At 63.1% G+C, this 57,671-nt stretch carries 50 protein-coding genes and 2 pseudogenes (1 of these 52 running past the window's edge); 24 read left to right on the top strand and 28 right to left on the bottom strand.

The features are described 5' to 3' along the window. Positions 1-339: the 3' portion of an amino acid ABC transporter permease gene (locus tag NKH05_RS17070; protein ID WP_023717875.1), read on the top strand. It extends 336 nt beyond the left edge of the window; 339 of the gene's 675 nt are visible here — the last part of the coding sequence; its start codon lies off the left edge, out of view; it ends in the stop codon at positions 337-339. A 30-nt stretch (positions 340-369) separates the two neighbouring features. Next, on the top strand, positions 370-1,662 hold the full coding sequence (locus NKH05_RS17065) for a cysteine desulfurase-like protein (RefSeq protein ID WP_352548809.1): 1,293 nt from the start codon (positions 370-372) through the stop codon (positions 1,660-1,662). On the opposite strand, the gene NKH05_RS17060 is transcribed toward NKH05_RS17065, so the two are convergent. Further along, positions 1,593-2,465, bottom strand: coding sequence for an NAD(P)H-dependent oxidoreductase (locus tag NKH05_RS17060; protein WP_352716797.1), 873 nt, complete (start codon positions 2,463-2,465; stop codon positions 1,593-1,595). The genes NKH05_RS17065 and NKH05_RS17060 overlap by 70 nt on opposite strands. Before the next feature lie 93 nt (positions 2,466-2,558). Here NKH05_RS17060 and NKH05_RS17055 point away from each other — a divergent pair, with 93 nt between their 5' ends. Further along, positions 2,559-3,479, top strand: coding sequence for a LysR family transcriptional regulator (locus NKH05_RS17055; RefSeq protein WP_353025787.1), 921 nt, complete (start codon positions 2,559-2,561; stop codon positions 3,477-3,479). Between the two features lie 22 nt (positions 3,480-3,501). On the opposite strand, the gene NKH05_RS17050 is transcribed toward NKH05_RS17055, so the two are convergent. From NKH05_RS17050 to NKH05_RS17030, 5 genes are read right to left on the bottom strand one after another with little or no spacing between them, the layout of a single operon-like run. After that, positions 3,502-4,332: a dipeptide ABC transporter ATP-binding protein gene (locus NKH05_RS17050; protein ID WP_023717879.1), complete on the bottom strand. Its 831-nt coding sequence runs from the start codon at positions 4,330-4,332 to the stop codon at positions 3,502-3,504. Next, entirely contained in the window at positions 4,329-5,204 is an 876-nt protein-coding gene (locus tag NKH05_RS17045; protein ID WP_023717880.1) for an ABC transporter ATP-binding protein, read from the bottom strand. Before NKH05_RS17045 ends, NKH05_RS17050 begins: the two co-directional genes overlap by 4 nt. A gap of 4 nt (positions 5,205-5,208) precedes the next feature. After that, positions 5,209-6,126 carry an ABC transporter permease subunit gene (locus NKH05_RS17040; RefSeq protein ID WP_023717881.1) on the bottom strand — a complete coding sequence of 306 codons (918 nt, stop codon included), beginning with the start codon at positions 6,124-6,126 and terminating at the stop codon, positions 5,209-5,211. A gap of 1 nt (position 6,127) precedes the next feature. After that, entirely contained in the window at positions 6,128-7,135 is a 1,008-nt protein-coding gene (locus NKH05_RS17035; protein WP_023676822.1) for an ABC transporter permease subunit, read from the bottom strand. 58 nt (positions 7,136-7,193) lie between these two features. Continuing rightward, positions 7,194-8,786, bottom strand: coding sequence for an ABC transporter substrate-binding protein (locus NKH05_RS17030; RefSeq protein ID WP_023717882.1), 1,593 nt, complete (start codon positions 8,784-8,786; stop codon positions 7,194-7,196). A gap of 478 nt (positions 8,787-9,264) precedes the next feature. Here NKH05_RS17030 and NKH05_RS17025 point away from each other — a divergent pair, with 478 nt between their 5' ends. Together NKH05_RS17025 and NKH05_RS17020 are read left to right on the top strand one after the other, a co-directional pair. Then, the gene (locus NKH05_RS17025; RefSeq protein ID WP_023717883.1) at positions 9,265-11,226 is read left to right on the top strand and encodes a long-chain fatty acid--CoA ligase; all 1,962 of its coding nucleotides are present in this window, start codon (positions 9,265-9,267) and stop codon (positions 11,224-11,226) included. 85 nt (positions 11,227-11,311) lie between these two features. Continuing rightward, entirely contained in the window at positions 11,312-11,968 is a 657-nt protein-coding gene (locus NKH05_RS17020) for a class I SAM-dependent methyltransferase (RefSeq protein ID WP_084642516.1), read from the top strand. On the opposite strand, the gene NKH05_RS17015 is transcribed toward NKH05_RS17020, so the two are convergent. Further along, positions 11,952-12,674, bottom strand: coding sequence for an HAD family hydrolase (locus NKH05_RS17015; protein WP_023717885.1), 723 nt, complete (start codon positions 12,672-12,674; stop codon positions 11,952-11,954). The two genes, NKH05_RS17020 and NKH05_RS17015, sit on opposite strands and share 17 nt — an antisense overlap. A 5-nt stretch (positions 12,675-12,679) precedes the next feature. Continuing rightward, on the bottom strand, positions 12,680-14,326 hold the full coding sequence (gene pgi / locus NKH05_RS17010; protein ID WP_352493739.1) for a glucose-6-phosphate isomerase: 1,647 nt from the start codon (positions 14,324-14,326) through the stop codon (positions 12,680-12,682). A 255-nt stretch (positions 14,327-14,581) separates the two neighbouring features. On the opposite strand from pgi, the gene pdxR reads away from it, so the two are divergent. Beyond that, positions 14,582-16,075, top strand: a complete 1,494-nt coding sequence (gene pdxR, locus NKH05_RS17005; protein WP_352467513.1) for a MocR-like pyridoxine biosynthesis transcription factor PdxR — start codon at positions 14,582-14,584, stop codon at positions 16,073-16,075. A 194-nt stretch (positions 16,076-16,269) separates the two neighbouring features. Further along, positions 16,270-17,859, top strand: a complete 1,590-nt coding sequence (locus NKH05_RS17000; protein ID WP_352548817.1) for a trimethylamine methyltransferase family protein — start codon at positions 16,270-16,272, stop codon at positions 17,857-17,859. Positions 17,860-17,862: 3 nt separating this feature from the next. Here NKH05_RS17000 and chrA read toward each other — a convergent pair whose 3' ends face one another. The 4 genes from chrA to NKH05_RS16980 form a co-directional block, all read right to left on the bottom strand. Then, positions 17,863-19,251: a chromate efflux transporter gene (gene chrA, locus NKH05_RS16995; RefSeq protein ID WP_352548818.1), complete on the bottom strand. Its 1,389-nt coding sequence runs from the start codon at positions 19,249-19,251 to the stop codon at positions 17,863-17,865. Beyond that, the gene (locus NKH05_RS16990) at positions 19,248-20,087 is read right to left on the bottom strand and encodes a chromate resistance protein ChrB domain-containing protein (RefSeq protein ID WP_023717891.1); all 840 of its coding nucleotides are present in this window, start codon (positions 20,085-20,087) and stop codon (positions 19,248-19,250) included. Before NKH05_RS16990 ends, chrA begins: the two co-directional genes overlap by 4 nt. A 264-nt stretch (positions 20,088-20,351) precedes the next feature. Further along, positions 20,352-22,157, bottom strand: coding sequence for an IlvD/Edd family dehydratase (locus NKH05_RS16985; protein WP_023717892.1), 1,806 nt, complete (start codon positions 22,155-22,157; stop codon positions 20,352-20,354). 235 nt (positions 22,158-22,392) lie between these two features. Next, complete coding sequence (locus NKH05_RS16980) at positions 22,393-23,565, bottom strand: Mrp/NBP35 family ATP-binding protein (RefSeq protein ID WP_245278539.1); 1,173 nt, start codon at positions 23,563-23,565, stop codon at positions 22,393-22,395. A 195-nt stretch (positions 23,566-23,760) separates the two neighbouring features. Between NKH05_RS16980 and NKH05_RS16975 the strand changes: the two genes are divergently transcribed. Further along, positions 23,761-24,138 carry a VOC family protein gene (locus NKH05_RS16975; protein WP_023717894.1) on the top strand — a complete coding sequence of 126 codons (378 nt, stop codon included), beginning with the start codon at positions 23,761-23,763 and terminating at the stop codon, positions 24,136-24,138. Between the two features lie 31 nt (positions 24,139-24,169). Here NKH05_RS16975 and NKH05_RS16970 read toward each other — a convergent pair whose 3' ends face one another. Next, positions 24,170-25,174: an inorganic phosphate transporter gene (locus NKH05_RS16970; RefSeq protein ID WP_023717895.1), complete on the bottom strand. Its 1,005-nt coding sequence runs from the start codon at positions 25,172-25,174 to the stop codon at positions 24,170-24,172. After that, positions 25,174-25,815: a DUF47 domain-containing protein gene (locus NKH05_RS16965; protein ID WP_023717896.1), complete on the bottom strand. Its 642-nt coding sequence runs from the start codon at positions 25,813-25,815 to the stop codon at positions 25,174-25,176. Before NKH05_RS16965 ends, NKH05_RS16970 begins: the two co-directional genes overlap by 1 nt. A 194-nt stretch (positions 25,816-26,009) precedes the next feature. Between NKH05_RS16965 and NKH05_RS16960 the strand changes: the two genes are divergently transcribed. From NKH05_RS16960 to NKH05_RS16935, 6 genes are all read left to right on the top strand, one after another. After that, positions 26,010-26,909 carry a LysR family transcriptional regulator gene (locus NKH05_RS16960; RefSeq protein ID WP_352483301.1) on the top strand — a complete coding sequence of 300 codons (900 nt, stop codon included), beginning with the start codon at positions 26,010-26,012 and terminating at the stop codon, positions 26,907-26,909. Between the two features lie 133 nt (positions 26,910-27,042). Beyond that, positions 27,043-27,522, top strand: coding sequence for a formate dehydrogenase subunit gamma (locus tag NKH05_RS16955; RefSeq protein ID WP_353025785.1), 480 nt, complete (start codon positions 27,043-27,045; stop codon positions 27,520-27,522). Next, on the top strand, positions 27,519-29,075 hold the full coding sequence (locus NKH05_RS16950; protein WP_352548823.1) for a formate dehydrogenase beta subunit: 1,557 nt from the start codon (positions 27,519-27,521) through the stop codon (positions 29,073-29,075). The genes NKH05_RS16955 and NKH05_RS16950 overlap by 4 nt, the downstream gene beginning before the upstream one ends. 12 nt (positions 29,076-29,087) lie before the next feature. Further along, complete coding sequence (gene fdhF / locus NKH05_RS16945; RefSeq protein WP_352483303.1) at positions 29,088-32,000, top strand: formate dehydrogenase subunit alpha; 2,913 nt, start codon at positions 29,088-29,090, stop codon at positions 31,998-32,000. Between the two features lie 183 nt (positions 32,001-32,183). Beyond that, positions 32,184-33,011, top strand: coding sequence for a formate dehydrogenase accessory sulfurtransferase FdhD (fdhD, locus tag NKH05_RS16940; protein WP_502907301.1), 828 nt, complete (start codon positions 32,184-32,186; stop codon positions 33,009-33,011). Further along, entirely contained in the window at positions 33,001-33,309 is a 309-nt protein-coding gene (locus NKH05_RS16935; protein ID WP_352483304.1) for a formate dehydrogenase subunit delta, read from the top strand. The genes fdhD and NKH05_RS16935 overlap by 11 nt, the downstream gene beginning before the upstream one ends. A gap of 26 nt (positions 33,310-33,335) precedes the next feature. Here NKH05_RS16935 and NKH05_RS16930 read toward each other — a convergent pair whose 3' ends face one another. Next, positions 33,336-33,596, bottom strand: coding sequence for a hypothetical protein (locus tag NKH05_RS16930; RefSeq protein WP_198030469.1), 261 nt, complete (start codon positions 33,594-33,596; stop codon positions 33,336-33,338). Positions 33,597-33,668: 72 nt separating this feature from the next. Then, positions 33,669-34,169: an MmcB family DNA repair protein gene (locus NKH05_RS16925; protein ID WP_352493730.1), complete on the bottom strand. Its 501-nt coding sequence runs from the start codon at positions 34,167-34,169 to the stop codon at positions 33,669-33,671. Positions 34,170-34,178: 9 nt separating this feature from the next. Here NKH05_RS16925 and NKH05_RS16920 point away from each other — a divergent pair, with 9 nt between their 5' ends. Both NKH05_RS16920 and NKH05_RS16915 read left to right on the top strand, forming a co-directional pair. Continuing rightward, positions 34,179-34,487, top strand: a complete 309-nt coding sequence (locus NKH05_RS16920) for a hypothetical protein (protein WP_353025784.1) — start codon at positions 34,179-34,181, stop codon at positions 34,485-34,487. A gap of 118 nt (positions 34,488-34,605) precedes the next feature. Beyond that, positions 34,606-35,336 (top strand): annotated as a pseudogene (locus NKH05_RS16915) (Rha family transcriptional regulator). A 1-nt stretch (position 35,337) separates the two neighbouring features. Here the strand turns inward: NKH05_RS16915 and NKH05_RS16910 are convergent. From NKH05_RS16910 to NKH05_RS16895, 4 genes are all read right to left on the bottom strand, one after another. Then, complete coding sequence (locus NKH05_RS16910; protein WP_353025782.1) at positions 35,338-35,544, bottom strand: hypothetical protein; 207 nt, start codon at positions 35,542-35,544, stop codon at positions 35,338-35,340. Beyond that, positions 35,507-36,322 (bottom strand): hypothetical protein, encoded by an 816-nt coding sequence (locus tag NKH05_RS16905; RefSeq protein ID WP_353025781.1) that lies wholly within the window; start codon positions 36,320-36,322, stop codon positions 35,507-35,509. The genes NKH05_RS16910 and NKH05_RS16905 overlap by 38 nt, the downstream gene beginning before the upstream one ends. A gap of 409 nt (positions 36,323-36,731) precedes the next feature. Next, positions 36,732-37,670, bottom strand: a complete 939-nt coding sequence (locus NKH05_RS16900) for an IS1595 family transposase (RefSeq protein ID WP_353025779.1) — start codon at positions 37,668-37,670, stop codon at positions 36,732-36,734. A gap of 103 nt (positions 37,671-37,773) precedes the next feature. Continuing rightward, positions 37,774-38,073, bottom strand: a complete 300-nt coding sequence (locus tag NKH05_RS16895) for a DUF1330 domain-containing protein (RefSeq protein WP_023717905.1) — start codon at positions 38,071-38,073, stop codon at positions 37,774-37,776. A gap of 153 nt (positions 38,074-38,226) precedes the next feature. Between NKH05_RS16895 and NKH05_RS16890 the strand changes: the two genes are divergently transcribed. The 3 genes from NKH05_RS16890 to NKH05_RS16880 all read left to right on the top strand — a co-directional run bounded on the left by NKH05_RS16890 (position 38,227) and on the right by NKH05_RS16880 (position 38,969). After that, on the top strand, positions 38,227-38,553 hold the full coding sequence (locus NKH05_RS16890; RefSeq protein WP_023717906.1) for a GYD domain-containing protein: 327 nt from the start codon (positions 38,227-38,229) through the stop codon (positions 38,551-38,553). 161 nt (positions 38,554-38,714) lie between these two features. Then, complete coding sequence (locus tag NKH05_RS16885) at positions 38,715-38,843, top strand: hypothetical protein (protein ID WP_352483307.1); 129 nt, start codon at positions 38,715-38,717, stop codon at positions 38,841-38,843. Beyond that, positions 38,844-38,969: a hypothetical protein gene (locus NKH05_RS16880; protein ID WP_352467528.1), complete on the top strand. Its 126-nt coding sequence runs from the start codon at positions 38,844-38,846 to the stop codon at positions 38,967-38,969. Between the two features lie 55 nt (positions 38,970-39,024). Here NKH05_RS16880 and NKH05_RS16875 read toward each other — a convergent pair. Beyond that, a pseudogene (locus tag NKH05_RS16875) lies at positions 39,025-39,108 on the bottom strand (MerR family DNA-binding transcriptional regulator); the annotation flags it as partial. 223 nt (positions 39,109-39,331) lie between these two features. Between NKH05_RS16875 and NKH05_RS16870 the strand changes: the two are divergent. Next, positions 39,332-39,949 carry a L,D-transpeptidase gene (locus NKH05_RS16870; RefSeq protein WP_023717909.1) on the top strand — a complete coding sequence of 206 codons (618 nt, stop codon included), beginning with the start codon at positions 39,332-39,334 and terminating at the stop codon, positions 39,947-39,949. 168 nt (positions 39,950-40,117) lie between these two features. Here the strand turns inward: NKH05_RS16870 and NKH05_RS16865 are convergent, their stop codons facing one another. From NKH05_RS16865 to NKH05_RS16845, 5 genes are all read right to left on the bottom strand, one after another. After that, positions 40,118-40,687, bottom strand: coding sequence for a NifU family protein (locus tag NKH05_RS16865; RefSeq protein WP_023717910.1), 570 nt, complete (start codon positions 40,685-40,687; stop codon positions 40,118-40,120). Positions 40,688-40,965: 278 nt separating this feature from the next. Further along, the gene (locus NKH05_RS16860; protein ID WP_023717912.1) at positions 40,966-41,457 is read right to left on the bottom strand and encodes a universal stress protein; all 492 of its coding nucleotides are present in this window, start codon (positions 41,455-41,457) and stop codon (positions 40,966-40,968) included. Positions 41,458-41,649: 192 nt separating this feature from the next. Next, complete coding sequence (trpS, locus tag NKH05_RS16855; RefSeq protein WP_352716812.1) at positions 41,650-42,732, bottom strand: tryptophan--tRNA ligase; 1,083 nt, start codon at positions 42,730-42,732, stop codon at positions 41,650-41,652. 293 nt (positions 42,733-43,025) lie between these two features. Continuing rightward, positions 43,026-44,624, bottom strand: coding sequence for a murein biosynthesis integral membrane protein MurJ (gene murJ, locus NKH05_RS16850; protein WP_352493727.1), 1,599 nt, complete (start codon positions 44,622-44,624; stop codon positions 43,026-43,028). 46 nt (positions 44,625-44,670) lie between these two features. Then, positions 44,671-47,469, bottom strand: a complete 2,799-nt coding sequence (locus tag NKH05_RS16845; protein WP_352483311.1) for a [protein-PII] uridylyltransferase — start codon at positions 47,467-47,469, stop codon at positions 44,671-44,673. Between the two features lie 227 nt (positions 47,470-47,696). On the opposite strand from NKH05_RS16845, the gene NKH05_RS16840 reads away from it, so the two are divergent. The 3 genes from NKH05_RS16840 (at position 47,697) to NKH05_RS16830 (ending at position 51,586) form a co-directional block, all read left to right on the top strand. Further along, entirely contained in the window at positions 47,697-50,201 is a 2,505-nt protein-coding gene (locus tag NKH05_RS16840) for a heavy metal translocating P-type ATPase (RefSeq protein WP_353025777.1), read from the top strand. A gap of 43 nt (positions 50,202-50,244) precedes the next feature. After that, positions 50,245-50,631 (top strand): CopM family metallochaperone, encoded by a 387-nt coding sequence (gene copM, locus NKH05_RS16835; protein WP_023676379.1) that lies wholly within the window; start codon positions 50,245-50,247, stop codon positions 50,629-50,631. A 109-nt stretch (positions 50,632-50,740) separates the two neighbouring features. Further along, positions 50,741-51,586, top strand: a complete 846-nt coding sequence (locus NKH05_RS16830) for an aldo/keto reductase (protein WP_353025775.1) — start codon at positions 50,741-50,743, stop codon at positions 51,584-51,586. Positions 51,587-51,809: 223 nt separating this feature from the next. On the opposite strand, the gene mutS is transcribed toward NKH05_RS16830, so the two are convergent. Further along, on the bottom strand, positions 51,810-54,458 hold the full coding sequence (gene mutS, locus NKH05_RS16825; protein WP_352548835.1) for a DNA mismatch repair protein MutS: 2,649 nt from the start codon (positions 54,456-54,458) through the stop codon (positions 51,810-51,812). Between the two features lie 203 nt (positions 54,459-54,661). On the opposite strand from mutS, the gene NKH05_RS16820 reads away from it, so the two are divergent. Further along, positions 54,662-56,941 (top strand): NADP-dependent malic enzyme, encoded by a 2,280-nt coding sequence (locus NKH05_RS16820; protein ID WP_023717919.1) that lies wholly within the window; start codon positions 54,662-54,664, stop codon positions 56,939-56,941. A gap of 177 nt (positions 56,942-57,118) precedes the next feature. Here NKH05_RS16820 and NKH05_RS16815 read toward each other — a convergent pair. Continuing rightward, positions 57,119-57,671 (bottom strand): transposase (locus NKH05_RS16815; protein WP_353025774.1); only part of this gene is annotated, 553 nt, incomplete at its 5' end.

Genomic DNA, 57,671 nt, shown 5'->3' with positions numbered 1-57,671 from the left:
CGCTCCGGCATAGAAAGCATTCCGCGCGGCCAGTTCGAGGCGGCGCAGGCGCTCGGCCTGCCGTTCTTGCTGACCTTGCGCAAGGTAGTGCTGCCGCAGGCGATCCGCGTCGTCATTCCACCGATGACCAGCAACTGCGTTTCGATGTTCAAGGACACCTCGCTCGCCTCCACCGTGGCGCTGCCCGAACTGCTGAAGGAAGCGACCAACGCGCAATCGCTCTATGCCAACCCCTCACCGCTGATTGGCGCCGCGCTGGTCTATCTCATCTTTCTCTGGCCGATGGTCCGTCTCGTCAGCCTCCTTGAACGCCGATTTCAAACCGAAAAGACCCGCTGAATCTGTCAGCGCACTTCGCAGGAGACGACCTTGAACCAGCATCAGATTTCGAAAACGGGCGATGCCGCAGCTTTCCCGGTCGAGACGATCCGCGCCATGTTTCCCGCCTTGCAGCAGGCCGGCGACTTCATCTTCATGGACAATGCCGCCGGCGCGCAGATCCCGCAAAGTGTGCTCGACGCGGTCACCAACCATTTGGTCGCGCATAATGTGCAGCGCGGCGGCCGCTACGGCCGCAGCGTCACCGTCGATCAAGCCGTCGCCGGCGCGCGCGAAAGCGTGGCCTTGCTGATCAACGCCACCAACCCGGCGGAGATCTGTTTCGGCATGAACGCCACTTCGTTCATCCGCCTGGTCAGCCTCGGCATCGGCCAGATGCTTTCTGAGCGACCAAACGGGGAGCGTGACGAGATCGTCATCACCGACATGGATCACGATGCCAATATCGCGACGTGGCTGGCGCTGGCACCCGCCGGCGCCAAGTTCAAATGGTGGCGGATGCGCGAGGACGGCAATCTGCATGTCGACGATTTGCGCCCGCTGGTCTCCGAGCGCACCCGCCTCGTGGCCTGCACGGTGACGGCGCATTCGATCGGCTCGATCGTCGACGTTGCTTCAGTGGCTGGGATCGCGCATGCGGCAGGCGCCGAAGTGTTCCTCGACTGCGTGCATTACGGCCCGCACGGGCTGATCGATGTGCAGGCATGGGACTGCGACTATCTGGTCTGCTCCGGCTACAAGAATTTCTCGCCGCATATGGGCTTCCTGTGGGGCCGCTTCGAAACGCTGAAGCGTCTGCCGACCTTCCGCGAGGACTTCATTCCCGACGAGCCGCCCTACAAGATCGAGGCCGGCACCTTCATCTACGAGAACGTCTCCGGCATGGATGCCGCGGTGCGCTATCTCGAATCGATCGGCCGCAATTTCGCTCCAGCCAATAACCGATCGCGCCGCGACAACATCGTCGCCGGTATGAATGCCATTCGCGATTACGAGCAGGTGCTGGCGCGCGAAATGCTGGCGGTGCTCAAAGATTGCGGCGCGATGATCTACGGCGTGGCCGAAGAGGCACGCCTCCGCGAGCGCGTGCCGACCTTCTGCTTCAACATCGGCACGCTGTCGCCGCAGAGGATCGTCGAGGAGATGGCCGAGATGCAGATCGGCATTCGCGACGGCCACATGTATGCGCCGCGCCTGATGAAGCGGCTCAACCTCAGCATGGACAGCGGCGCCGTCCGCGCCTCGCTGGTGCATTACAATACGATCGAGGAAGTCCGGCGCTTCGGCGAGGCGCTTCGCACCATCATTGCCCGGCTGTCCTGATCGGGCTGGCCGGCGGCGCCGGCGCGATCCTCGTGAAGGGCGAAGGCGGTCGCACCCGGGTTTTCCAAGCCGGGGCGCAACTGCATGCTTGGGATCAGGTAATCGCCGCCATTCTGCTGCCGATAAGGAATGGGCTGGATTGTCTCGAGCGTCCGCATCCTTTCGCGCAGTCGCTCCGCGACAGGCTCGAAATCGGCCTCCCCGAAACGGTCCACCCTGTAGACCACGAACGGCGGAAGCACGTCGTAGCCCGGATAGTATAGAATCCCGTGGTTGATCGGGAACAGCAGGTCGTCGATCGGGCCGTTGACGCCGCGGGCGGAATAATGCTCCTCCCAGCCGCCGGTGGTAACGATTAGCATCGCGCGCTTGCCGGCGAGCGTTCCCTCGCCAAAGCGGTCACCCCACCTCTTATCGCTGTGCTCGCCGACGCCATAGGCGAAGCCGTAGGCATACACCCGATCGACCCAGCCCTTGAGGATCGCCGGCATGGCGTACCACCACAGGGGAAACTGGAGGATCAGGGTGTCGGCCCATAGCAGCTTGTCGATCTCCGCTTTGACGTCATCGGTCAGAGTGCCGCTCGCAAAAGCTTTTTTGGAGGCGCCGGCCGGCAGGAAGCGTGCTTCGGGCGGCCACGACGGAAAGTCGGCACGGTCCACCTCGGATTTCCAGCCATCGGCATAGAGGTCAGACACCCGCACCTCGTGGCCTTGGGTCTCGAGCTCCCTGATGGCGACGTCACGCAGTGCGCCGTTGAGCGAATTCGGTTCAGGATGAGCAAAAACAAGCAGGACTTTCATGGGTCTACTCCGAAGAAGGACGATAGACACCAAAGGTAGCCAGCCGTCGGCTAATCCACTATATGTCGGAAATGTATAAGATAATGCCGAATAATGGATAAATCGGAGGTCACCCTCGAGCGCATGCGCACCTTCGTTCGCGTCGCCGAGCGCGGCAGCCTCTCGGCGGTGGCGCGCGAGCTCGGAGTTGGTCAGTCGACGGTCACGCGGCATCTGCGGGAGCTCGAGGAGGCCGTCGGCGTGCCCTTGCTCAGCAGGACCACCCGGCGTGTCACGATGACCGATGAAGGCAGCCGTTACTATGCCGACAGCGTCCAGATCCTGCGCCTCGTTGAGCAGGCCGGCGATGAGGCGCGAGGCACGCGCGGCGCATCGGCTGGCACGATCCGGATATCCTGCACGGCGGCGCTCGGCGTCTTGCACGTCAGCCGGCTGATCTTCGCCTTTCAGGACCGTTATCCCGACATCGGCATCGATCTCAGCCTAACCGACGAGCGCATCGACCTTGTGCGGGAGGGCGTCGACATCGCGCTTCGCCTCGGTCCGCTCACCGACAGCTCGATGAAGCTGCGGGCGCTCGGTCAGTCCCGGCGTCTGCTGGTGGCGGCGCCGGCCTATCTGGCGGCCCGGGGCAGACCGGCTGTCCCGCAGGATCTGCCTGGCCATGAAGGCATTCGGATGTCGAACATCGCGGGAAGCGACACGCTCGCCCTGCAGGGGCCGGGCGGCGAGCGCTTTGCGGTGCCCTTTGGCGGCCGATTTCGGGTCGACCATGGGCTTGCTGCGCGCAAAGCCCTTGTCGCCGGACGCGGTATCGCACCCGCCCACCACTGGCTTGTCGACGATCTTCTGGCGGCCGGCCGGCTGGAAATTATCCTGCCGGGCTATTTTCCGCCTCCCGTCCCGCTGAGCATGCTGATCGTTCCGGAGCGTGCGGGCATTGCCCGGGTGCGGCTGCTGGTCGACTTTCTCGCCGAGCAGATCTCCGGCATTCCGGGGATCGAGAAGCGGTAGCCGGCCGGCAAACCTCGCCGGATCAGGCGGCCTTCTTTTTCGCCAATCTTGCCTTGATGCTGGCGACGTCGGCACGCGGCGTCGCCGCGAACAGCGTCCTGGTATAGCTGTGCTTGGGGTCGGCGAAGACCTCGTCGCGCGAGCCGTATTCGACCGCTTCGCCGAAATACATCACCATCACATCGTCGGCGATATAGCGCACCACCGACAGGTCGTGGCTGATGAAAACATAGGTCAGTTGAAACTCATCCTGCAGGTCGGCGAGCAGGTTCAGAACCTGCGCCTGCACCGAAAGATCAAGTGCCGAGACCGGCTCGTCCAGCACCAGGAGGCTGGGGTTGAGCATCAGCGCGCGGGCAATGGCGATGCGCTGGCGCTGGCCGCCCGAAAACATATGCGGGTAGCGATTGTAGTGCTCGGGGCCGAGACCGACCTTTTTCAGCATCTTCATGGCGAGATCGCGCCGCTCGCCGGCCGTGCTGTCGGTGTTGATGAGCAGCGGTTCGCCAAGCACGTCGCCGATCTTCTGGCGTGGATTGAGCGAACCATAGGGGTTCTGGAAGACAATCTGCACCTTGCGGCGCATTTCCTTCGACAGGCCGTCCCTCGCGATGTCTACCTTCTTGCCGTCGATGAAAAGCTCGCCGGAGGTCGCCGGGTCGACCAGGGTGATGATGCGGGCGAGCGTTGACTTGCCGCAGCCGCTCTCGCCGACGATGGCCAGCGTCTTGCCCTTGTCGACGCTGAACGAAACACCCTTGACCGCGTGAACCGTACGGGAGGGGCGGAAAAGCCCGCCGCCGACATGATAGTCGCGCACGATGTTCTTGCCTTCGACTACCGTCACGCTCATGTGGCGGTTCCTCCCGCGGATCGGGCTGCGACTACAGATGGGGCCGGCTCGAACAGCATGTCGGAAACAGTAGGCAACCGGTCGCCGACGGCGTTTTCCGGCAGCGCCGACAGAAGCGCGCGCGTGTAATTGCTCTTGGGGGATTCGAACAGCGACAGCACGTCGGCCTCTTCCATCTTGCGGCCCTTGTATTGGACGATGACACGGTCGGCGGTCTCGGCAACCACCCCCATATTGTGGGTGATCATGATCAGGCCCATGCCGTATTTGGCCTGCAGGCCGACCAGCAGATCGAGGATCTGCTTCTGGATGGTGACGTCGAGGGCGGTGGTTGGCTCGTCGGCGATCAAAAGCTTGGGATTGCAGGCGATGGCGATGGCGATCATGACGCGCTGGCACTGGCCGCCCGACATCTGGTGCGGGAAGGAGCCCAGCCGTTCCTCAGGGTCGGCGATGCCGACCAACTTCATCAGTTCGATGGCGCGTGCCCGGCGCTGGGCGCGGTCCATGCCCATGTGAAAGCGCAGCACCTCCTCAATCTGGAAGCCGACGGTAAAGCACGGGTTGAGGCTGGCGACCGGCTCCTGGAAGATCATCGAGATGTCCTTGCCGACAATCTTGCGCCGCTCGGACGGGCCGAGCTTAAGCAGGTCGATGCCGTCGAAGGCCATGCGGTCCGCCCTCACCGTCGCCGTGTTGGGCAAAAGCCCCATCACCGCCAGCATTGCCACTGATTTTCCGGAACCGGATTCGCCGACGATCGCCAACACCTCGCGCGGTTCGACCGACAGGTCGATGCCTTGTACCGCCATGAATGGTCCAGCGGCGGTGTCGAAGGAAACGGTCAGGTTCTTCATCTCGAGAAGAGGCATTGGATTATGACCTCTTCAGCTTGGGATCGAAGGCATCGCGCAGGCCGTCGCCGATCAGATTAATGGCAAGCACAGTGATCAGAATGGCAAGGCCGGGGAAGGTCACTACCCAAGGCGCGCGCAGGATGAACTCGCGCGCCGAGGCGAGCATCGTGCCCCATTCCGGCGTCGGCGGCTGCGCACCGACACCGAGGAAGCCGAGCGCCGCAGCCTCGAGAATGGCGTTGGAGAAGGACAGGGTGGCCTGCACGATCAGCGGTGCCAGGCAGTTCGGCAAGATCGTCCTCACCATCAAGCGAAGATGACCGGCACCAGCCACCTTGGCGGAGATGACATATTCGCGGTTCTTTTCGGCCATCACGGCGGCGCGGGTGAGACGCGCAAAATGCGGCTGCAGCACCAGCGCGATCGCCAGCATGGCGTTGAACAGCCCGGGGCCGAGGATCGCCACCAGCACCAGCGCCAGAAGCAGCGACGGGAAGGCCAGGATAATATCCATGATGCGCATGATCAGCGTGTCGACCCAGCCGCGGAAATAGCCGGCGAGCACGCCAAGCACGATGCCGCTGGTGAGCGAGAAGACGACCACCACCAGGCCGATGAACAGCGAGAAACGCGCCCCGAAAATCAACCGCGAAAGCATGTCGCGGCCGACCGCATCGGTGCCGAGCAGGAACATCGATTTGCCGCCTTGCTGCCAGGCAGGGGGCGCCAGCAGCGCATCGCGAAACTGCTCGTCGGGCGAATGCGGCGCGACGAACGGCGCAAAGACCGCCACCAGCACCAACGCCGAAAACACGACAAGGCCGATGACCGCGCCGGTGTTCATCGAGAAGTAGTGCCAGAACTCGGCGAAGGCGCGTTGCCTGCCGCCTGTCGGGATGGAGGCAGCGGTGGCTTCGGCGGCGGATTCGTCGGTCATCTCACTGCACCCGGATGCGCGGATTGATGACGGCGTAGAGCACGTCGACGATCAGGTTCACCGCCATGACGATCAGCGCGATGATCAGCAATCCGCTCTGAACGACGACATAGTCGCGCTTGCCGATGGCGTCGATCATCCATTTGCCGATGCCGGGCCAGGAAAAAATGGTTTCGGTAAGAATGGCGCCCGCCATCAACGTGCCGACCTGCAGTCCGATGGTGGTGACCACCGGAATCAGCGCGTTGCGAAAAGCGTGCAGCCCGATGACACGGCGCGGCGCCAGGCCCTTGGCGCGCGCGGTGCGGACATAGTCCTCGCCCAGCACCTCGAGCATCGCCGAGCGAGTCTGGCGCGCTATGACGGCAAGCGGGATCGTCGCCAGCACGATGGACGGCAGGATCAAATGGCTGACGGCGGATTTGAAAGCGCCGCTCCTGCCGGAGATCAGGCTGTCGATGAGCATGAACCCGGTCGTCGGCCTGAAGAAATACTGCAGGCCGATGCGGCCGGAAACCGGCGTCCAGCCGAGATAACCGGAGAAGAAGATGATGAGCAGCAACCCCCACCAGAAGATCGGCATCGAATAGCCGGTCAGCGCGACACCCATCGTCGCCTGGTCGAACCACGAGCCGCGCTTGACCGCCGCGAAGATACCGGCAGGAATGCCGAGCAGGACGGCGATGATCAACGCCACCGTCGCCAGTTCCAGCGTGGCTGGAAACAGCGCCTGGAATTCGCCGAGCACTGGCCGCTTGGTGGCAATCGATATGCCGAAATCGCCGGTCAGGACCCTGCCGATATATTCCAGGTACTGGATGACATAAGGCCGGTTGTAGCCAAACTGCTCGATGAGTTGGGCGTAGCGTTCGGGGCTGACGCCGCGCTCGCCGGCCAGGGCCAGAATGGGATCGCCGGGCAGAAGCCGGACGAAAGCGAACGCCGCCAGCGATATGCCGAACACGGTCGGGATGATCAAAGCGAGCTTGTGGAGGAGATAACGGAGCATCTTGCTTCATAGAACGGCGGCGCAGGAAGTCCAGCGCCGCCGTTCAATTTCTCAGGACTTATTCGGTGACGTCGACGCCGTCAAACCGATGAATGCCGAGCGGGTCCATAACGAAGCCCGACACCTTCTTGTTCATCGGCATGAAGACCTTGGAGTGGGCGATGGTCAGCCACGGAGCCTCACGCTTGAACACCACCTGAGCTTCCTCGTAGATCTTGGTGCGCTCGGCGACGTCCGTCGTCGCCTTGCCTTTTTTCAGCAGGGCTTCGAATTCCTGGTTGCACCAGATCGCATAATTGGACTGGCCGATGGCATCGCAACCGAGCAGGAAAAAGAAGTTGTCCGGATCGCCATTGTCCCCGGTCCAGCCCAGTTGGAAGGCGCCGTCGCGATCCTTAGCTTTGCCGCGCTGGCGATACTCCGTCCATTCGTAGCTGACGATCTCCGCCTTGACGCCGACGGCGGCATAGTCGGCCTGGATCAACTCGGCGACGCGCTGGGCGTTCGGGTTGTAGGGGCGGCTGACCGGCATAGCCCAGATCTTCATCGACAGATCCTTGACGCCTGCATCGGCCAGCATCTTCTTGGCCGCCTCCGGATCGTAGGGATCGTCCTTGATGTCCTTGTTATAGGACCACATGGTCGGCGGGATCGGGTTGATGGCCGGCGCGCCGGCGCCCTGATAGACCGCGTCGATGATCGCCTTCTTGTTTACCGCCATGTTGAGGGCCTTGCGGACCTCGACTTTGTCGAAGGGCGGCAGCGTCGTGTTGTAGGCGAGATAGCCGATGTTCAGGCCTTCCTGCTCGTCGACTTTCAGGTTCGCGTCACCCTGCAGCCCGGCAATGTCGGCCGGCGCCGGGTATGACATGATATCGCACTCGCCTGCCTTCAGCTTCTGCGCGCGCACGGCCGGATCGGGCGTGATGGCGAAGATCAGATCGTCGATCTTCTGGCGGCCGCCAAAGTAGCCGTCCCATGCCGCATAGCGTACGACCGCATCGACCTGATAGTCGACAAATTGGAACGGACCAGTGCCGACCGGCTTCTGGGTGAACTGCTGCCTGGTGCCGGCCTTGTCGAGCTGGTCGGCATATTCCTTGGAAACGATCGAAGCGAAATCCATGCCGAGGTCCGGCAGGAAGGCGACTTCAGGCTTGTTCAGCACGAACTTCACCGTCAGATCGTCGACCTTGACGATTTCCTTCAGCAGATCGGGGAAGCCCATGCCGGTGAAATACTCCCAGCCGGTGCCTTCCAGGTAGCTGTACCATGGGCTTTCTTTCTTCCACTGGCGTTCGAAGGAAAAGATCACGTCGTCGGCGTTGAGGTCGCGCGTGGGCGTGAAATAATCCGTCGTCTGGAATTTCACACCCGGGCGAAGCTTGAAGGTGTATTCGAGACCGTCGTCGGAAACCGTCCAGCTCTCCGCCAGGCCGGGCGAGATGGTGGTCTTGCCATGCTCGAACTCGACCAGGCGCGAATAGATGGTGCGCGACGAAGCGTCGAAGTCGTTGCCGCCGCTCCATGGCGACGGGTCGAAGCCGGCCGGCGATGCCTCCGAGCAATAGACCAGTTGTTTTGCATTGGCCATGCCGCCGAGGACGCTTGCAGCCAGCAACGCGGCTGCAAAAGTCAGTTTCTTTTTCATTGAGCACTCCCTGATGTTCTTCCAAGCCCCTCTATCAGGCTCGCGAAGGCCGCATATAAGCACCGTTTTTCTGGCTTTGGAACTGCTTGTTTGCCTAACCCACGGGAAGCAGAAAAAAAATCCGGCATGCGGCGAATTGTGGAAAAAACGAGCCAAATCCGCAGATCACGACATTATTAGCGACTTCAATTTTTTGTTGATCGGCGATGCCGCCAATTCGGGGAATCGAGCCGTTCGGTTCAAGAGATGCGCGTCCGAAAACCGGTCGCGGCCGAGAGCTTTGATGGCAAGTCTTGCCGCACTGCCAGGTGGGCGAGGCTTGCACGGCCGCTGCTAGTGGCAATACATAGATAGATGGACAGCGTGGTGGATTCCCCAGGCTCCGGACATTGCGGCAAGCGTGGGATACCTTTGTTTGTCAGGGGCGGCGGTGGCACTCAAGCGTGCCGAACAATAAGAATGATTGAGGGAGCGACAGGTGGCGAAACCGGCAAAGACAACAACCGCGGCGAAAGCAAAGGCCGAGGCAATATCGAAAGCGGTCAAGCCAAAAGCGGCCGCCGCCAAGCCGAAGACTACCGCGAAGGCAAGTGCGAAGCCGGCGACGAAGATCACGGCTGGAAAGACTGCCAAGCCGGCAGCCGGCAAGGCGGCGCCTGCCGCAAAGTACCCCACCGTCAAGCCGGCGGCGAAGGCAGTGCCAGCGCCCAAACAGGCGGCAGCTTCAGCCAGAAGATTGCCGAAGGCGATCACCTCGCTGACCGCCGGCCTGCCTGAAAAACCGTGGCTCCAGAGTTACCCAAAGATCGTGCCGGCCGAGATCGGCGCCCTGCCCTCCAGCTCGATCGGTGACTTTCTCGTCGCCGCCTGCAAGCAGTTTGCGAACCGGCCGGCCTTCGTCTGCATGGGCAAATCGATCACCTATGCCGATCTCGAGCGACAGTCGGCTGCGTTTGGCGCCTATCTGCAATCAAAGGGGTTGCAGAAGGGTGCACGTGTCGCGCTGATGATGCCGAACGTGCTGCAATATCCGGTGGCGATGATGGCGGTGCTTCGCGCCGGCTATGTCGTGGTGAACATCAATCCGCTCTACACGCCGCGCGAGCTTGAGCACCAGCTCAAGGATTCCGGCGCTCAAGCCATTGTCATCCTCGAAAATTTCGCCTGCACCTTGCAGGCGGTGATCGCCAGGACCGCGGTCAAGCATGTCGTGGTCGCCACGATGGGCGACATGCTCGGCGGGCTCAAGGGAACGATCGTCAACTTCGTCGTGCGCCGCGTCAAGAAGATGGTGCCGGCATGGTCGCTGCCCGGCCATGTCAAATTCAACGCCGCATTGAAGGCCGGCGCCGGCGTGACCTTCAAATCCGCCGAGGTCGTGGCCGGCGACATCGCCTTCCTGCAATATACGGGCGGTACGACCGGCATCTCCAAGGGCGCGATGCTTTTGCACAGCAATGTCTTGGCGAACGTCGCGCAGAACGCGCTCTGGGTCGAAGACGCCTACACGGTCAAGCCGAAACCGGCGCATATGAACTTCCTCTGCGCGCTGCCCCTCTATCATATCTTTGCGCTCACAGTGAACGCGATGATGGGAATGCAGCAGGGCGCGCAGAACGTGCTCATCCCCAATCCGCGCGACATTCCCGGCTTCGTCAAGGAGCTGCAGAAATACCCGATCCACATCTTTCCTGGCCTCAACACGCTGTTCAATGCGCTGCTCAATAATGAGGATTTTCGCAGGCTCGACTTCAAGCCGCTGATCCTGACGCTGGGTGGCGGCATGGCAGTGCAGAAGGGCATCGCAGAGCGCTGGAAGGCGCTGACCGGCTGCCCGATCAGCGAGGCCTACGGACTCTCCGAAACCTCGCCGGGGGCGACCGCCAACAAATTCAGCGACGGAGTCTACACCGGCACGATCGGGCTGCCGCTGCCCTCGACCGAGATCGCCATCCGCGACGACGATGGCAACAATTTGCCGCTCGGCGAGGTCGGCGAAATCTGCATCCGCGGACCGCAGGTGATGGCCGGCTACTGGAACCGGCCGGACGAGACCGCCAAGGTGATGACCGAGGACGGCTTCTTCAAATCGGGCGACATGGGCTTCATGGACGAGCGCGGCTACACCAAGATCGTCGACCGCAAGAAGGACATGATCCTGGTTTCCGGCTTCAACGTCTACCCGAACGAACTCGAGGAGGTGGTGGCGCAGCATCCGGGCGTACTCGAGGTGGCGGCAATCGGCGTGCCGGACGAGCATTCGGGTGAAGTGCCAAAGCTGTTCGTCGTCAAAAAGGACCCGGCACTGACCGCCGAGATGCTGACGGCTTATTGCCGCGAGAACCTGACCGGCTACAAGCGCCCCAGATATATCGAGTTCCGCACCGAACTGCCGAAGACACCGGTCGGCAAGATCCTGCGACGAGCGTTGCGGGGCTAGGCGCAGCTTGAGCGATTGCATCGTCGGCTCTAACGCCGTGGATATAGGTTCGCGGCCAGACCCGGCAGAGTTCATCCGGGCGCACATGCGGATCGCCCCCGTGCCCGCGCTTCCCGAAATCCGGCTTTACACCGCCCATCCGGGAAGCGGCCTCAGGCGGCTTCTCGAATGGAACCAACATGGGACCGAAGAAGACGAACCTGAACCGGAGCCACCGTACTGGGCCTATGTCTGGGCCGGCGGCGCGGTGCTTGCCCGCTACATAATCGACCGGCCGGAGACCGTGGCCGGGCGTCGCGTGCTCGACCTCGGCGCCGGCTCGGGCCTCGTCGGCATCGCTGCGGCGAAAGCCGGAGCCAGCGCGGTCGTCGCGGCCGAGATCGATCGTAATGGTGTGGTTGCGCTCAGCCTCAATGCGACTGCGAACGGCGTCGCTATCATGATCGTTGGCGACGACATCACCGGCGGTCCGCCGCCACCGGTGGACATCGTGGTGGTCGGCGACCTGTTTTACGCCCGCGATCTTGCCGGCCGGGTCGTTCCCTTCCTCGACCGCTGCCTTGCTGCCGGCATCGCCGTGCTGATCGGCGATCCGGGCCGCGCCTATCTGCCGCGCTCGCGGCTTCGCCTGCTGGCCGAATACGAGGTGCCGGATGTCGGCGAGGGCAGGAATGCGGCGATGAAACCGAGCGGCGTGTTCTCGTTCGGACCAGATAACTACGAGTCTAGACCGTCTCGCTGACCCGGGCCGCAAGAAAATCGGGCAGATCAGCCACCGAATCCAGGATGACGTCGGCGATCTGTGACAGCGATTCACGTGTGCCGGTGCCGGACAGCACGCCGATCGCCAGGCCGCAGCCGCCGGCGCGCGCCATCTCCAGATCGTGACGATTGTCGCCGACCATTGCGATCGTCGCCGGCCTGAGCCCTGTCAGATCCGAAAAGGCAAGGATCGTATCCGGCGCCGGTTTTGGATTGGCCACCGCGTCGTAACCATAGGCGGCTTCGAAAAGCTGCGCGACGCCCAGCGTGACCAAGGTCTTTTCCGCGCCGCTGGTCGAGTCGTTGGTGGCGACGCCAAGCCGGTAGGATTTTCTGTGAAGCAGCCCAAGCGTCTCGACCACACCCGGCAGCGCCACGGCCATCGCCGATCCTTGCGCCGAGGTGATGGCATTGAAGCGGGCGACGGCAAGCATCTGGTCCTCGTCGGACAGCCGCGGAAACCACAGTTCGACGACGTCCATGTTGGTCCCGGAGGCAAAGATAGAATCCGGCTTGAAGCGCCTGGTGGCGAAGTCGAAGCCCGCCGCCGCAAGCAGCCTGTCTGCCTTCCAGCGATCGCCTTCGGCCGCATCCATCGCCATGAAGTCGGCGATGCCCAGCCATGTCGCGTTGAAATCCACGAGCGTGCCGTCCTTGTCGAACAATATTCCCTTGATGTCCGCCAAGCTTTTCACTCCGGGCCGCGCAAGCGGTGAATGTATTCCACCAGTCCGGCAGTCGAGGCATCCCGCTTTGCGGCATTCTCCTTGCCTTCAACGACGGGCAGCAGCCCGGTCGCCAGTTCCTTGCCGAGCTCGACGCCCCACTGGTCGAAGGAGTTGATGTTGAACAGCGTGCCTTCGACGAAGACGCGATGTTCGTAAAGCGCAATCAGCCGTCCGAATGTATGTGGGTCGAGCTTCCTGTAGAGGATCGTCACTGAGGGGCGGTCGCCGGAGAAGACGCGGTGCGGAGCAATCCTGTCGACATCGGCGGGCTTCATGCCTTTCGCCAGCATCTGCGCGCGGGCTTCCTCCAGCGTGCGGCCCTTCATGAAGGCTTCCGACTGCGCCAGGCAATTGGCAAGCAGAAGGTCGTGGTGATGCTTCAGTTCCGGCTCGTGGCCGACGGCAGCGGCGAGGAATTCGACCGGAATGAAATCGGTGCCCTGATGCAGAAGCTGGAAGAAGGCGTGCTGGCCGTTGGTGCCGGGCTCGCCCCAGACCAGCGGGCCGGTCGGCGTCGTTACAGCGCCGCCATCCAGGGTGACGCTCTTGCCGTTCGATTCCATGTCGAGCTGCTGCAGATAGGCCGGCAGCCTGGACAGACGCTGATCGTAGGGGATGACGGCGCGAGCCGGATATTTGCAGATCACGCGATGCCACCAGCCGATCAGCCCCATCAGCGCCGGCAGGTTCTTCGCCAGCGGCGCGGTGCGGAAATGCTCGTCCATCTCATGGGCGCCGTCGAGAAAGGCGCGAAAATCCTTCGGGCCAATGGCGATCATCACCGGCAGGCCGATCGCACCCCAGACGGAATAGCGGCCGCCGACCCAGTCCCAGAAGCCGAAGACGCGGTCGGCTGCGATGCCGAATTTGGCGACCAGGTCGAGCGCCGTCGAGACGGCGGCGAAATGCTTGCCGACCGCTTCCTTGCCGAGCGCCTTCTCGACCCATCTGCGTGCCGTCTCGGCATTGGTCATCGTCTCAACCGTGGTGAAGGTCTTGGAGGCGATGATGAACAGGGTGGTTTCGGCGGAAAGACCCTTCAACGTGTCGTGGATATGGGCACCGTCGATATTGGACACGTAATGCGCGCGCGGCCCGTCATGATAGGGCGCCAGCGCCAAGGTCGCCATGGCCGGGCCGAGATCGGAGCCGCCGATGCCGATGTTGACGATGTCGGTGATCTTCTTGCCGGTCGCGCCGGCCGCCTTACCGGAACGCACCGCGTCGGCGAAGGCGCCCATCGCGTCGAGTACGCCGAGGACTTCCGCCTTCACGTCCTGGCCCTCGTCGAGCACGATGCCTTTGCCGGTAAGGTTACGCAGCGCGGTATGCAGCACGGCGCGGCCTTCGGTGACGTTGATCTTCTTGCCAGCAAACATCGCGTCGCGCCGGCCTTCGAGGTCGGCGGCCTCAGCTAGGTTCTCCAGCAACTCCATCGTCCGCGCATCGACCGCGCATTTCGACCAGTCGAGCAGCAGGTCGCCGTCGCTGGCGGAGAATTTCTCGAAGCGCTGCGGATCGGCAGCGAAAGCCTCGCGCATCGAGCCCGATTTGGCCGCACGATGATCGCGCAACAAGTCGAGCTGCTTTTGAAAGGACGATTGATCCACTGCTTCGCTCCGGTCTCTTGAGATGCATCTTATCAGGCCGGATGTTTCCGGCGCGTGTCGTCGCGGCAAACTATCGGGTCGAATTCCATCCGTTTCAATGCGCAGCGATGCCGCAGAGCAGCGTGGGCCGGCGCAAAGGATCACTGGCATAAATCCCAGCGATCAGAAAAATTGATTGGCGCAACACCTTGTGCCACCGGTACATTCGACTGGTCCAGCCAAGTGAAAAAAGCTGGCCATCGAGGAACATCTCCCATGCCACAGAGAAACGACACGGCCATATGGTCCGGCCTGTTCCGGATTTCGGCGGAATCCGGTCAGACCCTGCAGGCGCAGATCCGTCAGGCGATCGTCGCCGCCATCCTCGACCGGCAGATCGCGGCTTCCATGCCGCTTCCGTCCTGCCGGATTCTCGCCGAAAAACTCGGCGTAGCGCGTGGCACCGTGGTGCTGGCCTTCCAGCAGCTGGTCGACCAGGGCTTCCTGGTGGCGCGCGAGCGCCGCGGCCACTTCGTCAATCCCGAAGTGCTGGCGACGCCGGCCAAACCGCACCAGAAGGCGCCCGACCAAGCCAACGAGATCGACTGGAAGGCCCGCCGGCAGATCGCGGCGAGCGACATGCCACCGCCGGCCAAGCACGACAACTGGATCAAATCGTCCTACCCCTTCGTCTATGGCCAGTTCGACCCGGCGCTGTTCCCGACCGCCGAATGGCGCGAGTGCAACCGCATGGCGCTGGCGGTGCTCGAAATCCGCAACTGGGCGTCCGACATGGTCGACCGCGACGATCCCCTCCTGATCGAGCAGATCCAGGCACGGCTGTTGCCGCGGCGCGGCATCTTCGCCAATCCGGACGAGATCATCGTGACGCTGGGCGCGCAGAACGCGCTTTACATGCTGGCGACGCTGTTGATGACCAAGGGCTCGAAGGTGGCGATGGAGGACCCGGGCTATCCCGATGCACGTTCGATCTTCCGGCTGGCCGGCGCCGACATCCAGCCGGTTCCGGTCGACCACTCCGGCATCGTAACCTCGGCCATTCCCAATGATTCCGGCTTCGTCTTCGTCACGCCCAGCCACCATTGCCCGACCATGGTGCCGCTGTCGGCAGAGCGGCGGCAGGATCTTTTGGCGCGCGCCAACCGCTACAACCAGATCATCATCGAGGACGGATATGACAGCCAGCTCCTGGACGAGGCGCCGCAGCAGGCGCTGAAGAGCCTCGATCGGTCCGGCCGCGTCGTCTATGTCGGCTCGATGTCGAAGACGCTGGCTCCCGGCCTCAGGCTCGGCTACATCGTCGCCTCGGCCGGGCTGATCTCCGAGCTTCGGGCGCTGCGCCGCTTCATGCTGCGCCACCCGCCGGCAAACAACCAGCGCGCCGTCGCATTGTTCCTGTCGCTCGGCCATCACGAGGCGCTGGTGCGGCGGCTGTCGAGCGCCTTCGACGAGAGGCGCAAGCGTCTGGTCCATGCGATTTCCGCCTTCCTGCCGGAGTGGCGCTCGACCGATTCGGCCGGCGGCACGTCGCTCTGGCTCGAGGGACCGCGCGGCACCGATTCGCGCGGGCTGGCGGAGGCCGCGGCCTCGCGCAGCGTCATCATCGAGCCTGGCGACCGCTTCTTCGACCGCACCGAAAAGCCATCGCGTTTCATGCGCTTGGGCATTTCCTCGATCGCGTTGCAGCACATCGAACCCGGCATCCGCGAACTGGCGACGGCAGCTGGACGCAGGCCGGCAGCGGCCTGATCTCCCTTCCCCGACCGGAGCCTGGCGCATGTAGTGCGGCTCCGGTTCTTTAGCTCCTTGGCATATGCGACGGGACCGGCTGGCACATAGGCTGTGCCAATGCCGGCGGCATAGTCGCTGTATAAAGGGGACGAAGCAGGCCGATGGTGGACCAACCGCCGCGCCCGCTCCGCAGCTAAAGTTGGAGTGCCTTCATGCCAATGGCCCATGAGAAGCAGGACGTGTCCGCAGACCAGCGTTCGCGGCGGTCCGGCGGGCGCGAGGCGCGCCGCGCCATGCGGGCGGCACCGCTCGCCGACGACGTCAAGCCGGTGCGCGCCGGCCTCGAAGGCGGAAGCTACAGCCCGCTCAGCGGCAATGATTGCGAACGTATCCACGAGGCCGTGCTTACCCTTTTGGAGACGGTCGGTTTCGCCAACGCCATCCCCTCTTGCATTGAGGTACTGACCAAGGCCGGCGCAACGCTTGGCGAGGACGGCCGCCTGCGCTTTCCTCGCGGTCTGGTGGTCGAAACGATCAAGAAAGCGGCGCGGCATTTCACCCTGCACGGCCAGGATCCGAAGCACGACATGGTGATCCAGGGCAAGCGTGTGCATTACGGCACGGCTGGTGCTGCGGTGCATCTTGTCGATGTCGAAAAGCGTGAGTATCGCGAGTCGCTGCTGCAGGACATTTACGATGCGGCGCGTCTGGTCGAGGGGCTCGACAACATCCATTTCTTCCAGCGGCCGATGGTGCCACGCGACATCCCCGACCCGCTCGATATGGATTTCAACACGCTCTACGCCTGTGTCATGGGCACGTCGAAGCATGTCGGCACCTCGTTTACCGTGCGTGAGAACGTCAAGCCGGCGCTCGACATGCTCTATGCCATCGCCGGCGGCGAAGAGAATTTTCGCGCGCGGCCTTTCGTCTCCAATTCGAACTGTTTCGTCGTGCCGCCGATGAAGTTTGCCGAGGACGCCTGCGGCGTGCTCGAAGCCTGTGTCGAGGGCGGCATTCCGATCCTGCTGCTGTCGGCAGGCCAGGCAGGTGCGACGGCACCGGCGGCGATTGCCGGTGCCGTGGTGCAGGCGGTCGCCGAAGTGCTGGTCGGCCTAATCTATGTCAACGCCATCAAGCCGGGCCACCCGGCAATCTTCGGCACCTGGCCGTTCGTCTCGGACCTCCGGACCGGCGCCATGTCGGGCGGTTCGGCCGAGCAGGCGGTGCTGACCGCGGCCTGCGCGCAGATGGCACAATTTTACGACCTGCCGGGCGGTTCGGCCGCCGGCATGACGGATTCGAAACTGCCTGACATTCAGTCAGGCTACGAAAAGGGCATAACCGACGTGATGGCCGGTCTTGCCGGCCTCAACCTGGTTTACGAATCGGCCGGCATGCACGCCTCGCTGCTCGGCTTTTGCCTTGAGAGCCTGATCATCGACAACGACATGCTCGGCCACTGCCTGCGCTGCGTGCGCGGCATCGAGGTGACGGACGAGTCGCTGTCCATCGACACCATCGCCGATGTCTGCCTGAAGGGCCCGGGCCATTATCTCGGCAACGAGCAGACGCTGCGGCTGATGCAGACCGAATATTTCTATCCGACCGTCGGCGACCGCTTTTCGCCGAAGGAATGGAATGAGAAAGGCAGGCCCGACATCTTGCAGCGGGCGATCATCGAGAAGAAACGCGTGCTTGCCGAACGCTTCCCGCGCCATGTGCCGAAGCCCGTCGACGACAAATTGCGCGCCCGTTTCGGCGATATGATCAAGCTGCCGCGCGGCAGAATGGGCGGCTGAGCGTTAGCCGCTCGCCGCCAGCAACAAGACGCCGGCCAGCGCCGATCCGGCAAGCGTCGGCAGCATGCCGATTTTCAGCTTCAGAATGGCGATCATCGAGGCACAGGAAAGCAGCGCCGCGCGCCAGTCTATCGATGAAAGCACCGGCACGTCCATTCCAAGCCCGACATTGCGCACTTCGCCGAAGATGACGTGCAAGCCGAACCATAGAGCGAGATTCATGATGACGCCGACGACGGCGGCGGTGATTGCGCCGAGCGCCGCCGACAGCGCCTTGTTGCCGCGCAGCGCTTCGATGTAAGGCGCGCCAAGGAATATCCACAGGAAACATGGGGTAAACGTCGCCCACAGCGTGAACAGCCCGCCAAACAACCCGGCAAGCAGCGGCGCCAGCGAGCCCGACTGGCGGAAGGCGGCGACGAAGCCGACGAACTGCAAGACCAGGATGAGCGGGCCCGGCGTGGTTTCGGCAAGTCCGAGGCCGTCGACCATTTCACCGGGTGCCAGCCAGCCGAAGTACTCGACCGCTGCCTGCGCCACATAGGCAAGGGCCGCGTAGGCGCCGCCGAAGGTAACGACCGCCATGACACTGAAGAAGCCACCGATTTGCGTCCAGACGCTGGCCGAGCCGGTGACAGCCCAGACCAGCAGAACAGGCCCGAGCCAGATCGGCAGCCAGATCGCCAAGATGCGCGGCGCGTGCCATCGCGTCGGCCTGACGTGGGTCAGTTCACCGCGCTCGAACATCAGATCGACCGCGCCCTTGATCTCGGGAACATCGCCCTTGCCATGCGAAGCGCCGGAAAAAAATGCCGGCGCACTACGGTTGCCGATCCAGCCTGCCAGGCCGGCAAGCAGGACGATCAGCGGAAACGGCACGTTCAACGCGTAGATCGCGATGAAGGCGGCGAGTGCGATCGACACCATGACGGGGTTTTTCAGCGCGCGTCTGCCGATCCGGATCACCGCCTCGATGACAATGGCGAGCACGGTCGCCTTGACCCCGAAAAACAGCGCCGCGACGAGTGGTACATCGCCATAGAGCGCATAGAGGCTGCTCAGGACGAGCATGACAAGCGCGCCCGGCACGACGAAGAGAATGCCGGCAACAAGGCCGCCGACCGTTTTGTGCAGCAACCAGCCGATATAGATGGCAAGTTGCTGGGCCTCGGGGCCAGGCAGCAGCATGCAGTAGTTCAACGCATGCAGGAAACGCTGTTCGCCGATCCAGCGCCGTTCCTCGACCAATTCCTTGTGCATGAGTGCGATCTGCCCGGCCGGGCCGCCAAAGCTGAGCACGCCGATTTTCGCCCAGACTTTCACGGCCTGCCGGAAGCTCGGCACAACCGGCTCTTGGATCTCCGGCGGCTCTTTCGAAAGGACGGCGCTCACGAAGGCTTGCCCGCGCCGAGATTGCCCGTGCCGGCGGCCGGCCAGTTATGCGTCTCCTCGGTGGCATCGCGGCACCAGCGGAAGAACGCATCGTAAAGCAGCATGCCGGCCTCGAGCTGCTCCAGATCGTCGCGAAACATCCGTGACAGGCCAAGCGAGGCGGCCAGGAACCCGGCCGCCTGTGGGACAAGATCGAGGCTCGCAGTATCGGCAGCGCGTATGATCGTGGCGAGGCGATCGAGCGCTTCGGATTTTAGTCCGAACTCCTCGATCATGGTATCGAAGGTGCAGCGTTCGCCGCGGTGGCTCCAGAACACGTTCTCGATGTCGAAAGGCACGGCCTGAAAGCGATCGGCGACGGCCGCCACTTCGGCCGGCTCGACGAAGAGAAAGACCGCGTGAGGATTGATGAAGCGTCGGATCAGCCAGGGGCACGCGATGCGATCGACCTTCGGGCGCGTACGCGTCACCCAAACGGTGCGGCCCTTGGCATCGGCGGGCGGTATCTTGCCGGTGTGAACCAAAAGCCCCTTGGCATCGCGCCATGCCTCAAACCCGCCTTCGAGCGATTCGGCGGCAATGCCCTCGTGCCGCAGCCATGCGGCCACGCCTTGCGAGAGCTTTTTTCCCTGTTGGCAGACGACCGTCACTTGCTGGCCAGTGAATTCGCCAGCCCAGGTGGCGACAGCCTTGAAGTCACGCCGGGTTGAGCCCGGCAACAGGCGCGGATCGGCGTTGTAGTCATCATCGGTGCGGACATCGATGATTGCGGGCGCACCCGGCAGCCCAATCAGACGAGACAGTTGCGATACAGTGATAGCGGTTGTTGACGGCATGGCGTCCACCTCCTTGAAAGAGAAGCTTGGACGCGAACGTTGGGCTGACGCCTCACGGGGTCGTCGCGATGCACCCCTTACGATGATCGTGGATTTGTCACGCCCGCTTGTCAAGCATTCCCGTTCTCGCGGGAGCAATCGCTTTTGACAAATGACCGCGTCCAACTCTGTGGCGGGCATTTCTCCCCGTTAGCGGGCTGTTAACGGGGAGAAATGAGGTGACCGTTACGCTGGCGACCTGACGGCTCGTGCGACGGACCCTGGTCAGTGATTGTCCCTCGGCACGCCGCTTGTATGAGCCACATCCTGGTACTTCACCGCCGGCTTCAGCACCATGCCTTCGGAAAACTGGTCGACCATGCCGCGCTGGATTTCCTGCCACGGCGTCTGGTGCTTCGGATAGTGATAGCCGCCATTGTTCTGCAGCTCGGCGCGGCGCCGCGTGATCTCGTCGTCGCTGACGAGGATGTCGGCGGTACCCTTGCGCAGGTCGATGCGGACGCGATCGCCGGTCTTCAGCAGCGCCAGGCCGCCGCCGATGGCGGCTTCCGGCGAGGCGTTGAGGATCGACGGCGAGCCCGACGTGCCTGACTGACGACCGTCGCCGATACAGGCCAGCGCGTGGATGCCCTTTTTGATCAGATAGGCAGGCGGCTGCATGTTGACGACTTCGGCGCCGCCGGGATAGCCGATCGGGCCGGCGCCGCGCATGAACAGGATGGTGTGCTCGTCGATGCCCTGTGCCGGGTCGTCGATGCGGGCGTGATAATCCTCGGGGCCGTCGAAGACCATGGCGTTGCCCTCGAACGCTTCTGGGTCCTTCGGGTTCGACAGATAGCGTTCGCGGAATTCGGGCGAGATGCCACTGGTCTTCATGATCGCCGAATCGAACAGATTGCCCTTGAGGTTGATGAAGCCGGCATTGGCTTTCAGCGGCTCGGCAATCGTGCGGATGACGTCGAGGTTCTCGTTGACGGCGCCGCTGCAATTGTCGCCGATGGTCTTGCCGTTAGCGGTCATGGCTTCCGGATAGGGCAGCATGCCGCCCTTCATCAGTTCGGCGATCACAGCCGGCACGCCGCCGGCATGGTGATAGTCCTCGCCGAGATATTCGCCGGTCGGCTGCAGATTGACGATGAGCGGAATGTTGAGGCCAACCTTCTGCCAATCGTTGTTGTCGAGCGGCACGCCGAGGTGGCGGGCGATGGCGTTGAGGTGGATCGGCGCATTGGTCGAGCCGCCGATCGCCGAGTTGACGACGATGGCGTTCTCGAAGGCCTTGCGGGTCATGATGTCGGAGGGCTTCAGATCCTCATGCACCATGTCGACGATGCGCTTTCCAGTCTCATAGGCGATCTGGCCGCGTTCGCGATAGGGGGCGGGGATTGCGGCCGAGCCCGGCAATTGCATGCCGAGCGCCTCGGCCAACGAATTCATCGTGGTAGCGGTGCCCATCGTGTTGCAATAGCCGGTCGACGGCGCCGAGGAGGCGACGATGTCCATGAACTCGTCATAGCCGATCTCGCCGGCCGACAGGCGCTGGCGCGATTCCCAGACGATGGTGCCGGAGCCGGTGCGCTTGCCCTTGTGCCAGCCGTTGAGCATCGGGCCGACCGAAAGCGCGATAGCCGGAATGTTGACGGTAGCCGCGGCCATCAGCATGGCCGGCGTCGTCTTGTCGCAGCCGATGGTGAGCACCACGCCGTCGAGCGGATAGCCGTAGAGCACCTCGACCAGGCTGAGATAGGCAAGGTTGCGGTCGAGCGCAGCTGTCGGCCGCTTGCCGGTTTCCTGGATCGGGTGGCAAGGAAACTCGAAAGGAATGCCGCCCATCGAGACGATGCCCTCGCGCACGCGCTTGGCCAGTTCGATGTGATGGCGGTTGCAGGGCGACAGGTCCGAGCCGGTCTGGGCGATGCCGATCAGCGGCTTGCCGGACATCAGTTCGGCCCGCGTCAGCCCGTAATTCAGGTAGCGCTCCAGATAAAGTGCTGTCATGCCCGGATTGTCGGGATTGTCGAACCACTCTTGCGAGCGAAATTTTTTCTTGCTGGTGGGGGCGCCTGCCATCGTGGTCTCCGTATTTGTATGACAAATCGATATGACAACGCGCGGGAGCAGGCAAGGGCACGCGCCATCCGAATCCGCACTTTGGTGCGATAGACACACATCTGCCTCCGCGCCAGAGGGGATCGTGGTTTGTCAGCCCGCTATCCCGGAAAAGTTCGAGCATGTCGTCGCGGACCCCACCCGACCCTTGCGGCCACCTCCCCTCAAGGGGCCGACTTGGGGAGGGACATCCGCATCACTCGAACACGATGCTCGGCACTGCAGCCTCGGCCGCGCCGCGCTCTTCATTGACGCGGTGCCAGACCTTGGCGGCGATGTCGCGATAGATTTTCGCCTCGGCGCTATCGGGCTTCGAGACCACCACCGGCGTGCCGGCATCGGAGCTTTCGCGGATGCCCATCTCGAGCGGCACTTCGCCAAGGAAGGTGACGCCGAGGCGCTCGGCCTCACGGCGGGCGCCGCCATGGCCGAAGATGTCGTAGCGTTTCCCCGTATCGGGGGCGAGAAAATAGCTCATGTTTTCGACGATGCCCAACAGCGGCACGTCGACCTTTCTGAACATGTTGAGGCCTTTGCGCGCATCGATCAGGGCCAGGTCCTGTGGCGTCGAGACGATGACGGCGCCGGCCAGCGGCACCTGTTGGGCCATGGTCAGCTGGGCGTCGCCGGTGCCGGGCGGCATGTCGACGACGAGCACGTCGAGCGGTCCCCATTCGACTTCGCGCAGCATTTGCGTCAATGCCGACATCACCATCGGCCCGCGCCAGATCATCGGCGTCTCCTCATCGACGAGGAAGCCCATCGACATGACCTTGAGGCCATAGTTCTGCATTGGCTTCAGGATCTTGCCGTCGACGGTCTGCGGCCGGCCATGAATGTTGAGCAGGCGTGGCATGGACGGGCCATAAATATCGGCATCGAGCACGCCGACCCGCAACCCGTTGGCGGCAAGGCCAAGGGCGATATTGACGGCGGTGGTCGACTTGCCGACGCCGCCCTTGCCGGAAGCAACAGCGATGATGGCGTCGATGCCTGGTACGCCGCGCTTGCCCTGGCTGTGCGAGGCGGGCGCCTGCGGCGCTGGACGAGCAGGTGCGGCCGGCGGAGCGGGCCTCTGAGCCGGTCTTTGCGGAACCGGCGCCTCCATGCCGCCGCCCTTCTTTTCCGCCGTCAGCGCGACCACGGCGCCGGCGACACCGGGGATCGCCTTGACGACACGCTCGGCGGCCGCACGCAGCGGCTCCATCTCCTGGGCACGCGCAGCGGGAACGGTGATCGAGAAGAACACCTTGGCATCGGCAATGAAAATCTCGGAAACCATGCCGAGGTCGACGATATTGCCGGTGAAATCCGGCCCGTTGACCGTCTTCAGGCGTTCGATGACGATTTCCTTGGTGACGGACATCAGATCTTCCTTATGCAAGCTCGCGCCTGAGATAGTGCAGTTTCCGGAGAGAACCAAGTCGTGGAGCAACAGCCGGCCTGGTGTGCCCCGGAAAACGGACCGACGCTGTCAGATTTGCCTGATCGACGGTCGCCAACCATCCGCTACGACCTATCTGAAGGAGCAGCATGAGCACGACATCAAGGGAAGGAGACGATCATGCTCGCAAACAGCAACGCAACGGCCAATCTCGCAGTGAAGGACCTGGCCAAGGCCAGGGCTTTCTACGAAGGGACGCTCGGCCTGAAAGAGGTGCACAATGGAGGTGGCGAACTGATCGTCTATAAAAGCGGCGATACCAGCATCAACGTGTACCGTTCGAATTTCGCTGGGACCAACAAGGCGACGGCTGTGACCTGGACGGTCGGCGACGAGCTCGGCAAAATCGTTGAGGCGTTGAAATCGAAGGGCGTGGCCTTCGAGCATTACGACATGCCCGGCCTGACACTGGAGGGTGACGTTCATGTCGGTCAGGGCATGAAGGTCGCATGGTTTAAGGATCCGGACGGCAACATCCTGAACCTTGTGGACAGGTAGATACGGCGTTCACGCACCGCCGCGCAGTCTGTCACCTTGCCAGGCCGACCGCGAGGTAGGTGAGAGCCGCAATCGCCGCGGTTGCTGGCAGGGTGATAATCCAGGCAACCACGATGTTGCCGGCAATGCCCCAGCGAACGGCTGAGACGCGGCGGGCGGCGCCGACGCCAATGATGGCGCCGGTGATCGTGTGCGTGGTCGATACCGGAATACCGAGCCAGGTGGCGGCGAACAGGGTGATCGCACCGCCGGTCTCGGCGCAGAAACCCTGCATCGGGTTCAGCCGGGTGATCTTCGATCCCATTGTGTGGACGATGCGCCAGCCGCCGAGCAACGTGCCCAGCGCCAGCGCCGACTGACAGGTGATGACGACCCACAGCGGCACGTAAAAATTCGCGCCGAGCATGCCTTGCGAATAGAGCAGCACGGCGATGATGCCCATGGTCTTCTGCGCGTCGTTGCCGCCATGGCCGAGCGAATAGAGCGAGGCGGAAAAGAACTGCATGACGCGGAAGGTGCTGTCGACGGCGAACGGCGTCTGCCGCAGGAACAGCCAGGAGACCGCGAGGATCAAGACGAGCGCCAGCAGAAAGCCTGCCGCCGGCGATAGCACGATGGCCGCCGTCGTCTTGCCCAATCCGGCCCAGACGATGGCGCCGGTGCCGGCCTTGGCAACGCCGGCGCCGACCAAGCCGCCGATCAGCGCGTGCGAGCTGCTGGACGGAATGCCGACGAGCCAGGTGACGATATTCCAGACGATGGCGCCGACAAGTGCTGCGAAGATCACTGCTGGCGTGACGATGCTGGCGTCGATGATGCCGGTTCCCAGCGTCTCCGCCACGTGGAGACCGAAGAACATGAAGGCGATGAAATTGAAGAAAGCCGCCCAGAACACCGCATAATGCGGCCTCAGCACGCGGGTGGAGACGATTGTCGCGATGGAGTTGGCGGCATCGTGCAGGCCGTTGAGGAAATCGAAGAACAGTGCGACGGCGACAAGGCCGACCAGCACCGGAAAGGCTATCGCGGCTTCCACTATACGTTCTCGATGACGATGCCGCTGATTTCGTTGGCGACGTCCTCGAAGCGGTCGACCACCTTTTCCAGCTGGCCGTAGATCTCGCTGCCGATCAGATAGGCCATCGGATCGCTGCGGCCGTGCCGCTTGAACAGGTCCTTCAGGCCCTGTTCGTGCAGGTCGTCGGCCCGGCCTTCGGCGCGCATGACCTCCTCGGCGATGGCGTTGAGGCGCACCGTATGCGCCCCGACCTTGCCGAGCAGTGGGATCGCCTCGGCCACCAACTTGGCGGCCTCGACGATGACGGCCCCCATTTCCTGCATCAGCGGGTCGAATTCCTTCTTTTCGAACAACCTTACCGTCTTGACGGTCTTGTGCATCATGTCGATGGCATCATCCATCGACTGGATCAGGTCCTTGATGTCGCCGCGATCGAAGGGCGTGATGAAGGAGCGGCGCACGGCCAGCAGAACTTCCGCGGTGATCTGATCGGCTTCGTCCTCGAGATCGATGATCGTCTGACACCAGCGGTCGATGTCGTTGCCCTGCAAAAGCTGCTGCAGTGCCTCAGCGCCGCCGACCACAGTGCGGGAATGCCGCTCGAACAGGTCGAAGAAGCGATCTTCGCGCGGCAAAAGCTTGCGGAACCAGCCCAGCATGTTTCGGTCTCCCGTCGTGTCCAGTCCACGACCCCGTCCCATCCACATAGCGCCGCGTTCCATCGCGGGAAACAGTAAGCCGGCTGAAAGATGTGGATGCGGGCGATTTGCACAGGCGGCTTGCGGCCGAAGGCGATTTCCCCGACCTTGCGCGCTAAGATCGGACATAGCGTCCGTGACAGGCTCCCGACGGCATGATCGACAAGCTGGAATTCTTCATAGCACTCGCCAGGGAAGAACATTTCGGCCGCGCGGCGGAGGTGTGCGGCGTCACCCAACCGACGCTTTCGGCCGGCATCAAGCAGCTGGAGGGCCAGCTCGGCGTGATGCTGGTGCTGCGCGGCTCGCGCTTCCAGGGGCTGACGCCGGAAGGCAAGCAGGTGCTGGTGTGGGCGCGCCGCATCGTCGGCGACAGCAGGACCATGCGCGAGGAGATGCGGGCGGCACGCCACGGCCTGTCAGGACGCATCCGCATCGCCGCGATCCCTACGGCGCTGGCCATGGTGGCGCGATTGACCACGCCGTTTCGGGCAAAGCACCCCGGCGTCACCTTCTCGGTGCTGTCGCGGACCTCGATCGAGGTGCTGTCGCTGCTCGGCAATTTCGACATCGATGCCGGCATCACCTATCTCGACAACGAGCCGCTCGGACGCGTCACCAGCGTGCCGCTCTACGACGAACGCTACCAGCTGATCACCGCTGTCGGGAACCCACATTTCGACCGCGACAAAGTGACATGGGCGGAACTCTCCCAGCTGCCGCTCTGCCTGCTGACGCCGGACATGCAGAACCGCCGCATCATCGACCAGCATCTGGCCGAAGCCGGCGTGCAGGTGCGGCCGACACTGGAATCCAACTCGATGATCGTGCTGTTTTCACATATCCGCACCGGCAAATGGTCGTCGATCATGCCGCTTAACCTTGCGGAAACGTTTGGCTTTTCCGAGCCGATCCGGGCTATCCCGATCGTCGAGCCGGATGCCAGCCACACCGTCGGGCTGGTGGCGGCGCCGCGCGAACCGCACACGCCGCTGGTCTCGGCGCTGTTGGACGAGGCAATGGCGCTGGCGGACGATTTCCGCGCCCGCCGCTAGGCTAGATAACGCTGGTGATCGAGATCGATAGAAAATTTCTATCGAGCAACGGATCGGCTTTATTGATTTAGCGGGTTTCCTCTGATTTCCTAAGCACTTAGCGGAAGACCGCCACGACCAGGGAGGGCGCTGCATGACGATGCAGCCTGCAAGTACCGAGATCGCATCGCGCACGGCGGCGATCATCCACGAGCTGAAAGGCCTCGAAGGCCCGCTGTTGCCGATCCTGCACGGCATACAGGAAGAGTTCGGCTATGTGCCGCAGGACGCGCTGCCGGTGATTGCCGAGGCGCTGAACATCGCCAGGGCCGAGGTGCATGGCGTCGTCACCTTCTATCACGATTATCGCAGCCAGCCCGCCGGCCGCCATGTGCTGAAGCTCTGCCAGGCGGAAGCCTGCCAGTCGATGGGCTCGGATGCGATTGCCGCCAAGCTCAAATCAATGCTGGGCATCGGTTTCCACGAGACAACCCGCGACGGTTCGGTGACGCTGGAGCCGGTCTATTGCCTTGGCCTTTGCGCCTGCTCGCCATCGGCGATGCTGGACGGCGAGGTGTTCGGGCGGCTCGACGACGAAAAGCTCAATGAGATCGTTGCCGAGGTGCGCTCATGATCCCGCGCATCTATATTCCCGGCGATTCCGGCGCGCTGGCGCTGGGTGCGGAAAAGGTCGCCAAGGCGGTTCGGGCGGAGTTGGCCGAGCGCGGCATCGAGGCCAAGATCGTGCGCAACGGCTCGCGCGGCGCCTATTTCCTCGAGCCGATGGTCGAAGTGGCGACGGCCAATGGCCGCGTCGCCTATGGGCCGGTCAAGCCATCCGACGTCAAAAGCCTGTTCGACTGCGGCTTCCTCACCGGCGGCCATCACAAGCGCTGGCTGGGCGCACCGGACAAGATCCCGTTCCTGGCCAAACAGACGCGGCTGACCTTTGCACGTTGCGGCGTCACCGATCCGCTGTCGCTCGATCACTACAAGGCGCATGGCGGGCTGAACGGCCTGCAGAATGCGGTGGCGATGACACCGGCCGACATCGTCAAGCAGGTGACCGAGTCCGGGCTGCGCGGTCGTGGCGGCGCCGGCTTCCCGACCGGCATCAAATGGAAGACGGTCCTCGATACGTCGGCCGACCGCAAATACATCGTCTGCAATGCCGATGAAGGCGATTCCGGTACGTTCGCCGACCGCATGATCATGGAAGGCGACCCGTTCGTGCTGATCGAAGGCATGACGATCGCCGGCATCGCCACGGGCGCGACCAAGGGCTTCATCTATATTCGCTCCGAATATCCGCATGCGGTGGCGGTGATGCAGAAGGCCGTCGAGATCGCCCTCAGGGCCGGCGTGCTCGGCGTCAATGTGCTCGGCTCGCCCAATTCGTTCGACATGGAAGTCCGCGTCGGCGCCGGCGCCTATGTCTGCGGCGAAGAGACCGCCCTGCTCGACAGCCTCGAAGGCAAGCGCGGACAGGTGCGGGCCAAGCCGCCGCTGCCGGCGCATAAGGGCCTGTTCGGCAAGCCGACGGTGATCAACAACGTCATTTCGCTGGCCTCGGTACCGGTGATCATGGACAAGGGTGCCGCCTTCTACAAGGATTTCGGCATGGGCCGTTCGCGCGGCACCATCCCGATCCAGATCGCCGGCAACGTCAAATATGCTGGTCTCTACGAGGCGGCGTTCGGCATGACTCTGGGCGAGATCGTCGACGATATCGGTGGCGGCACGGCAACGGGTCGCCCAGTCAAAGCGGTGCAGGTCGGTGGCCCACTCGGCGCCTATTTCCCGCGCGCCCTGTTCGACACGCCGTTCGACTACGAGGCGTTCGCGGCCAAGGACGGGCTGATCGGCCACGCCGGCATCGTCGTTTTCGACGACAGCGCCGACATGCTGAAGCAGGCGCGCTTCGCCATGGAATTCTGCGCCATCGAGAGCTGCGGCAAGTGCACGCCCTGCCGCATCGGCTCGACGCGCGGCGTCGAGGTGCTGGACCGGCTCGCTGAGAACATCGAACCGGAAAAGCAGATCGCGCTGGTCACCGACCTTTGCAACACGATGAAGTTCGGCTCGCTTTGCGCTCTCGGCGGCTTCACCCCATATCCAGTGATGAGTGCACTCAACCATTTCCCGGACGACTTTCGGCCGACGCCGGTCGCCGAAGCAGCGGAATAGGAGCGGACAGGCATGAACGCGGCATTCGACATCAAATCGCTGGTCCAGGAAATCGACTACGGCACACCCGCCTCCGAAGCGGAACAGCAGGTGACGCTGACCGTCGATGGCAAGCCGGTGACGGTGCCGGCGGGTACCTCGATCATGCGCGCTTCGATGGAAGCGGGCGTTGAAATCCCGAAACTCTGCGCCACCGACATGCTGGACTCGTTCGGCTCCTGCCGGGTCTGCCTCGTCGAGATCGACGGGCGCGGCGGCACGCCGGCCTCGTGCACGACGCCGGTTGGCGAAGGCATGGTCGTGCATACCCAGAGCGACCGGCTGAACGCCATTCGTCGCGGCGTGATGGAGCTCTATGTCTCTGACCATCCGGCTGCGTGGGGCGAGACGGCCGGCACCGGCGCCAGCGAGTTCGACAAGGTCGTCAGGACGGTCGGCCTGACCGAGAACCGCTATGGCGTGGACGGCCGCAACCACGTCGAGCAAGAAAACGGCGTGGCGCCCGGCCATGGCTCGCTGACCATCGACTACATCGCCCGCGATGAATCGAACCCCTATTTCACCTATGATCCGGCGCAATGCATCGTCTGCTCGCGCTGCGTGCGCGCCTGCGAAGAGGTGCAAGGCACGTTCGCGCTGACCATCGAGGGCCGCGGCTTCGAATCCAGGGTCTCGGCCGGCATGCACGAGGCGTTCGTCGATTCCGAATGCGTGTCGTGCGGGGCCTGCGTGCAGGCCTGCCCGACCGATGCGCTGAGGGAGAAAACCGTGCTGGCGAAAGGCCTGCCCGAGCGCTCGACCGTCACCACCTGCGCCTATTGCGGCGTCGGCTGCTCATTCAAGGCCGAGGTCAAGGGCGACGAGGTCATTCGCATGATGCCCTACAAGGCAGGCAAGGCCAACCACGGCCACTCCTGCGTCAAGGGCCGCTTCGCCTATGGCTATGCGACACACAAGGACCGTATCCTGAAGCCGATGATCCGCGAGCGGGTCAGCGATCCGTGGCGCGAAGTGTCGTGGGAAGAGGCGCTCACCCATACGGCGAATGAATTCCGCCGCATCCAGTACCAGTACGGCCGCACGTCGATCGGCGGCATCACCTCGTCGCGCTGCACCAACGAGGAGACCTACCTCGTCCAGAAGCTGGTCCGGCAGGGCTTCCGCAACAACAATGTCGATACCTGCGCCCGCGTCTGCCATTCGCCGACCGGCTATGGCCTGGGCCAGACCTTCGGTACCTCCGCCGGCACGCAGGATTTCGATTCGATCGAGCAGACGGACGTCATCCTGCTGATCGGCGCCAATCCGACCGATGCGCATCCGGTGTTCGCCTCGCGTATGAAAAAGCGCATGCGCCAGGGCGCCAAGCTGATCGTGCTCGATCCGCGCCGCACCGATATCGTGCGCTCGGCCCATGTCGAAGCGCAGTTCCATCTGCCGCTGAAGCCGGGCACCAACGTCGCCATGCTGACCGCACTTGCCCATGTCATCGTCACCGAAGGCCTGTTCGACGAGGCGTTCATCCGCGAGCGCTGCGACTGGGACGAGTTCCAGGACTGGGCATCGTTCGTGGCACTGCCGGAAAACAGCCCGGAGGTCGTCGGTCAGCTCGCCAATGTCGATCCCGACGACATACGCGGCGCGGCGCGGCTCTATGCGCGCGGCGGCAACGGCGCGATCTATTACGGCCTCGGCGTGACCGAGCACAGCCAGGGCTCGACCACCGTCATCGCCATTGCCAACCTCGCCATGGCGACCGGCAATATCGGCCGGCCGGGCGTCGGCGTGAATCCGCTGCGCGGCCAGAACAATGTGCAGGGCTCCTGCGACATGGGTTCGTTCCCGCACGAACTTCCCGGCTACCGCCACATTTCGGGCGACGCGGTGCGCGCCATCTATGAGAGCCTGTGGGGCGTCAAGCTCGACGACGAGCCCGGCCTGCGCATCCCCAATATGCTGGACGCGGCCGTCGACGGCTCGTTCAAGGGGCTCTATGTACAGGGCGAGGACATCCTGCAGTCGGACCCCGACACCAAGCATGTCGCCGCGGGTCTCGCCGCGATGGAATGTGTCGTCGTGCACGACCTCTTCCTCAACGAGACGGCCAACTACGCGCATGTGTTCCTGCCCGGCTCGACCTTCCTCGAGAAGGACGGCACCTTCACCAATGCCGAGCGCCGCATCAACATGGTGCGCAAGGTGATGGAGCCGAAATGCGGCTATGCCGACTGGGAGACGACGCAGGAGCTCGCCAAGGCGCTCGGCCTCGGCTGGAACTACACGCATCCCTCCGAGATCATGGACGAGATCGCCAAGACGACGCCGAGCTTCTCCGGCGTTTCCTTCGACCTTCTCGACCGGGTGGGCTCGGTGCAGTGGCCCTGCAACGAGAAGTCGCCGGAAGGCACGCCGATCATGCATATTGGCGGCTTCGTGCGCGGCAAGGGCAAGTTCATCCGCACCGAATATGTCGCGACCGACGAGAGGACCGGGCCGCGCTTCCCGCTGCTGCTGACCACCGGCCGCATCCTGTCGCAGTATAATGTCGGCGCGCAGACTAGGCGCACCGACAACGTCGTGTGGCACAGCGAGGATCGGCTGGAGATCCATCCGCATGATGCCGAAAATCGCGGCCTGCGCGATGGCGACTGGGTGCGGCTGACCAGCCGCTCCGGCGAGACGACGCTGCGCGCGCTGATCACCGACCGGGTGTCGCCGGGCGTCGTCTATACGACGTTCCACCACCCCGACACCCAGGCCAACGTTATCACCACCGACTTCTCCGACTGGGCGACCAACTGCCCGGAATACAAGGTGACCGCGGTGCAGGTCGGCGCGTCCAACGGCCCGTCGGAATGGCAGCGCGACTATGACGAGCAGGCAAAGCAAAGCCGCCGCATCGCCTCGCTGCAAGCAGCGGAGTAGCGTTTTGGCGTCGTGCCGGAGCACCCCCCTCTGGCCTACCGGCCATCTCCCCCTCAAGGGGGGAGATTGGATGTCATCTCGGCTTTCGCCAATCACCAGCGTCGAAGGGTGCCTTACGTCTGAACTGCCAATCTCCCCCCTTGAGGGGGAGATGGCCGGTAGGCCAGAGGGGGGTGCCGCGTGATGCCCAAACGTCGTGCTGTCACCCAGATCAGCCGCCTCGCGCGCCGCGCCGGCGGCACCGCGGCCGCCAACCGCATGGTGCCGGAAGAGACGCCGGTAGCATTCTCCTTTGCCGGCACCACGCATGCGGTGATGATGGCAAGCCCGGCCGATTTCGAGGATTTCGCGCTCGGCTTCTCGCTGACCGAAGGCATCATTGCCTCGCCAGACGAAATCGAAGCCATCGAGGTCGAGGATCACGGCGCCGGCATCGATATCCAGATCCGGCTGAAGGACCAGGCCAACACCCGTTTCGAGGCGCGTCGCAGACGGCTCGCCGGCCCGGTCGGCTGCGGGCTGTGCGGCATCGAATCGATCGAGGAAGCGATGCGCTCGGTCGATCCGGTCGGTGCGTCGAAACTTACACTTCAGGCCGATGACATCGTCCGCTCGGTCAAGCTTTTGTCGAAGCTGCAGCCGCTGCACGCCGAGACCGGCGCGGTCCACGCCGCCGGTTTTTACCTCCCCGGCAAGGGCATCGTCATGGCGCGCGAGGATGTCGGCCGTCACAATGCGCTGGACAAGCTGGCCGGCGCGCTGGCCAAAGCCGGTATCGACGGCAGGTCGGGGGCCGTCGTCGTGACGTCGCGCGTTTCGGTCGAGATGGTGCAGAAGACCGCGGCGATCGGTGCTGCCTTCATCATCGCCGTCTCGGCGCCGACGGCACTTGCCATCCGCACCGCAGACGACGCCGGCATGACGCTGGTGGCGCTGGTGCGCGGCGATGATTTCGATATTTTCACCCATCCTGACCGCGTGGTTTCCGGAGTTGCCAAGCATGTCGCATGACGAAGGCCACCTCATGAGCACCAGCGAAAAGCTGGTTCGCATGGCCAACCAGATCGCTGCCTTTTTCCACTCCAAGCCGCGCGAGCAAGGCATTGCCGGCGTCGCCGAGCACATCAACAAGTTCTGGGAGCCGAGGATGCGCCGGCAATTGTTCGAGATGCTCGACAGCGGCGGCGAAGGCTTCAACGAGCTTGTCGTCGCGGCCGCCCCACACATCAAGCGGCCGGGCGCGCCGGAGGGCGCAGGTTTTAGCGTCGGCGGAGCGAGCACCGAGACTACGGCTGCGTCACAGAAGTAGGCGCCGCGGGCCTACATTCACACCCTCTAAGGTTTCATCTGCCGCAAGTCTCGCGGCTCTGCTATGATCCGGCGATAAGAAATCGTCGGGTCGGGCGGACAAACCTCGTGAGGCCGATCGAAACTCGCTACGCGCTCAGCGGCGACGTGCGGATCGCCTATCAGGTGGTCGGCCAGGGATCGCTCGATCTCGTCTTCGTGCCGGGTTTCATTTCCAATCTCGACCTGCACTGGGAAGACGAAGGCTACAGCCGGCTGTTGGCGTTCCTTGCGGAACACCGCAGTCATACATCGTCTCTTATGCAAGGTGGCGGCAGCCGGGGCAGCGCAAGCCTCCATGACTACGGAGAGGGAAACCCCCTACTCGCTCTCACCCTCCAGCGCCGGCACCGACACCCCGGCAAGCTCCGCCGCCAGCAACCGCGCGGCACCGGCGCGCGCGATCCTCAGCATCAGCGCCTTGCGCGTCGCCGCCGCCATCCGGTGCTCGGGCGCATCGCGCAGGACCTCGGCACCATAGCCGTCGGAGAGAATGAAGCCGCACTCTTCCGGAAAGATCTCCGCGGGCACGCCGGGATGGGTGGCGAAGAAGAAGCGGTCGGAATGCAGCCGGTAGTCCGGCCATTTGCGGTCGACCCTGAAATCCTCGATCGAGGATTTGATCTCGATGATCCAGATATCGCCCTGGCGGGTCAGCGCTACGAGATCGGCGCGGCGCCCGGTGGCCAGCGACAGTTCGGGCAAGACATGCGCGCCCATCTGCTTGAGCAGCCGCTGCACGCCACGCCTGACCAGCATGGCACGCTCCGACTGGCGACCGTCGAGAAGGGGGTTGAGGGGTAGAGGTGAGATGATAGGCATGGCCGCACCATGTCAGATTTTGTTCACGGTTTGAACCCGGTTTTTTGGGGCGATTGTATGGTTGACAAACCCAATCTGTTCCTAATGACTGCTGACCAACGCTCTGCTACAGATCCATCCATGATGCCCGTGCCATTTAGCAGTTTCGTTGGAAGCATGATCCTCTGCTTTGTTGGGATTCTGGCCTACCACTGGTTTGGTCCAATCTCGCTGTTTGTTGTCGGCGGCATCGGTTTTCCAGCGTTGCTGGCCTTGACCTTTTACTGGGGCGATTTGAAAGCTCGGAAGGTCTTTAACCCGACAGACAAGGACCTCTAGCCGTTCACCTTGTCGCGCTACCCAGCCGTAGGGGAATGGCGGGGATAATCTCCGGTTAATTTAGGGCTGGCTTAGCGGACGTGCTAGATTCCCCCTTTGGGCGCAATGGGGTAGAAATATGGATGATTCGGGTTCCGACGAACAGCAACTGACGATGTTCGATGCGATGAAGCTCCTCGACTTCACCGACGATAGGCTCTTTGTAAATTCCATCGACGTGGCAGAACGCTTCGAAAAGCAGCACAACAATGTGCTTCGCTCAATCGAAGCCCTTGAATGCTCGCCGGAATTTAGAGCGCTCAATTTTGAGCGCTCCTCGTATTCGACTACTCAGAACAAAAGCTCGCCACACTCTACAAAATGACGAGGGACGGCTTCTCGCTCCTTGTGATGGCCTTTACCGGCCCCAAGGCGATGTTCTGGAAAGAACGGTACATACAAGCCTTCAATATGATGGAGGCCGAACTCCTACGCCGCAGCATTGAACATGCTGAAACGCGAGGGCGGAACAAAACGATCAGGGTTACGGCGACAGATTCCTACAAGGAGCATGGCGCGACAGAATGGTTCCACTACACGAACAACACCGACATGATCTATCAAGTGATGTTTGGTGGGACCGCCGCACAGTTGCGCGCGAAATGGAACCTGCCGCCTAAGTGCAATGTCCGTGACCATCTAAGCACCGAACAGCTAAACATGATTATCCAGATTGAGGGAGCTATTACGCTACAGCTCGAATCGAGAAAAGTAGCCAACCCGGATGATCAAGTCGTCGTCGTCAGGCACGTTGCGTCTAGCTACAAAACTCTTATCGACGCTCCGATACCGGCTCTAGCGAAGCGGTAATTCACTCAGTCGCCTTCTTCTCTCGCTGGCGGCGCAGAAACTCTTTTATCTGTTCCTGGGTCAGCTTTGGCGCGTGGGCAATCTTGTTCACCACAGCTTCAAAGGCGGCGTCGGACTGATCTGTTTTCAGTTCACGCGCCGCGTCACGGAATTTATCGATTTGCGGTTGGCTACCCGAAGACGCCTTTGTCTTTTTCGCTTCCTTCATCGTCCTCATCATCCATCGAGAGCATCTGTTCGAACATAGCGATTTGACGCCGAAGTTTCCGTAAACCTTTCAAATCCACGTCCGCATTGATGATAACACGGCCACCAACGATGCGAGCGTCAATCGCCACGCCGCTTTCCGGGGATGGGGGAACAACATTTGCAAACGCCCGTGGAATTTCCATCGTAGGTAGTGCTGCCGGATGCATGATCTTACCTCGCTCTGGTTCCGGCGAAGCCTTGGTATCTGGCTCCGCTTGGACGGGCGATTCTAAAGGGTCGTCCTGAATTACGCTAGGCTTCAACCCGGCAAACTGGATATTTTCTTTGAAGATTGTGAGAAGCGAGCGAGACGATTGATCGTTGAGGTTTCGCTCAACTTTCAAATGGCTCCGGGCGACCGTGTCAGCAGGGACCCCCTCGCTCCATCCGTCCTTAGTCCAAAGCGCCCGAAATAGCGGAGGGTTCAATGCAAAGTCGGCAATCATAGCCGCGCGAATCTCATCCCGCTCATCAAGAAAATATCGGCGCGCGGCGGTGGTAAGCTTGACCTTGCGGTCTGCATTGGCGCCCTCATCTTCCAAGAGGCCATAGTACTTGAGCGCGCCCGTGGTTTGAAACCCGCCGCTGCTCTTTGGGCTATATCCCCACAACTCGAAAGCAGTCGGCACGGGCATCGCCTTGCCACTGCGGTCGCCGTCAAAAAGCTGCTGCGCTTTTGCCAGCGCCTTTTCGAGACTGATGAAGGGGAATCGGGTCGAAGCGTCGTCAGCGGCCATGTCACACTCTCCTATTGTGCGCGACATATACGCCAGTTCATTTCAGTTATCAACACCAGTTCAGATAGCCAGTTCACTGCCCCTTGACCGAATCGAATCTTTCTGGCCTTATGCCCATCGTCGGGCAATGGCGCTCGGAGAAAGGATGCGACGGTGTTCATAAGAAGGGTTCCCCCAGCCTGTGACACGCTCACGGTCACGGCGCGGGGTAAATGAAAGAGGCTCCCTGACTGGCGGTCATGGAGCCTCGATGTGGGCCACAGCCAAGAAACTACGGCGGCGGTGAGTATATCACCGCCGCTTTCGTTTGGGAATCCCCTTGATCTGTTTGCTGGGAGCGGAGGGTTTCGCATATCGCCAGAGCGGCAACTCTAGCTGCACCGGTTTTCGAAAGTGCGTCCTCTTTTCGTCAAGCAGGTCTATGATAGGTCAACCGCTTGCCGGCGGCACCCTTCAAGGCGATGAAAGCGCGGGTGCCGTCATCAACGCCCATGGCAATCCGGTTCGAATAGCGGAAGTCGAATTCGGCCAAGTAGCGGTGCAGATGGTGTTCGGCGCAATGCTGATAGACGCCCTTCATTCCACGCTTGAAGATCGAATAGAAGCCTTCGACCGTATTGGTGTGGATGGTGCCGCGAACGTATTCGTCCTTGGAATGCGTGACGAAATCGTGCGAGGCAAATTCCTGGCCCACGCGGCGATAGATACCGGACTCGTCCGTCATCAACGCGCTTTCCTTGGCAATGTTGGCGCGCACGATTGGCATGATCGTTCCGATGCGGGCGGTATCGACGTGGAAGGAACGAGCGCGACCGCCGCGTTCAACCAGCGTGACAACGGTGTTTTTGTGACCAGCGCCACGCTTGACCGGGGTGTCCTTGAGGCGACCGATGTAGGTTTCGTCAACCTCGACAGTCTTGCCGTTGCCGCCAAGCGGGGAGAGTTCGCCAGACGCCATTGCAAGCCGAATGCGATGGCACAGGAACCAAGCGGCTTCATAGGTGCATTCGAGTATCCTGTGCATCTGGTGAGCGCTGACGCCCTTCTTAGAGGCGCACATGAGGTGGATAGCCTGTAGCCACTTGGTGAGCGGCAAATGGCTTTCTTCGAAGATCGAACCCATGCGGACGGTGAACTGTGCGCGGCAAGCGCTGCACTTGTACAGGCCGTGCCGCTCGACGCCGTTCGGGTTTTTCTTGGAGGGCTTGGTGCGGACGCCCTTCAATTTGTAGTGCTTATCCACGGACCCGCACTTTGGGCAAACCGGACCGTTCGGCCACAAGATCGCCTCGACGTGTTCGAAGGCCTTGGCTTCGTCGTGGAATTCGGGGCGGGACAGGATGGACATGGCGAAAGTTCCTAAGTTGTTGGAATCTTTCTACCTCTCCAGTTTGGGTTTGTCAACCAGATAATCGCCTTTCTTGGGGCTATTATCTGGTTGACAACCCCCTCTAGCTAACCGGCATCATGCCCTCGAGAGCAATGATCCTCGTCTTTGCACAGCGTTCGCGGATGGCTTTGAGGCGGCCGTATTCCGGAGAGTCGTACCATGCGAGGAGCGAGGCCATGTCGGGAAATTCGACGATGACAAGGCGATGAGGCTCCCAATCGCCTTCCAGCACTTTGGTGGCTCCGCCACGAGCGATGTACCTTCCCCCGTAGCGGGCTTCGGTTGCAGGCACGTCCCGGCGGTATTCCTCGAAAACGGCGGCGTCGGTTATGTCGACATCGGCAATAAGATAGGCTGCCATTGACCTTACTCCCCTTGGGAAAGGCAATTGAAACAGGTCTATTAGCGGTCCCGCAACTAAGCCAGCGGTACTACGCCTCGGAAACGACTCGCGTTCTCCCGGATTGGGGCGCTTAACTGTCTTGGTGGGGGCAGCTCTGGGAGGAGACGAACCATGCCGATGTATCTCACGCGATTCAGCTACAGGCCCGAAACCTGGGCGCGCTTGATGGATAATCCCGAGGACAGACGCGAGGCTGCCCGTTCCTACATCGAGTCGGTCGGCGGAAAGCTGCACGGGTTCTGGTATGCCTTCGGAGAGTACGATGGCTGGAACCTATGGGAGGCGCCGGACAACGTGTCCATGGCCTCTGTCATGCTCGCCATCGGTGCGGGAGGCGCGCTCAGCTCGTACGAGACCACCGTCCTGTTAAGTGTCGAAGAGACGATGGACGCGCTTGGGAAAGCGAAGTCGATCCGGTATCGCCCACCGGGATCATGACGGCCGCCCGTGCTTTGCGGAGTGTCGAAGGCTGGTAACGCTTGCTCTCGGACGGCGCACGTTCCTAAACTTTTGCGCAAAAGAGTCCGCTGCACCCTCTTGGCAGCGCCGGCAGCTTGCGCTTTCAATGTCGGCCACGGGATTTTTACGAGGAGCATTAGATGACGGACGATGACGGACGTAAATCGGCGACACCGGAGGAAATCCGCTCGGCCGTTAGAGGATGGGCGGTGCTTGGGGCAATCATCGTTGCCGTGTTTGGTGCCGCATACGTCATGATCGATAGTTGAATGGCCGACGATCCTGGTCGCCCCGATGGACTGCCTGAAAAGATCGGCACGGTCCTTGGTGCATTGGTGGTGATCGGCACGTTCGGGCTTCTGGCCTGGACCGTGCTTCGCGGCGTTCTTTATTGAACCCGGCCTATTGAACCAGGCTTGTCAGAATTATCTCCTGCAGCGGCCGCGTCTCAGGCCGGATCAGGCCGATCTCCTCGTAGTAACGGATGGTCTTGGCCGGCAGGCCAGAGCGCCGGGCAGCGTCACCGACATTCATGGTGATTTCCCCGTCTCGGGGTTCTTGTTCTTGGCCCATTGATTTTGCAGCATAATCCTGCGGGGGCTGTTGCCGAAATGCCATAGTCGCAGGTTTACCAGCACGCAAGCCCAAGGATATAGGCATCGCCCGCTTGGCAAGCAAAGCAAATGCCAGCATGAATGAAGATGAAAAAAGCGGCCGACTCGAGCCGCTGTTGTTTGGGCAGGCATCGGACCTTTTCATGCGCATGAAGTCACTTGCAATCGTCGCGGCCCTGGCGCTGTCGACGGCTGTCGCCGGTTGCAGCACCATCGGCTCGCAGATCTTCACCAACAACTATGGCGCGGTGACCGATGCCGGCTATCATCTGCCGCGCATCCCGATCGAAAAGGTGCCGTTCAAATACCGCCGGCAGATCGTCGACTACGACACCAGGGAAAAGCCGGGCACCATCATCGTCGATACGCAGAACAAGTTCCTCTATTTCGTCATGGGCGACGGCGAAGCGATGCGCTACGGCATCGGCGTCGGCCGTGAAGGTTTCGAATGGCACGGCACCGCCCGTATCGCACTAAAGCGCGAATGGCCGACCTGGACGCCGCCTTCGCAGATGATCAGGCGACAGCCGGAGCTGGCCAAGTTTGCCGGCGGCATGGAGCCGGGGTTGAAGAACCCGCTCGGCGCGCGCGCCATGTACCTGTTCAACAAGGGCGGCGATATGGGCTACCGCCTGCATGGCAGCCCGGAATGGAATTCCATCGGCAAGGCGATGTCGTCGGGCTGCATCCGGCTGATGAACCAGGACATTATCGACCTCTACGACCGCACCTCGGTCGGCGCCAAGGTCATTGTGCTGTAAGACCATGATCCCGAAAAGCGGGACCCGGTTTTCGGACAAGATCATGGTCAAACAAGAAGAGCTTTATACGCGGACCGTCTAGGCAACAACACAGACGTCGCAAACAGAAAACCGGGCACTTTGGCCCGGTTTTTTGTTGTCTATCGACGTTGACGATGGAACGGCGCGTCAGGAGACCTGTTCGACGTGCTGCACTTCCGGCACAAAGTGCCGGAGCAGGTTCTGGATGCCGTGCTTCAGCGTCGCCGTCGACGACGGGCAGCCGGCGCAGGCGCCTTTCATGTGCAGGAACACGGTGCCGTTCTCGAAGCCGCGGAAGGTGATGTCGCCGCCGTCCTGGGCCACCGCCGGGCGCACCCGCGTGTCGAGCAACTCCTTGATGGTAACGACCAGCTCCTCGTCGGCCTTGTCGTAGAATTCGCCGGTCTGGCTGGTCTCGGCGGCGGGGCCGGCCTTGGCCATCACCGGGGCACCGGACATGAAGTGCTCCATGATGGCGCCGAGGATAGCCGGCTTCAGATGCTGCCAGTCGGGGCCGTCCTTGGTCACGGTGATGAAATCATAGCCGAAGAAGACGCCGGTGACGCCGGGGATCTCGAACAGCCGGCCGGCCAGCGGCGAAGCCGTCGCGGCACTGTCGGCATCGCGGAAATCGGCGGTGCCTTCTTGCAGCACTTCCTTGCCGGGCAGGAATTTCAGCGTTGTCGGGTTTGGCGTCGACTCGGTCTGGATGAACATGGCCATCTCCGTGCCCGTTTCGGGCAGCTAGTTTGGAATAATTCTAATTAGGCTTTATCCGCCCGACATTCAAGCGAAAGGCATCGCGGGGAACGGCTGGCTGGTGGAATGTTTTGCTAGCTCGCTGAAACAATTGGAGATGTGTTGAGATTCAGGTCAGGCCGAGCCGAAAATGATGGTTTCCGAGAACCGGAGCGGAGCGTACTTTTGGTACGTGAGCACCGGAAGCGCAGGAAGCCGCCATTTGTAGGCCGGCCTCACCTGAATATCGGCACATCTCAGGCGAGGCTGTCGATCTCCTCGTCCGACAGGTTCTGCGGCACCACAGTCACTGGAATCGGAAAGGCGGCGCCCTTGCCGGCAACCGCGCCGACCAGCGGCCCAGGCCCTTCCTTGCCAGCGCCTGCCGCCAGCACCAGGATGGCGATGTCCTGGTCTTCCTCGATCAGCTTGTGGATCTCTTCCGTCGGCTTGCCTTCGCGCACCACCAGTTCCGGCTCGATGCCGAGCTTCTGGCGCACCTTGTTGGCGTAGCTGTCGAGCGCGGCGCGCGCCGTGGCGGTCGCCTCCTCGCGCATGATCTTCTCGACGCCCAGCCAGTGCTGGAAATCATCCGGCTCGATGACATAGAGCAGCACCAACACGCCGCCCGTGCTTTGCGCCCGCTTCGAGGCGTAGGCGACGGCGCGCTCGCATTCCGGCGTGTCGTCGATGATCGCCAGGAACTTGCGGCGATGACCGGCTTCGCGGCTGAGGCGTTTGGAGACCATATTCACCCTGCTCGATGGTTTCGGCCGCAATCTGCCACCGCCACAGCCCGCCCGCAAGCGACCGGCGGCTGTGGCGATATTGGTGCAGCTTAAAGCGCGTCGCGTTCGACCGGCCTCATGCGACGCGCTTCAGGTTCTTGTTCTATGCATGTCGTTATCGCAAAACCGCTGCACACTTTTGCGCGACATAAATTAGCCTTGCAGCAGGCCGATAATGTCGCGCACGGTCTTCATCGTCGCTTCGGCCAATGTGCCGGCACGCTCGCCGCCATCCCGCAGCACCGCGTCGACATAGGCGCGGTCGCCGGAGATGCGGCGCATCTCGCCGGCGATCGGCGCCAGCTTTTCCACCGCGAGATCGGCCAGCGCCGGCTTGAACACCGAAAACTGCTGGCCGCCGAATTCCTTCAGCACCGCCTCTTTCGATATTTCGGCGAGGCCGGCATAGATGCCGACGAGGTTTTCCGCTTCCGGCCGGCCGGCAAGCCCGTCCAGTTCGCCGGGCAAAGCCTCCGGGTCCGTCTTGGCCTTGCGGATCTTCTTCGAGATGGCGTCGGCATCGTCGGTCAGGTTGATGCGCGACAGGTCCGACGGGTCGGACTTCGACATCTTTTTCGAACCGTCGCGCAGCGACATGATGCGCGCCGCCGGGCCGCCGATGACCGGCTCGGTCAGCGGAAAATAGCCGTTCACCGTCTCTTCGCCCACCTGCATCTCGACGCCGACACCAATCGCCGCGATACGGTCCGAAAAATCGTTGTTGAATTTCTGCGCAATGTCGCGGGTCAGCTCCAGATGCTGCTTCTGGTCGTCGCCGACCGGCACATGGGTGGCGCGGTAGACGAGGATATCGGCGGCCATCAGGGAGGGGTAGGCGAGCAGGCCGAGCGAGGCGTTCTCGCGGTCCTTGCCGGCCTTGTCCTTGAACTGCGTCATCCTGTTCATCCAGCCAATGCGCGCCACGCAGTTGAAGATCCAGGCAAGCTCGGCGTGCTGCATCACCCGCGACTGGTTGAAGACGATGTGCTTGGTCGGATCGATGCCGGAGGCGAGAAACGCCGCGGTGATCGAACGCGTCTGGTCCTGAAGATCCTCATAGACGAGCTGCGCGGTCAGCGAATGCAGGTCGACGACGCAGTAGATGCAGTCGGAGGTGTCCTGCAGGGCGACGAATTTCTTGATGGCGCCGAGATAATTGCCGAGATGCAGATTGCCGGTTGGCTGGACGCCGGAAAAGACGAGTGGCTTGAAGGCGGGCTGGTTGAGGCCGGTCATGGTGTATCCCTGGCTTGTGGAGGGCCGTTTCGCGCGCGGCGAAAGTCTTGCGACGGCGCGCTTATGGACGAGAGCGAGGAGACGATCAAGAGGGGTGTTGGCTAGGCCGCGCGGGGCTTTGACCGTGGCCGAGCAAGACGCCACAGAAGGCTGTTTGAAGGGGATGGCGCCGACCAGAATCAAAAACCCGCCTTGCGGCGGGGTCGTCGGTGCGAATCAGCACCATACGCAAATTAGTAGCATAGCTGCAGGCACAAAGCAAGAACAAAATTGGACCTGACGAATTTTCCGCCTCACGAATCCGGAGATTGCTCCTTGACCGGCTGGGAGCCTTTACGCCCGATATTGCGGCGGATCATGCCGAAATCCGCACCCCCGGTGGCAAACGCAGTGACGAAGTAAAGCAGCGCCCCGCCGGCGACGAGCGCAAGCAGCGTTACCGCCTTGATCACCAGCGGCGAGCCCGAGCCGAGACTTGCGGCGAACCAGTGCTCGGCAAAATAGAGCGCCGCCGCCATCACCGCCGCCGACAGCACCAGCCGCGGGATGCGTTTCATGAGCGGCAAGTCGCGGCCCCAGTGGCCGCGCCGGATCAGCACGGCCAGCAGCATCGCCGCATTGACCCAGCCGGCGACGGCGGAGGCAACGGCAATGCCGGGCGCGCCCATCGTCGGAAACAGCGTCAGTGCCGTCGTAATGTTAACCGCCACCGAGATGGCGGCGAAAATCATCGGCGTGCGCGTGTCCTCGCGGGCGAAATAGCCTGGGGTGAAGGCCTTGATCAGCACGAAGGCCGGCAGACCGAGGCCGAAGATCGCCAGGATTGCCGCGACCGTCGGCGTCGAATTGTTGGCGGCGAAGGCGCCGCGCTCATAGACCAGCCGCACGATCGGCTCGGACATGACCAGCAGGGCGGCCGCCGCCGGCAAGGTCATGAACAGGGTGAACTCGACCGAGCGGTTCTGCAGATTGGCCGCCTCGACCAGATTGCCTGACTTCAGCGCCCGCGACAGTTCCGGCAAAAGCACGATGGCGACGGCGACGCCGACAACGCCCAGCGGCAGCTGGTAAACGCGGTCGGCATAGGCCAGCGACGACACCGCGCTGTCCTGCGCCGACGCGATCGCCGTGCCAATCAGCTGGTTGATCTGGGTGATGCCGCCGGTGATCGCCGCCGGCAGTGCCAGGATCAGCAGCCGCTTGACGCTGGGCGTCATCTTCGGCCGGCGGAAGCCGATCGAAATGCCGGCATGGCGCACCGCCGCCCAGACGATCGCCAGCTGCACCAAGCCGGCCGCCAGTACGCCCCAGGCCAGCCCGAAACCGACGGTGCGGGCGTCCGAACCCTTGTACCAGGCATAGGCAAGCACGGCGATGAGGATGATGTTGAGGAACACCGGCGCCACCGCGGCGGCGAAATAGCGGCGCAGCGAATTCAGCATGCCGGCCATCATGGCGCCGAGCGACATGCAGATCAGGTAAGGGAACATGACGGTCGCCAGTGCCACCGTCATCTCGAATTTTCCGGGCGTGTCGGCAAAGCCCGGCGCCACCAGGTAGCGCACGATCAGCGGCATCGCCAATTCCATGGCGATGGTCAGCGCCAGAAGCGCGGTGAACAAGACGCCGAACACCTCTTCGGAAAAACGCTTGGCGCCGTCGGTGCCGTGCGTCTCGATCTCTTTGGCGAACAGCGGCACGAAGGCGGCGTTGAAGGCGCCTTCGGCGAACAGCCGGCGAAAGGTGTTGGGAAACTGGAAGGCGGCGTTGAAGGCGTCGGCGATCGGCCCGGTGCCGAGTGCGGCAGCCATCAGCATCTCGCGGCCAAAGCCGAGGGCGCGGCTCATCAGCGTGCCGGAAGCGACCGTGGCGAATTTCTTGACAAGGCTCATGCGCTTGAAGACTGCCTGTGGGATTGGGGCAAATGGAAGGTAACAGTCACTCGGCGGCCGTTTTGGTCTTGCCGCGCTCGGACGCCGTGCCCTCGAGCACCGCGATCAGCCTGTTGCGGATGGTCGCCGTACGCGACGGGCTGTCGATCTTCTGGCCGGTGAGATCGGTGACGTAGAACGTGTCGATGACCTTTTCGCCGAAGGTGGTGATGTGGGCCGAGGCGATGTCGAGCGACAGGTCCGACAACATGCCGGTGATCTCCGACAGAAGGCCCGGCCTGTCCAGTCCTTCGACCTCGATCACCGAGAACCGGTTCGACAGGGTGTTGCGGATCTCGGCGCGTGGCGGGATGCGGAAGACCTTGGCGCCGCGCCGTGGCTTGGTGCGCTTCTCGATCATTTCGGGCAGCCAGCTCTTGCCCGACAGCACGTCCTCGATCAGCCGGCCGACGCGCTCGGCACGGCGACGCTCGTCCTCGTCGCGGTCGAACTCCCTGGAGATCAGGATGGTGTCGAGCGCGCGGCCGTCCGAAGTGGTGAATATCTGCGCGTCGACGATGTTGCCGCCGGCCGCAGCACAGGCGCCGGCAATCACCGAGAGCAGGCGCGGATGGTCCTGCGCCAGCACCGTGATCTCGGTCACCGCCTCGAACTGGTGGGTCTTGACCATGGTGGCGAGCTTCTTGCCGGCGTGATCGGCCTCGCGGATGAATTCGGCATGGCGCAGCTGGTCGGGAAGATCGACCGCCAGCAGATAGTTCTCGTAGTGCTGGCCGACATAACGCTTGCGGGCCTTTTCCGGCCAGTCGGCAAGTGCCTCGGCCAGTTGTTCGCGCGCCGCCGCAGTCCGCTTGGCGCGCGACACCTCCGAAAACCCGCCGGTCAACAAAAGCTCGGTCTCGTAGTAGAGCGTACGCAGCAGCTGGCCTTTCCAACCGTTCCAGACCCCCGGCCCGACGCCACGGATATCGCAGACGGTAAGCACCAAAAGCATCTTCAGCCGTTCGACCGACTGCACGATGGCGGCAAAATCCTCGATCGTCTTGCGGTCGTTGAGATCGCGGGTCTGCGCCGTCATCGACATGACGAGGTGGTTCTCGACCAGCCAGGCGACCGTTTCGGTGTCGGCCGGCGAGAGCCCCATATGCGGGCAGATGCGCCGCGCGATTCTGGCGCCGGCTTGCGAATGGTCCTCAGGCCTGCCCTTGGCGATGTCGTGCAGCAGCACGGCGACATAGAGCGCCTCGCGGCTCTTCTTCAGCCCCGGCATCAGCGCGTGGGAAAGCGGATGCACCTTTTCGCCGTCGCCGCGCTCGATCTCGGCCAGCACGCCGATGCAGCGGATCAAATGCTCGTCCACGGTGTAGTGGTGATACATCGAGAACTGCATCATGGCGACGATCTTGCCGAAGTCCGGGATCAGCTTGGCAAGCAGTCCGGCCTCGTTCATTCGCCGCAGATTGAGCTCGGCGTTGCGGTCCGAGGTCAAGATGTCGAGGAACAGCCGGTTGGCCTCCTCGTCGCGCCTGAGCGCCTTGCCGACGAGGCCGAGAGAGCGGGTCAAAAGCTTCAGCGCATCGGGGTGGAATTCCAGGCCGTGCTTGTCGGCAAACCAGAACAGCCTGAGCAGGTTGACCGGATCGCGCTCGAACACCTCGTCGTCGGCAATGTTGATGCGGTGGTTGTCGACGATGAAATCGGCCGTGCCGGCGAGCTTGCGCTTGCGCCGCGAGAAGGTGAGGAAGATGCGGTTGAAGCCCGGCACATGCTTGGCCTGCTCCTCTTCCAGCGCGGCGCAGAAAATGCGGGTCAGGTCGCCGACATCCTTGGCGACGAGGAAGTAGTGCTTCATGAAGCGCTCGACCGCCGACAGACCGGGATGGGTGGTGTAGCCGAGCCGCTCAGCGATGTCGCGCTGGATGTCGAAATGCAGCCGCTCCTCCGCCTTGCCGGTGAGGAAATGCATGTGGCAGCGCACCGCCCACAGGAAGTCCTCGGCCTTCTGGAATTCCCTGTATTCGGCGTCGGTAAAGACGCCCTTGTCGACCAGTTCCTCGCCGGTGCGCACCCGGTAGAAATATTTGGCGATCCAGAACAGCGTCTGCAGGTCGCGCAGGCCGCCCTTGCCGTCCTTGACGTTAGGTTCGACCAGGTAACGGCTCTCGCCGGCCTTGGCGTGACGCTCGTCGCGTTCGGCAAGCTTGGCCTGGACATATTCGGGGCCGGTGGTGCGCACCACCTCGTGGTCGAAGCGCTGCAGAAGCTCGTCATAGAGCTTTTGCTCGCCCCACAGGAACCGCGCCTCCAGGATCGAGGTGCGGATGGTGATGTCGGTGCGCGACAGCCTGAGGCACTCGTCGATGTTGCGCGTCGCGTGGCCGACCTTCAGCCCGAGGTCCCACAGCATGTAGAGCATATATTCGACGATCTGCTCGCCCCATGGCGTCTGCTTGTAGGGCAGCAGGAACAGCAGGTCGATGTCGGAGCCCGGCGCCAGCGTGCCGCGGCCATAGCCGCCGACGGCAACGACCGCCATGCGCTCGGCCGACGATGGGTTTTTCACGCGGTAGACATGGGTGGCAGCGAAATCGTAGAGCGCACGGATGATCTCATCCATCAGATGCGACAGCCGGGCGGCGCAGGCGGTGCCGCTGCCGTCGTCCATCAGCATGCGTTCGGCGACAGTGCGCCCGTCGGCGAGCCGGCTTTTGAGCAGCTTGAGGACGCCGCCGCGCGCGGCCTTGCCCGAACCGTCGCCTGCCGTGGCCGCGGTCAGTTCGGTCATCTCGCGGCGCAAGGCTTCGCCGTCGATCAGTTCCTCGAGCTTCAGGGATATTCTTGCCATAAATGCCGTTCGGCCTCGCCGTTTCGGCGGCGTCTATAGCGCGTTTTCGCGGCGCTGGGTATGGGGCGGACGGACGCGTTCTCCGCGGCCGCCGACGGGACGATCGTCTCGTGCCCGCAGCCGGTTCGGTTTGGGCCTGGCCGCGAAAAATCGAAAATCGGCCCTTGACCTTCCAGTTACTGGAAGCACTACCTCCGCTGCAACATCGAAATACAGGGGCTTTCGGCATGACGCATTCCGACCACGATCATCACAGCCATGGCAGCTGCTGCTCGGCAAAGAGCGCCTCGCCTGCCGCGGACGCCGTCGTCCGGGATCCGGTCTGCGGCATGACCGTCGATCCGGCCGCCGGCAAGCCGACCGCCGGGCATGACGGCCATCGCTATCATTTCTGCAGCGAAAGCTGCCGTTCGAAATTCGTCGCCGAACCTGAAAAATATCTGACCGCAACCGATCCCGTCTGCGGCATGAGCGTCGATCGCGCCACGGCCAAGCACTTTTTGCGCCACGAGGGCCAAGGCTTCTATTTCTGCTCCGCCGGCTGCAAGGCGAAGTTCGAGGCCGAGCCGGCAAAATATCTCGGCGACAAGCCGGCGCCGCAGGCGATGCCCAAGGGCACGCAATACACCTGCCCGATGCATCCCGAAATCATCCGCGACAAGCCCGGCTCCTGCCCGATCTGCGGCATGGCGCTGGAGCCGATGGGCGTGCCGACCGGCGACGAGGGGCCTAACCCCGAACTGGTCGATTTCACCAGGCGCTTCTGGGTGAGCGCGGTGCTGTCCGTGCCGTTGCTGGTCATCGCCATGGCACCGATGCTCGGCCTGACATTCCAGGCCTTCATCGACGACCGCGCGAAGGTCTGGCTGGAGCTGGCGCTGGCGAGCCCCGTGGTGCTGTGGGCGGCATTCCCGTTCTTCCACCGCGGCTGGGATTCGATCCTCAATCGCAGCCCCAATATGTGGACGCTGATTTCGCTCGGCGTCGGTGCCGCCTATCTCTACAGTGTCGTCGCCACACTGTTTCCAGGCCTCTTTCCGCACCAGTTCCGCGGCCATGACGGCACCGTGCCGGTCTATTTCGAGGCGGCGGCGGTAATCGTCGCGCTGGTGTTCCTCGGCCAGGTGCTGGAATTGCGTGCCCGCGAGAAAACCGGCTCGGCGATCCGTGCGCTGCTCGACCTGGCGCCGAAGACGGCGCGGCTGATCGGCGCGGACGGTTCCGAAAACGACGTGCCGCTCGATATTGTCAAGGCCGGCGACCGCCTGCGCATCCGCCCAGGTGACGCTGTACCGGTCGACGGCATTGTGCTTGAAGGGCGCTCTTCCGTCGACGAATCGATGATCACGGGCGAGCCGCTGCCGGTCGAAAAGACCGAAGGCGACAACCTCACCGGCGGCACGCTCAACAAGAATGGCTCACTGATCATGCGCGCCGAAAAGATCGGCGCCGAGACGACACTGGCGCGCATCGTCGAACTGGTCGCCAAGGCGCAGCGGTCGCGCGCGCCGATCCAGGGGTTGGCCGACCGCGTCTCGTTCTACTTCGTCCCGGCCGTTGTTCTCGTTGCGATCATTGCGTTTGTAGCCTGGGCGATCGTCGGACCGGAATCCAGCCTGGTGTTTGCCATCGTCTCGGCGGTCTCGGTTCTGATCATCGCCTGTCCGTGTGCACTCGGCCTTGCGACGCCAATGTCGATCATGACCGCCACCGGGCGCGGCGCGCATGCCGGCGTGCTGATCAAGGAAGCGGCGGCGCTCGAGCGCTTTGCCTCGGTCGATACGCTGATCGTCGACAAGACGGGAACGCTGACCGAAGGCCGGCCGCGACTGACCGATGTCGTTGCCGTCGAAGGCATGGCGCAAGACGAGTTGCTGGCGCTCGCCGCCGGGCTGGAAAAAGGCTCGGAGCATCCGCTGGCCGAGGCGATCGTTGACGGCGCCCGCGGACGCGGGGTGAAGGTCCCCGACGCGAGCGGTTTCGAGGCTGTCACCGGCAAGGGTGTTTCCGGCACGGTTTCGGGACAGAAGGTGGCGCTTGGCAATGCCGCGATGATGGCCGATCTCGGCATCGATACGGCTTCGGTCCTGGCCAGTGCCGAGGCGCTGCAGTCCGACGGCAAGACCGCGATGTTCGTCGCTGTCGCAAGCAAGCTCGCCGGCCTCGTCGCCGTCGCCGACCCGATCAAGGCGACCACCGCCGAGGCGATCAAGGCGCTGCATGACAGCGGGCTGAAGATCGTCATGGCGACCGGCGACAATGAGCGCACCGCCAAGGCCATCGCCGCCAAGCTCGGCATCGACGCGGTGCATGCCGGGCTTTTGCCCGAACAGAAGAACGCGCTGGTCGAGGAGTTGCGCGCCGGCGGTGCCGGCGTCGCCATGGCCGGCGATGGCGTCAACGATGCGCCGGCACTTGCCGCCGCCGATGTCGGCATCGCCATGGGCACCGGCGCCGATGTTGCGGTCGAAAGTGCGGGGATTACGCTGGTCAAGGGCGATCTCAACGGTATCGTCAGGGCCAGGACGCTGGCCCGCGCGACGATCCGCAACATCCGCCAGAACCTGTTTTTCGCTTTTCTCTACAATGTGCTTGGCGTGCCGGTGGCTGCCGGCGTGCTTTATCCGCTCACCGGCACGCTGTTGTCGCCGATGATTGCGGCGGCGGCGATGAGCCTGTCTTCGGTTTCGGTCATCGCCAACGCATTGCGGCTCAGGACATTGAAACTCTGAGTAAAACTTCCAGATACACCCTGTTCAAAAAAGGAGACGATGAATGACCTTGGCCAAGAAGATCGTGCTGCTGATGATGGCGGCGGGAATGCTGCTTGCTGTTTTCCTCGAAAGCGTTCCTGCACAAGCCGAGGAGATGAAGCACGACATGGGCGCCATGGGCGCGCAGAGCCCCTCGACCGAGGGCTACAAGGCGGCGATGGACAAGATGCATACCGACATGATGGCGATCGAATATTCCGGCAATGCCGATGTCGATTTCGCCCGCGGCATGATCCCGCATCACCAGGCTGCCATCGACATGGCCAAGGTCGAGCTCGCCAATGGCAAGGATCCGGAAATCCGCAAGCTGGCCGAAGCGGTGATCGCCGCGCAGCAAGCCGAGATCAAGCAGATGCAGGACTGGCTCGCCGCCCATCCGGTGAAGTAGGCGTCACGCTGTCGGGGAATCCAGGCGAGAGGCTTCACCTGGATTTCTGCTTCACCTGGATTTCCCTTGGCGGCTATGGTGCTATCCGGGCCTCGGACTGGAGCATGCCATGCCATCGACGATACGAACGACCACCCTGCCCTGCGGCGAAGCCGTGCCGGTGCTCGGCCAGGGCACCTGGAAGATGGGCGAAGACGGCCGCCGCCGTACCGACGAGGCCAATGCCCTGAAGCTCGGGCTGGATCTCGGCATGACGCTGATCGACACCGCCGAAATGTATGCCAGCGGCGGTGCCGAGGAGGTGGTGGCGGAGGCCATCGCTGGTCGCCGCGACGAGGTTTTCCTGGTCTCCAAGGTGCTGCCGTCCAATGCCTCGCGCGCCGGCGTGAAACGGGCCTGCGAGAACAGCCTGAGGCATCTCGCCACCGACCGCATCGATCTTTATCTGCTGCATTGGCCGGGCAGCGTGCCCTTGACGGAAACGGTCGAGGCATTCGAAGCGTTGAAGGCAGCCGGCAAGATCCGCCATTGGGGCGTCAGCAATTTCGATACCGGCGAGATGGAAGAGCTGGACCGATTGCCGGCCGGCGGCAACGTCCAGACCAATCAGGTGCTCTACAATCTGTCGCAGCGCGGCGTCGAGTTCGACCTCGCCCCGTGGAGCCGGCAACGCGGTATGCCGCTGATGGCCTATTCGCCGGTCGATCAGGGGGTATTGGCGCGCAATGCCAGGTTAGATGCCATCGCCGCTCGCCACGGTGCGACGCCGGCGCAGATCGCGCTTGCCTGGGTGATGGCGCAGGACGGGGTGATCGCCATTCCCAAAGCTAGCCGCCCGGAGCATGTCCGGCAGAATGTCGCGGCGTTGGACATCGAGCTCACGAGCGAAGATTTCGCCGAAATTGACCGCGCCTTCCCACCGCCGAGGCGGAAGTCGGGCCTGGCGATGATTTGAGGGGGTGGGGCGGAAGGCAAGCCAAAGCAGCGTTCCGTCACACCCCCCTCTGTCCTGCCGGACATCTCCCCCACTGAGGGGGAGATTGGATCTCGCATCGGCTTTCGCCAACTTCGAACGTCGAAGGAAAAAGCGCTGTCAGCGAAACTGCCAATCTCCCCCCTTGAGGGGGAGATGTCCGGCAGGACAGAGGGGGGCGCCGTAGAGCGCTATCGGACGAGCACTACTTCCCCACAAGCCCCTTCAGCCGGTACAGCGCTTCCAGCGCCTCGCGTGGCGTCATCTCGTCGGGATTGATCTCCGCTAGCGCTTCACCCAGCCCATCACTCCTGGCCGGCTTCGACGCTTCCCGCTTCGCCGCCACGGAAAACAGCGGCAGGTCGTCGACCAGACGGTTGGCCTTGCCCGAAACCTCGCCGGCTTCGAGCTGGTGCAGCACTTCCTTGGCCCGGCCGACGACGGCTTCCGGCAGGCCGGCCAGCCGCGCTACCTGGACGCCGTAGGAACGGTCGGCGGCACCCTTGCCGACCTCGTGCAAGAAGACCACGTCGCCCTCCCATTCCTTGACCCGCATGGTGACGTTGGAGAGCCGCGGCAGTTTTCCGGCCAGCGCCGTCATCTCGTGGAAATGCGTGGCGAAAATCGCCCGGCAGCGGTTTTTCTCGTGCAGATATTCGACCGCCGCCCAGGCGATCGACAGGCCGTCGAAAGTGGCGGTGCCGCGGCCGATCTCGTCGAGGATGACCAGTGCGCGTTCGCCTGCCTGGTTGAGGATCGCCGCCGTCTCGACCATCTCGACCATGAAGGTGGAGCGGCCGCGCGCCAGATCGTCGGAGGCGCCGACCCGCGAAAACAGCCGGTCGACGACGCCGATATGGGCTGATGCCGCCGGCACGAAGGAGCCGGTCTGGGCAAGGATGGCGATCAGCGCGTTTTGCCTGAGAAAGGTCGACTTGCCGCCCATATTGGGGCCGGTCAGCAGCCAGATCGCGCCGGCCTTGGCATCGCCTTGCGGCGACAGATCGCAATCATTGGCGACGAACGGGCCTTCGCCGGAACGCCGCAGTGCCTGTTCGACCACCGGATGGCGTCCGCCCGAAATCTCGAAGGCAAGGCTCGCATCGACCAGCGGCCGGCACCAGGCCTCGCTTTCGGAAAGCAAGGCAAGGGCTGCCGAAACGTCGAGCGCGGCGAGCGCTTCGGCGCCGGCGCGGATCCTGTCGGCCTGGCCGACGACTTCCGCCGTCAGCGCCTCGAAAGCGGCAAGCTCGATCGCCAGCGCCCGGTCGGCGGCATTGGCGATCTTCGATTCCAGCTCGGCGAGTTCCGTGGTGGTGAAGCGCATGGCGTTGGCCATGGTCTGGCGGTGGATGAAGCGCGCCTTGGCGCCGTCGCTGCCGGTCATCAGCGCATGGTGGTTGGCGGTGACTTCGATGTAGTATCCCAGCACATTGTTGTGCCTGATCTTCAGCGAGCGGATGCCGGTCTCGTCGATCAGCGAGCGCTCCAGCCCGGCGATCACTTTTCGCGACTCGTCGCGCAGTGCCCGCATCTCATCGAGTTCGGCGTGGTAACCGGAACGGACGAAGCCGCCGTCGCGCTTGAGCAGCGGCAGCTCGTCGCTGAGCGCCTGTGCCAGATGCGTCGCCAGCGCGCCGGGCAGTGCCTTGATGGCCGCTAGCGCCGCCGCCAGTTCGGCGGGCAAGGCGGTTTGCCCGAACAGTCCGGCGATGGCGCCGGCCGCTTCGAAACCGGCGCGCAGCGCGCCGAGATCGCGCGGACCGCCGCGGTTGAGCGCCAGCCTGGACAGCGCGCGCGGCATGTCGGCGACGCTCTTCAGGCTGGCCCGCACCGCCTGGCAGAGGCGCGTCTCGGAGCGGAAGAACGACACCGAATCCAGCCTTGCAGCGATTGCCGCCGGGTCGGTCAGCGGCGCCATCAGCCGGTCAGCGAGCAGCCTTGCGCCGCCACCGGTCACCGTGCGGTCGATCGCCTTGAACAGCGACCCCTCGCGGCTGCCGGACAGCGTGCGCAGCAGCTCCAGATTGGCGCGCGTCGCCGGGTCGATGAACAGTGTCGATCCCTGCTCCTCGCGCTCCGGCCGCGACAGCGGCGGCCGCTCCGCTTTCTGCGTCTTCTCGACATACGCGATGACGCCTGAGATCGCCGACAGCTCGGCGCGCGAAAACGAGCCGAAACTGTCAGGCGTCGCCACCTCGAAGAAGCGGGCGATGCGGCCGGCGGCCGAAGCCGAATCGAACAGCGACGGCGGCTGCGGGCTGGCGACGCGGCCGAGCACGTCGAACACCGGTTTCAGCTCCGGGTCGTAAAACACCGGTTCGGCGACGATCAGCTCGCGCGGATCGACACGGAAGACGTCGGCGAGCAGCCGGTCGGCGGTGGTTTCAGCGACGCGGAAGACACCGGTCGAGATCTCGATCCAGGCCAACGCGAAGGAATGCTCGGCGCCGCCCTTGACCCGTCCCAGCGCCATCAGAAAACTCGATTCCGACGGCGCCAGCAGTTTGTCCTCGGTGATGGTGCCTGGCGTCACCAGCCGCACAACATCGCGGCGCACCACCGATTTGCCGCCGCGCTTCCTGGCCTCGGCTGGATCCTCGATCTGCTCGCAGACGGCGACGCGGAACCCCTGGCCGATCAGCTTCTGCAAATAATCGTCGGCGGCGTGCACCGGCACGCCGCACATCGGGATGTCGAGCCCCTGGTGCTTGCCGCGCTTGGTCAGCACGATGCCGAGCGCCCGGCTTGCCTTCTCGGCATCGTCGAAGAACAGCTCGTAGAAATCGCCCATGCGGTAGAACAGCAGCGAATCCGGGTTCGCCGCCTTGATCTCGATGTACTGCTCCATCATCGGCGTCGCCGGCGCGAAGGCCGGCGTGGCGTTGTCGCTTCGAATGGGCGTCTCGTCGTTCAAAAAGCTGCTTCCAAAATTTTCCAAGCCATGCTTGGCGGTTTACAGCGGCGAAGTGTAGCCTTAATCCCGAACCTTCCACAAAAGAAAGCATGCGCACCCATCTCAAGCGGTGCCGTACGGGCGAGGAAACCAAGAGTACCATGGCCAAGAAAACCGAAAGCAACGGGCCCTCAGTCAGCGCCCAGGAGGCGCTGGAATTCCACGCCATGGGCCGTCCGGGCAAGCTGGAGATCGTCGCCACAAAACCGATGGCGACGCAGCGCGATCTCAGCCTCGCCTATTCGCCGGGCGTCGCGGTGCCGGTTCTCGCCATCGCCGAGGACCCGAGCCGCGCCTTCGACTACACGGTTCGCGGCAACATGGTCGCCGTCATCTCCAACGGCACCGCTATCCTCGGCCTCGGCAATCTCGGCGCGCTGGCCTCGAAGCCGGTGATGGAAGGCAAGGCGGTGCTGTTCAAGCGCTTCGCCGATGTCGATTCCATCGACCTCGAGGTCGACACCGAGGATGCCGACGAATTCATCAACTGCGTGCGCTTTCTCGGCCCCTCCTTCGGCGGCATCAACCTCGAGGACATCAAGGCACCGGAATGCTTCATCATCGAGCAGCGGCTGCGCGAATTGATGGACATACCGGTGTTCCATGACGACCAGCACGGCACCGCCATCATCTCGGCCGCCGGGCTGATTAACGCGCTGGAAATCACCGGCCGCGACATGAAGACCACGAAAATGGTCTGCAACGGCGCCGGTGCTGCCGGCATCGCCTGCATCGAATTGATGAAGGCGATGGGCTTTGCGCCTGAGAATATCATCCTTTGCGACACCAAAGGCGTCGTCTTCCAGGGCCGCACCGAAGGCATGAACCAGTGGAAATCGGCGCATGCCGTCAAAACCGGCGCGCGCTCGCTGGCCGAGGCGCTGGACGGCGCCGACGTGTTCCTCGGCCTCTCGGCCAAGGGCACGCTGACCACCAGGATGGTGCAGTCGATGGCCAAGAACCCGATCATCTTCGCCATGGCCAATCCCGACCCCGAGATCACACCGGAGGAGGTCGCCGAGATCCGCACCGACGCCATCATGGCGACCGGACGGTCCGACTATCCCAACCAGGTCAACAACGTGCTTGGCTTCCCCTACATTTTCCGCGGCGCGCTCGATGTGCGGGCGACCACCATCAACGACGACATGAAGATCGCCGCCGCCCGGGCGCTGGCGGAGCTGGCGCGCCAGGACGTGCCCGACGACGTCGCCGCCGCCTATCAGGGCAACCGGCCGAAATTCGGCCCCAACTACATCATCCCGGTGCCGTTCGACCCGCGGCTGATCTCGGCGATCCCGATCGCGGTCGCCAAGGCGGCGATGGACTCCGGCGTCGCGCGCAAGCCGATCCTCGATCTCGACCGCTACGCGCAGGAGCTTTCCGCCCGCCGCGACCCGATCGCCTCGACGCTGCAGCGCATCTACGACCGCGTGCGCCGCCAGCCCAAGCGCATCGTCTTTGCCGAGGGCGAGGAGGAGCAGGTGATGCGCGCCGCCGTCTCCTATGTGAACCAGCGGCTCGGCACCGCCATCCTGCTCGGCCGCGACGACATCATCAAGGAAAACGCCCGGAATGCCGGCATCGACCTCGGCAAGCAAGGCATCGAGATCATCAATGCGCGGCTGTCGCGGCGCAACTCCGTCTACACCGATTATCTCTACGAGCGCATGCAGCGCAAAGGCTTCCTGTTCCGCGACTGCCAGCGGCTGATCAACAACGACCGCAACCATTTCGCCGCCTGCATGGTGGCGCTGGGCGATGCCGACGGCATCGTCACCGGCGTTACCCGCAACTATTCGACGGCGCTCGACGACATCCGCCGCGTCATCGACGCAAGGCCCGGCCATTGCGTCATCGGCGTGTCGATCGTGCTGGCGCGGGGTCGCACCGTGCTTGTCGCCGACACCGCCGTGCACGACATGCCGAACGCTGAACAGATCGCCGACATCGCCGAGGAGGCCGCCGGCTTCGCCCGCCGCATGGGCTACGAGCCGAGGCTCGCCATGCTCGCCTATTCGACCTTCGGCCATCCGCAAGGCGAGCGCTCCGAGCGCGTCCAGGAAGCGGTGCGCATCCTCGACAAGCGGCGCGTCGATTTCGAGTATGACGGCGAAATGGCCGCCGACGTGGCGCTCAACGCCCGTGCCATGGCGCAATATCCGTTCATCCGCCTCACCGGTCCGGCCAATGTGCTGATCATGCCGGCTTTCCACTCGGCCTCGATCTCGACCAAGATGCTGCAGGAACTCGGCGGCTCGACCGTCATCGGCCCGCTGCTGGTCGGCCTGAACAAGCCGGTTCAGATCGTCTCGCTGAATGCCAAGGATTCGGACATCGTCAATATGGCGGCGATCGCGGCGTATAGCGCTGGGGCTTGAGGGGCACGTAGCGGCAGCGCCCTTTCCTTCTCCCCTTGTGGACCTGTTGCGCAGTCATGAGCAAAAGCTTGCGGCGGCGGGGTTGCGGCGGTTGTTCGCTTGTTTGCGGGGGATTTGACGTCTTGTTTGGGGTTTCAGGCGGTCGTCCGACCCTGTATGGGCGGAACTCAGGCGCACCTATCCCGCGATAGCGGCCCATCGGCGCATGTTGAAGGCGATCGCCGCCATCGTCACCTGGGCGGTCGCCTTGGCCAGCCCGACATAGCGGATCGTGGTCAGCTTCATGCGGCACTTGAGGGTAGCAAAGGTGGTCTCCACCGCCGCCCGGCGTCTGGCGATCAAGCGATTGTAGTGCTTGAGACGCGGCGGCAGCTGCGGATGATGCTTGTTGGGGCGGCGCGCGATGCGCACCTTCTTGCCTTCGGCCTTGAGCCGGGCGCGGCGGGCATGGGTGTCGTAGGCGGCGTCCGCCCAAACCGTCTTCTCGTCGCCGCAGATCAAGGTGTCAGCCACGACCGTGTCGTTGACGTTGGCTGGTGTGGTGATCACCGTGCGGATCAGGCCAGAGCCCTCATCCACCCCGACATGAGCCTTGTAGCCGAAGGTGAAGCCGCCCTTGCCCTGCCGCGGGGACTGTCGGGAATTCTGTGCGCGAGGCCATGATGATGGAAAGGAGAGAATCATCGCATGGCTATTGAGAAGGAACTTCTGGACCAACTGCTTGCCGGCC

It is taken from the genome of Mesorhizobium sp. M1399, from assembly GCF_040317735.1.
Taxonomy (GTDB): Bacteria; Pseudomonadota; Alphaproteobacteria; order Rhizobiales; family Rhizobiaceae; genus Mesorhizobium.
The sequence above is the reverse complement of the archived record's forward strand: the minus strand, read 5'-3'. Positions and strand labels throughout refer to the sequence as shown.

Bases quoted from the DNA above. Each gene is read 5' to 3' on its own strand.
- NKH05_RS17060 (WP_352716797.1), bottom strand. From the start codon at position 2,465: ATGAAAGTCCTGCTTGTTTTTGCTCATCCTGAACCGAATTCGCTCAAC.
- NKH05_RS17055 (WP_353025787.1), top strand. From the start codon at position 2,559: ATGGATAAATCGGAGGTCACCCTCGAGCGCATGCGCACCTTCGTTCGC.
- NKH05_RS17050 (WP_023717879.1), bottom strand. From the start codon at position 4,332: ATGAGCGTGACGGTAGTCGAAGGCAAGAACATCGTGCGCGACTATCAT.
- NKH05_RS17045 (WP_023717880.1), bottom strand. From the start codon at position 5,204: ATGCCTCTTCTCGAGATGAAGAACCTGACCGTTTCCTTCGACACCGCC.
- NKH05_RS17040 (WP_023717881.1), bottom strand. From the start codon at position 6,126: ATGACCGACGAATCCGCCGCCGAAGCCACCGCTGCCTCCATCCCGACA.
- NKH05_RS17035 (WP_023676822.1), bottom strand. From the start codon at position 7,135: ATGCTCCGTTATCTCCTCCACAAGCTCGCTTTGATCATCCCGACCGTG.
- NKH05_RS17030 (WP_023717882.1), bottom strand. From the start codon at position 8,786: ATGAAAAAGAAACTGACTTTTGCAGCCGCGTTGCTGGCTGCAAGCGTC.
- NKH05_RS17020 (WP_084642516.1), top strand. From the start codon at position 11,312: ATGCGGATCGCCCCCGTGCCCGCGCTTCCCGAAATCCGGCTTTACACC.
- pdxR (WP_352467513.1), top strand. From the start codon at position 14,582: ATGCCACAGAGAAACGACACGGCCATATGGTCCGGCCTGTTCCGGATT.
- NKH05_RS17000 (WP_352548817.1), top strand. From the start codon at position 16,270: ATGCCAATGGCCCATGAGAAGCAGGACGTGTCCGCAGACCAGCGTTCG.
- NKH05_RS16990 (WP_023717891.1), bottom strand. From the start codon at position 20,087: ATGCCGTCAACAACCGCTATCACTGTATCGCAACTGTCTCGTCTGATT.
- NKH05_RS16985 (WP_023717892.1), bottom strand. From the start codon at position 22,157: ATGGCAGGCGCCCCCACCAGCAAGAAAAAATTTCGCTCGCAAGAGTGG.
- NKH05_RS16975 (WP_023717894.1), top strand. From the start codon at position 23,761: ATGCTCGCAAACAGCAACGCAACGGCCAATCTCGCAGTGAAGGACCTG.
- NKH05_RS16965 (WP_023717896.1), bottom strand. From the start codon at position 25,815: ATGCTGGGCTGGTTCCGCAAGCTTTTGCCGCGCGAAGATCGCTTCTTC.
- NKH05_RS16960 (WP_352483301.1), top strand. From the start codon at position 26,010: ATGATCGACAAGCTGGAATTCTTCATAGCACTCGCCAGGGAAGAACAT.
- NKH05_RS16955 (WP_353025785.1), top strand. From the start codon at position 27,043: ATGACGATGCAGCCTGCAAGTACCGAGATCGCATCGCGCACGGCGGCG.
- NKH05_RS16950 (WP_352548823.1), top strand. From the start codon at position 27,519: ATGATCCCGCGCATCTATATTCCCGGCGATTCCGGCGCGCTGGCGCTG.
- fdhF (WP_352483303.1), top strand. From the start codon at position 29,088: ATGAACGCGGCATTCGACATCAAATCGCTGGTCCAGGAAATCGACTAC.
- fdhD (WP_502907301.1), top strand. From the start codon at position 32,184: ATGCCCAAACGTCGTGCTGTCACCCAGATCAGCCGCCTCGCGCGCCGC.
- NKH05_RS16935 (WP_352483304.1), top strand. From the start codon at position 33,001: ATGTCGCATGACGAAGGCCACCTCATGAGCACCAGCGAAAAGCTGGTT.
- NKH05_RS16930 (WP_198030469.1), bottom strand. From the start codon at position 33,596: ATGACTGCGGTGTTCCGCAAGGAACGCCAACAGCCGGCTGTAGCCTTC.
- NKH05_RS16925 (WP_352493730.1), bottom strand. From the start codon at position 34,169: ATGCCTATCATCTCACCTCTACCCCTCAACCCCCTTCTCGACGGTCGC.
- NKH05_RS16920 (WP_353025784.1), top strand. From the start codon at position 34,179: ATGTCAGATTTTGTTCACGGTTTGAACCCGGTTTTTTGGGGCGATTGT.
- NKH05_RS16910 (WP_353025782.1), bottom strand. From the start codon at position 35,544: ATGAAGGAAGCGAAAAAGACAAAGGCGTCTTCGGGTAGCCAACCGCAA.
- NKH05_RS16905 (WP_353025781.1), bottom strand. From the start codon at position 36,322: ATGGCCGCTGACGACGCTTCGACCCGATTCCCCTTCATCAGTCTCGAA.
- NKH05_RS16900 (WP_353025779.1), bottom strand. From the start codon at position 37,670: ATGTCCATCCTGTCCCGCCCCGAATTCCACGACGAAGCCAAGGCCTTC.
- NKH05_RS16895 (WP_023717905.1), bottom strand. From the start codon at position 38,073: ATGGCAGCCTATCTTATTGCCGATGTCGACATAACCGACGCCGCCGTT.
- NKH05_RS16890 (WP_023717906.1), top strand. From the start codon at position 38,227: ATGCCGATGTATCTCACGCGATTCAGCTACAGGCCCGAAACCTGGGCG.
- NKH05_RS16885 (WP_352483307.1), top strand. From the start codon at position 38,715: ATGACGGACGATGACGGACGTAAATCGGCGACACCGGAGGAAATCCGC.
- NKH05_RS16880 (WP_352467528.1), top strand. From the start codon at position 38,844: ATGGCCGACGATCCTGGTCGCCCCGATGGACTGCCTGAAAAGATCGGC.
- NKH05_RS16870 (WP_023717909.1), top strand. From the start codon at position 39,332: ATGCGCATGAAGTCACTTGCAATCGTCGCGGCCCTGGCGCTGTCGACG.
- NKH05_RS16865 (WP_023717910.1), bottom strand. From the start codon at position 40,687: ATGTTCATCCAGACCGAGTCGACGCCAAACCCGACAACGCTGAAATTC.
- NKH05_RS16860 (WP_023717912.1), bottom strand. From the start codon at position 41,457: ATGGTCTCCAAACGCCTCAGCCGCGAAGCCGGTCATCGCCGCAAGTTC.
- trpS (WP_352716812.1), bottom strand. From the start codon at position 42,732: ATGACCGGCCTCAACCAGCCCGCCTTCAAGCCACTCGTCTTTTCCGGC.
- murJ (WP_352493727.1), bottom strand. From the start codon at position 44,624: ATGAGCCTTGTCAAGAAATTCGCCACGGTCGCTTCCGGCACGCTGATG.
- NKH05_RS16845 (WP_352483311.1), bottom strand. From the start codon at position 47,469: ATGGCAAGAATATCCCTGAAGCTCGAGGAACTGATCGACGGCGAAGCC.
- NKH05_RS16840 (WP_353025777.1), top strand. From the start codon at position 47,697: ATGACGCATTCCGACCACGATCATCACAGCCATGGCAGCTGCTGCTCG.
- copM (WP_023676379.1), top strand. From the start codon at position 50,245: ATGACCTTGGCCAAGAAGATCGTGCTGCTGATGATGGCGGCGGGAATG.
- NKH05_RS16830 (WP_353025775.1), top strand. From the start codon at position 50,741: ATGCCATCGACGATACGAACGACCACCCTGCCCTGCGGCGAAGCCGTG.
- mutS (WP_352548835.1), bottom strand. From the start codon at position 54,458: ATGATGGAGCAGTACATCGAGATCAAGGCGGCGAACCCGGATTCGCTG.
- NKH05_RS16820 (WP_023717919.1), top strand. From the start codon at position 54,662: ATGGCCAAGAAAACCGAAAGCAACGGGCCCTCAGTCAGCGCCCAGGAG.